The organism is Pseudomonas sp. DF11 (assembly GCF_058148565.1).
On the sequence record NZ_JBYVYN010000008.1, the window covers coordinates 56342 to 113142 of the forward strand.

The 56801-nt window shown below is 60.9% G+C and carries 52 protein-coding genes (2 of these 52 running past the window's edge); 31 read left to right on the forward strand and 21 right to left on the reverse strand.

The window, feature by feature from the left end:
- The 8 genes from AC30D9_RS21950 to gcl form a co-directional block, all read right to left on the reverse strand.
- Positions 1-790, reverse strand: partial view of a sulfate ABC transporter substrate-binding protein gene (locus AC30D9_RS21950; protein WP_307574059.1) — the 5' portion only. Its footprint begins 209 nt before the window's first position; 790 of the gene's 999 nt are visible here — the first part of the coding sequence; the start codon lies at positions 788-790; its stop codon lies beyond the left edge, outside the window.
- 94 nt (positions 791-884) lie between these two features.
- Complete coding sequence (locus AC30D9_RS21955; protein WP_307574058.1) at positions 885-1709, reverse strand: ion transporter; 825 nt, start codon at positions 1707-1709, stop codon at positions 885-887.
- Positions 1710-1729: 20 nt separating this feature from the next.
- A complete protein-coding gene (locus AC30D9_RS21960; RefSeq protein WP_490144834.1) occupies positions 1730-2632 on the reverse strand; it encodes an urea transporter in 903 nt (300 codons plus the stop codon).
- Between the two features lie 124 nt (positions 2633-2756).
- Positions 2757-4172 carry a pyruvate kinase gene (pyk, locus tag AC30D9_RS21965; RefSeq protein ID WP_490144835.1) on the reverse strand — a complete coding sequence of 472 codons (1416 nt, stop codon included), beginning with the start codon at positions 4170-4172 and terminating at the stop codon, positions 2757-2759.
- Positions 4162-5442, reverse strand: a complete 1281-nt coding sequence (locus AC30D9_RS21970; RefSeq protein WP_307574052.1) for a glycerate kinase type-2 family protein — start codon at positions 5440-5442, stop codon at positions 4162-4164. Before AC30D9_RS21970 ends, pyk begins: the two co-directional genes overlap by 11 nt.
- A 148-nt stretch (positions 5443-5590) precedes the next feature.
- Positions 5591-6481 (reverse strand): 2-hydroxy-3-oxopropionate reductase, encoded by an 891-nt coding sequence (locus AC30D9_RS21975; protein WP_109754471.1) that lies wholly within the window; start codon positions 6479-6481, stop codon positions 5591-5593.
- 116 nt (positions 6482-6597) lie between these two features.
- The gene (hyi, locus tag AC30D9_RS21980; RefSeq protein ID WP_134925332.1) at positions 6598-7392 is read right to left on the reverse strand and encodes a hydroxypyruvate isomerase; all 795 of its coding nucleotides are present in this window, start codon (positions 7390-7392) and stop codon (positions 6598-6600) included.
- 129 nt (positions 7393-7521) lie between these two features.
- The gene (gene gcl, locus AC30D9_RS21985; RefSeq protein ID WP_490144836.1) at positions 7522-9297 is read right to left on the reverse strand and encodes a glyoxylate carboligase; all 1776 of its coding nucleotides are present in this window, start codon (positions 9295-9297) and stop codon (positions 7522-7524) included.
- Positions 9298-9564: 267 nt separating this feature from the next.
- Here gcl and AC30D9_RS21990 point away from each other — a divergent pair, with 267 nt between their 5' ends.
- A complete protein-coding gene (locus AC30D9_RS21990) occupies positions 9565-10005 on the forward strand; it encodes a GlcG/HbpS family heme-binding protein (protein ID WP_490144837.1) in 441 nt (146 codons plus the stop codon).
- Between the two features lie 119 nt (positions 10006-10124).
- Complete coding sequence (locus AC30D9_RS21995) at positions 10125-10583, forward strand: REP-associated tyrosine transposase (protein ID WP_307574236.1); 459 nt, start codon at positions 10125-10127, stop codon at positions 10581-10583.
- Between the two features lie 135 nt (positions 10584-10718).
- Here AC30D9_RS21995 and AC30D9_RS22000 read toward each other — a convergent pair whose 3' ends face one another.
- A complete protein-coding gene (locus tag AC30D9_RS22000) occupies positions 10719-11327 on the reverse strand; it encodes a TetR/AcrR family transcriptional regulator (RefSeq protein WP_046065644.1) in 609 nt (202 codons plus the stop codon).
- 131 nt (positions 11328-11458) lie between these two features.
- On the opposite strand from AC30D9_RS22000, the gene AC30D9_RS22005 reads away from it, so the two are divergent.
- A complete protein-coding gene (locus tag AC30D9_RS22005; protein WP_490144838.1) occupies positions 11459-12373 on the forward strand; it encodes a DUF808 domain-containing protein in 915 nt (304 codons plus the stop codon).
- A 132-nt stretch (positions 12374-12505) separates the two neighbouring features.
- Here AC30D9_RS22005 and AC30D9_RS22010 read toward each other — a convergent pair whose 3' ends face one another.
- Entirely contained in the window at positions 12506-13294 is a 789-nt protein-coding gene (locus AC30D9_RS22010) for an MlaA family lipoprotein (RefSeq protein WP_134925326.1), read from the reverse strand.
- Positions 13287-14585, reverse strand: a complete 1299-nt coding sequence (locus AC30D9_RS22015) for an alpha/beta fold hydrolase (protein ID WP_134925325.1) — start codon at positions 14583-14585, stop codon at positions 13287-13289. Before AC30D9_RS22015 ends, AC30D9_RS22010 begins: the two co-directional genes overlap by 8 nt.
- A 428-nt stretch (positions 14586-15013) precedes the next feature.
- Here AC30D9_RS22015 and AC30D9_RS22020 point away from each other — a divergent pair, with 428 nt between their 5' ends.
- The 3 genes from AC30D9_RS22020 to AC30D9_RS22030 all read left to right on the forward strand — a co-directional run bounded on the left by AC30D9_RS22020 (position 15014) and on the right by AC30D9_RS22030 (position 18147).
- Positions 15014-15868, forward strand: a complete 855-nt coding sequence (locus AC30D9_RS22020; protein WP_307574043.1) for a glycine betaine ABC transporter substrate-binding protein — start codon at positions 15014-15016, stop codon at positions 15866-15868.
- Positions 15869-16180: 312 nt separating this feature from the next.
- Positions 16181-16492 carry a DUF485 domain-containing protein gene (locus tag AC30D9_RS22025; RefSeq protein WP_060741155.1) on the forward strand — a complete coding sequence of 104 codons (312 nt, stop codon included), beginning with the start codon at positions 16181-16183 and terminating at the stop codon, positions 16490-16492.
- On the forward strand, positions 16489-18147 hold the full coding sequence (locus AC30D9_RS22030; protein ID WP_134925323.1) for a cation acetate symporter: 1659 nt from the start codon (positions 16489-16491) through the stop codon (positions 18145-18147). The genes AC30D9_RS22025 and AC30D9_RS22030 overlap by 4 nt, the downstream gene beginning before the upstream one ends.
- Positions 18148-18424: 277 nt before the next feature.
- Here AC30D9_RS22030 and gltA read toward each other — a convergent pair whose 3' ends face one another.
- A complete protein-coding gene (gltA, locus tag AC30D9_RS22035; RefSeq protein WP_134925322.1) occupies positions 18425-19714 on the reverse strand; it encodes a citrate synthase in 1290 nt (429 codons plus the stop codon).
- A gap of 365 nt (positions 19715-20079) precedes the next feature.
- On the opposite strand from gltA, the gene sdhC reads away from it, so the two are divergent.
- The 11 genes from sdhC to AC30D9_RS22090 all read left to right on the forward strand — a co-directional run bounded on the left by sdhC (position 20080) and on the right by AC30D9_RS22090 (position 34163).
- Positions 20080-20454: a succinate dehydrogenase, cytochrome b556 subunit gene (gene sdhC / locus AC30D9_RS22040; protein ID WP_003179220.1), complete on the forward strand. Its 375-nt coding sequence runs from the start codon at positions 20080-20082 to the stop codon at positions 20452-20454.
- Positions 20448-20816 (forward strand): succinate dehydrogenase, hydrophobic membrane anchor protein, encoded by a 369-nt coding sequence (gene sdhD, locus AC30D9_RS22045; protein WP_003179222.1) that lies wholly within the window; start codon positions 20448-20450, stop codon positions 20814-20816. Before sdhC ends, sdhD begins: the two co-directional genes overlap by 7 nt.
- A gap of 3 nt (positions 20817-20819) precedes the next feature.
- Positions 20820-22592 (forward strand): succinate dehydrogenase flavoprotein subunit, encoded by a 1773-nt coding sequence (sdhA, locus tag AC30D9_RS22050; protein WP_134925321.1) that lies wholly within the window; start codon positions 20820-20822, stop codon positions 22590-22592.
- A gap of 11 nt (positions 22593-22603) precedes the next feature.
- Positions 22604-23308 (forward strand): succinate dehydrogenase iron-sulfur subunit, encoded by a 705-nt coding sequence (locus AC30D9_RS22055; RefSeq protein WP_018610098.1) that lies wholly within the window; start codon positions 22604-22606, stop codon positions 23306-23308.
- A gap of 262 nt (positions 23309-23570) precedes the next feature.
- Positions 23571-26402 (forward strand): 2-oxoglutarate dehydrogenase E1 component, encoded by a 2832-nt coding sequence (locus AC30D9_RS22060; protein WP_134925320.1) that lies wholly within the window; start codon positions 23571-23573, stop codon positions 26400-26402.
- A 44-nt stretch (positions 26403-26446) separates the two neighbouring features.
- Entirely contained in the window at positions 26447-27670 is a 1224-nt protein-coding gene (gene odhB / locus AC30D9_RS22065; RefSeq protein ID WP_490144839.1) for a 2-oxoglutarate dehydrogenase complex dihydrolipoyllysine-residue succinyltransferase, read from the forward strand.
- Between the two features lie 111 nt (positions 27671-27781).
- Positions 27782-29218: a dihydrolipoyl dehydrogenase gene (gene lpdA / locus AC30D9_RS22070; RefSeq protein ID WP_134925318.1), complete on the forward strand. Its 1437-nt coding sequence runs from the start codon at positions 27782-27784 to the stop codon at positions 29216-29218.
- Positions 29219-29414: 196 nt separating this feature from the next.
- A complete protein-coding gene (sucC, locus tag AC30D9_RS22075; protein ID WP_003179235.1) occupies positions 29415-30581 on the forward strand; it encodes an ADP-forming succinate--CoA ligase subunit beta in 1167 nt (388 codons plus the stop codon).
- Positions 30581-31465, forward strand: a complete 885-nt coding sequence (sucD, locus tag AC30D9_RS22080) for a succinate--CoA ligase subunit alpha (protein ID WP_134925317.1) — start codon at positions 30581-30583, stop codon at positions 31463-31465. Before sucC ends, sucD begins: the two co-directional genes overlap by 1 nt.
- A 413-nt stretch (positions 31466-31878) precedes the next feature.
- Positions 31879-33192, forward strand: a complete 1314-nt coding sequence (gene brnQ / locus AC30D9_RS22085; protein ID WP_134925316.1) for a branched-chain amino acid transport system II carrier protein — start codon at positions 31879-31881, stop codon at positions 33190-33192.
- 233 nt (positions 33193-33425) lie between these two features.
- On the forward strand, positions 33426-34163 hold the full coding sequence (locus AC30D9_RS22090) for a DUF599 domain-containing protein (RefSeq protein WP_134925315.1): 738 nt from the start codon (positions 33426-33428) through the stop codon (positions 34161-34163).
- A 73-nt stretch (positions 34164-34236) separates the two neighbouring features.
- On the opposite strand, the gene AC30D9_RS22095 is transcribed toward AC30D9_RS22090, so the two are convergent.
- Positions 34237-34491 (reverse strand): hypothetical protein, encoded by a 255-nt coding sequence (locus AC30D9_RS22095; protein ID WP_134925314.1) that lies wholly within the window; start codon positions 34489-34491, stop codon positions 34237-34239.
- A 158-nt stretch (positions 34492-34649) separates the two neighbouring features.
- Between AC30D9_RS22095 and AC30D9_RS22100 the strand changes: the two genes are divergently transcribed.
- The 4 genes from AC30D9_RS22100 (at position 34650) to AC30D9_RS22115 (ending at position 38374) form a co-directional block, all read left to right on the forward strand.
- Positions 34650-35126 carry a PaaI family thioesterase gene (locus AC30D9_RS22100; RefSeq protein WP_490144840.1) on the forward strand — a complete coding sequence of 159 codons (477 nt, stop codon included), beginning with the start codon at positions 34650-34652 and terminating at the stop codon, positions 35124-35126.
- Entirely contained in the window at positions 35123-35584 is a 462-nt protein-coding gene (locus tag AC30D9_RS22105) for a PaaI family thioesterase (RefSeq protein ID WP_490144841.1), read from the forward strand. Before AC30D9_RS22100 ends, AC30D9_RS22105 begins: the two co-directional genes overlap by 4 nt.
- An 87-nt stretch (positions 35585-35671) precedes the next feature.
- Positions 35672-37576, forward strand: coding sequence for a molecular chaperone HtpG (gene htpG, locus AC30D9_RS22110; RefSeq protein WP_490144842.1), 1905 nt, complete (start codon positions 35672-35674; stop codon positions 37574-37576).
- Between the two features lie 69 nt (positions 37577-37645).
- The gene (locus AC30D9_RS22115) at positions 37646-38374 is read left to right on the forward strand and encodes a dienelactone hydrolase family protein (protein WP_490144843.1); all 729 of its coding nucleotides are present in this window, start codon (positions 37646-37648) and stop codon (positions 38372-38374) included.
- Between the two features lie 160 nt (positions 38375-38534).
- On the opposite strand, the gene AC30D9_RS22120 is transcribed toward AC30D9_RS22115, so the two are convergent.
- Entirely contained in the window at positions 38535-39395 is an 861-nt protein-coding gene (locus AC30D9_RS22120; RefSeq protein WP_307574016.1) for a pirin family protein, read from the reverse strand.
- Positions 39396-39521: 126 nt separating this feature from the next.
- On the opposite strand from AC30D9_RS22120, the gene AC30D9_RS22125 reads away from it, so the two are divergent.
- Both AC30D9_RS22125 and AC30D9_RS22130 read left to right on the forward strand, forming a co-directional pair.
- On the forward strand, positions 39522-40532 hold the full coding sequence (locus tag AC30D9_RS22125; RefSeq protein WP_134925308.1) for an amidohydrolase family protein: 1011 nt from the start codon (positions 39522-39524) through the stop codon (positions 40530-40532).
- 234 nt (positions 40533-40766) lie between these two features.
- Positions 40767-41231: a DUF3859 domain-containing protein gene (locus AC30D9_RS22130; protein ID WP_018610122.1), complete on the forward strand. Its 465-nt coding sequence runs from the start codon at positions 40767-40769 to the stop codon at positions 41229-41231.
- A 192-nt stretch (positions 41232-41423) separates the two neighbouring features.
- Here AC30D9_RS22130 and fabB read toward each other — a convergent pair whose 3' ends face one another.
- From fabB to AC30D9_RS22155, 5 genes are all read right to left on the reverse strand, one after another.
- Positions 41424-42644, reverse strand: coding sequence for a beta-ketoacyl-ACP synthase I (gene fabB / locus AC30D9_RS22135; RefSeq protein ID WP_109754451.1), 1221 nt, complete (start codon positions 42642-42644; stop codon positions 41424-41426).
- Positions 42645-42655: 11 nt separating this feature from the next.
- Positions 42656-43171 (reverse strand): 3-hydroxyacyl-[acyl-carrier-protein] dehydratase FabA, encoded by a 516-nt coding sequence (gene fabA, locus AC30D9_RS22140; RefSeq protein WP_003204400.1) that lies wholly within the window; start codon positions 43169-43171, stop codon positions 42656-42658.
- Positions 43172-43419: 248 nt separating this feature from the next.
- Positions 43420-45321 (reverse strand): ATP-binding protein, encoded by a 1902-nt coding sequence (locus AC30D9_RS22145; RefSeq protein ID WP_134925306.1) that lies wholly within the window; start codon positions 45319-45321, stop codon positions 43420-43422.
- A complete protein-coding gene (locus AC30D9_RS22150; protein WP_490144844.1) occupies positions 45318-46250 on the reverse strand; it encodes an ABC transporter substrate-binding protein in 933 nt (310 codons plus the stop codon). The genes AC30D9_RS22145 and AC30D9_RS22150 overlap by 4 nt, the downstream gene beginning before the upstream one ends.
- On the reverse strand, positions 46251-48374 hold the full coding sequence (locus tag AC30D9_RS22155; protein ID WP_134925304.1) for a TonB-dependent receptor plug domain-containing protein: 2124 nt from the start codon (positions 48372-48374) through the stop codon (positions 46251-46253).
- A 199-nt stretch (positions 48375-48573) separates the two neighbouring features.
- On the opposite strand from AC30D9_RS22155, the gene AC30D9_RS22160 reads away from it, so the two are divergent.
- From AC30D9_RS22160 to AC30D9_RS22195, 8 genes are all read left to right on the forward strand, one after another.
- Entirely contained in the window at positions 48574-49599 is a 1026-nt protein-coding gene (locus tag AC30D9_RS22160; RefSeq protein WP_307574005.1) for an NAD(P)H-dependent glycerol-3-phosphate dehydrogenase, read from the forward strand.
- A 30-nt stretch (positions 49600-49629) separates the two neighbouring features.
- On the forward strand, positions 49630-49977 hold the full coding sequence (locus AC30D9_RS22165) for a DUF4389 domain-containing protein (RefSeq protein ID WP_134925303.1): 348 nt from the start codon (positions 49630-49632) through the stop codon (positions 49975-49977).
- On the forward strand, positions 49974-50426 hold the full coding sequence (gene sixA, locus AC30D9_RS22170; protein ID WP_134925302.1) for a phosphohistidine phosphatase SixA: 453 nt from the start codon (positions 49974-49976) through the stop codon (positions 50424-50426). The genes AC30D9_RS22165 and sixA overlap by 4 nt, the downstream gene beginning before the upstream one ends.
- Positions 50427-50476: 50 nt before the next feature.
- On the forward strand, positions 50477-50920 hold the full coding sequence (locus AC30D9_RS22175; protein ID WP_490144845.1) for a hotdog fold thioesterase: 444 nt from the start codon (positions 50477-50479) through the stop codon (positions 50918-50920).
- A 291-nt stretch (positions 50921-51211) separates the two neighbouring features.
- The gene (locus AC30D9_RS22180) at positions 51212-52006 is read left to right on the forward strand and encodes an alpha/beta fold hydrolase (protein WP_134925300.1); all 795 of its coding nucleotides are present in this window, start codon (positions 51212-51214) and stop codon (positions 52004-52006) included.
- Positions 52003-52854: an alpha/beta hydrolase gene (locus AC30D9_RS22185; protein WP_490144846.1), complete on the forward strand. Its 852-nt coding sequence runs from the start codon at positions 52003-52005 to the stop codon at positions 52852-52854. The genes AC30D9_RS22180 and AC30D9_RS22185 overlap by 4 nt, the downstream gene beginning before the upstream one ends.
- Positions 52855-52983: 129 nt before the next feature.
- Positions 52984-53802, forward strand: coding sequence for a DUF4892 domain-containing protein (locus AC30D9_RS22190; protein ID WP_490144847.1), 819 nt, complete (start codon positions 52984-52986; stop codon positions 53800-53802).
- Between the two features lie 64 nt (positions 53803-53866).
- The gene (locus AC30D9_RS22195; RefSeq protein WP_307573999.1) at positions 53867-54904 is read left to right on the forward strand and encodes an AI-2E family transporter; all 1038 of its coding nucleotides are present in this window, start codon (positions 53867-53869) and stop codon (positions 54902-54904) included.
- A 190-nt stretch (positions 54905-55094) separates the two neighbouring features.
- Here the strand turns inward: AC30D9_RS22195 and xopAW are convergent, their stop codons facing one another.
- Complete coding sequence (gene xopAW, locus AC30D9_RS22200; protein ID WP_490144848.1) at positions 55095-55934, reverse strand: XopAW family type III secretion system calcium-binding effector; 840 nt, start codon at positions 55932-55934, stop codon at positions 55095-55097.
- A 144-nt stretch (positions 55935-56078) separates the two neighbouring features.
- Positions 56079-56801, reverse strand: the 3' portion of a protein-coding gene (locus AC30D9_RS22205) for a sensor histidine kinase (protein ID WP_134925295.1). The gene runs 321 nt beyond the window's last position; only the last 723 of its 1044 coding nucleotides appear in the window; the start codon falls outside the window, past its right edge; its stop codon occupies positions 56079-56081.

Below are 56801 nucleotides of genomic sequence, written 5' to 3' on the forward strand. Positions count from 1 at the left end.
GGTAGGCCTCGGCGGCTTCGCGGGAGCCTTTTTTCTCGACCACTTTGTCGACCACGCTCACCGGTGGCTCGGCTTCGGCGGAGACGCTCGGGTAGATCACCTCGAACTGGTCGCGGCCAAATTCGCGGGCGATCATCTCGGCTTCGTTTTCAAAGGTCACCAGCACGTCGCCGATCTGGTTGGTCATGAAAGTGGTCGTCGCGGCACGGCCACCGGTATCCAGCACCGGCGCCTGCTTGAACAGTTTGCCGACGAAGGCTTTGGCCTTGTTCTCGTCACCGCCGTTCTTGAGCACATAGCCCCAGGCCGACAGGTAGGTGTAGCGACCGTTACCGGAGGTCTTCGGATTGGGCACGATCACTTGCACGCCGTCCTTGAGCAGGTCGGGCCAATCTTTCAGCGCTTTCGGGTTGCCTTTGCGCACGATGAATACGGTGGCCGAAGTGAACGGGGCACTGTTGTTCGGCAAGCGGGTGACCCAGTTTTCGGGCACCAGTTTGCCGTTATCCGCCAGGGCATTGATGTCGGTGGCCATGTTCATGGTGATGACGTCCGCCGGCAGCCCGTCGATCACCGAGCGCGCCTGCTTGCTGGAGCCGCCGAACGACATCTGTACGGTGATGTTTTCGTTGTGCTCGGCCTGCCAGTGTTTCTGGAAGGCCGTGTTGTAGTCCTTGTAGAAATCACGCATCACGTCGTAGGAAACGTTGAGCAGGGCTGGGGCGGCGTGGGCCAGGCTGCCAAAGGTCAGGCCGGCGGCGAGAAGGGAGGCGCCAAAGAAGTTCTTCACTGCGAATTCCTTTTTATTAACGGGGGTTCCGGGCAATTAGGCCAGCACACTAGCGGCAAGCTAATAGGCCATCAAGCATTAAAAAGTGCTTTGCTTATTCCAATTTCTTAAACAGCGCATTGCCACAACGGGAGCAGAAAGCCGCGCCGTGTTCATGGCTGTTTTTTCTGCACACCGGGCAATCGTGCTGGAGCTGGTCACCGCGCATGGCCGTGGCCAGCTCTGCCGTGAAAATACCCGTAGGCACGGCGATGATCGAGTAACCGGTAATCATCACCAGGGATGACACCACCTGGCCCAGTGGCGTCTTGGGCACGATATCGCCGAAGCCCACCGTGGTCAGTGTCACGATAGCCCAATAGATGCCCTTGGGAATGCTGGTGAAACCATGCTCGGGGCCTTCGATCACGTACATCAGCGTGCCGAAGACGGTCACCAGGGTCGAGACGCTGACCAGGAATACGATGATTTTCTGCTTGCTGCCCCGCAGCGCCGCCATCAGGTAATTGGCTTGCTTGAGGTAAGGACTGAGCTTGAGCACGCGGAAAATCCGCAGCATGCGGATGATCCGAATGATCAGCAGGTATTGGGCATCGCTGTAGTACAGCGCCAGGATCCCCGGCACGATCGCCAGCAGATCCACCAGGCCATAGAAACTGAAGGCATAGCGCAGGGGCTTGGGCGAGCAGTACAGGCGCAGGCCGTACTCGACGATGAAGATGAAGGTGAAGCCCCACTCGATACCGGCCAGCAGGGCCGCATAGTTTTTGTGCACGCTGTCGATGCTGTCGAGCATCACGATCACCAGGCTGGCGAGGATGATCAACAGCAGGGTGCTGTCGAAGCGTCGGCCGGCCACAGTGTCGGTCTGGAAGATGATCACGTAGAGGCGCTCACGCCAGTTGTCGCTGCTTTGCATAATCTTCGCCTGAATCGGAATCAGCGAAGCCTAGGGCGATTGCCCCGCAGAGCGCAAGGCGCGGTGTCGAGGCTGGCCTGGCGCCACGCTCGGCCGGTGGCCTGGATCAACCAGCAGGCGAGGATGAACGGTGCCGTCAGCGGAGGCAGGTCGAGGGCGGTAAAACCTGGGGTGAGCATGACCGCCAGGAGAATGCCCGCCAGCGGCAGCCAGGGTTGGCGGCGTTGTTGGCTGAGGGCCAGTGCCACCAAAGCTGGGTTGTAACCGCCCAGGCCGGAAAGGGCGCTTGGGTTTTCATGCTGCAACAATGCCCAGGCAAGACCGGCGGCGGAACCGAACAATGCCCAACCGGCGGCGCGACGGTCGGCCAGCAGCAGACCCACTGTAATCAGTGCACCAGCGGCAGGGTGGCCGAGAAACATGACTTGGCCCAACCCGCTCAAATGAGCGGCCAGCAGGTTGGGTATGGTTATTTCAATCGGACTGGCTGGGGTCAGCGATGGGATGAAACTCATCGACAGCCAGGCCAACCCAACGAAAGGCGCGGTATAGGCGGGCAGGCATCGAGGGTCTTGGGTGCGCTTGAGCCATTGCTGGGTCAGCATCGCGCTGAGACCACCTGCGGCAATGATCAACGGTGGCAACAGCACGGACCAGGGCAGCGCAAGGCTCAGCAACAGGCCCAGCAGGATGCCGTTGTAGCTGAACAGGCCGGCTTGCCGGTCAGCCTTGGCGTAGCCGCGCCGCTGGGCCGTGAGCAACCCGGCCACCCCGCCCAGCAGCGCACCGCCGACCAGGGCGGGCGCAGTGAGCAGAATCGCCAGCAGGCACAGCAGGCCGCACAGCGGGTGGCGCTGGAGGAAGATCTGGCTGAAGCCGTTGAGCAGGGCGGTGGCCCAGTCGGGGCAGTGGGTATGGGGCATGGCAGATATGTCTGATGGACCGAGTTGCCCTCATCGCGAGCAGGCTCGCTCCCACACTGGATTTACGGCGATCACAAAACCCCTTGTGGGAGCGAGCCTGCTCGCGATGTGGCCAGTACAGGCGCTAGAGCAACGTCTCGATGCGCAACGAATTGGTTGACCCCGGCTGCCCGAACGGTACGCCCGCTGTGATCAGCAAGGTATCGCCACGTTGGGCCATGCCCTGGGCCTGGGCGATTTCCAGGGCGGTCGAGCACACCTCATCGACCTGCCGCAGCCGATCATTGACCACCGAGTGCACGCCCCAGGCCACGGTCAGGCGGCGGGCGGCCTGCAGGTTCGGCGTGAGGTTGAGGATCGGCACCGTCGGCCGTTCCCGCGCCGCTCGCAAACTGGAACTGCCCGATTCGCTGTAGTTCACTAGCACTGCCACCGGCAGGATGCTGCTGATGCGCCGGATCGCGCAGCTGATGGCGTCCGACACTGTGGCTTCGGCTTTCGGTCGGCTGACGTCCAGTTGAGACTGGTAGTCGGGGCCGCTTTCCACCTGGCGGATGATCTTGCTCATCATCTGTACGGCTTCGAGCGGGTAATCACCGGAGGCTGTTTCTGCCGACAGCATCACTGCATCAGCGCCCTCGGCCACGGCGTTGGCTACGTCGGTGACTTCGGCGCGGGTCGGCGCCGGGGAGAAACGCATCGATTCGAGCATCTGGGTCGCCACCACTACCGGTTTGCCGAGGGCGCGACAGGTGCCGATGATGTTCTTCTGGATCTGCGGCACGCTCTCGGCTGGTACCTCGACGCCCAAGTCTCCGCGAGCAACCATGATTGCATCGCTCAATTCGGCGATTTCCCGCAGTTGGGTCACCGCCGATGGCTTCTCGATCTTCGCCATCAGGAACGCCTTGTCGCCGATCAGCGCCCGGGCTTCGCGGATGTCCTCGGGGCGCTGCACGAACGACAGCGCTACCCAGTCCACGCCCAGTTCCAGGCCGAAATTCAAGTCACGCCGGTCCTTGGCCGTCAGCGGGCTCAGGTCGAGCACGGCCTGGGGCACGTTCACACCTTTGCGGTCCGACAACTCGCCGCCATTGAGCACTTCGGTATCGATAGCGTGGGCGTGCCTGGCGGTCACGCGCAGGCGCAACTTACCGTCGTCCAACAGCAGATCCATGCCGGGCTCCAGGGCCGCGATGATTTCCGGGTGGGGCAGGTTGACCCGATGTTGATCACCGGGCGTCGGGTCCAGGTCCAGGCGCAGGGCCTGGCCGCGTTGCAGCAGGACCTTGCCGTCGGCGAACCGGCCGACCCGCAGCTTCGGGCCTTGCAGGTCCATGAGGATGCCCAGCGGGTAATTGAGCTGCTGCTCGACCTCACGAATCCACCGGTAGCGCTGGGCGTGGTCGGCATGCTCGCCGTGGCTGAAGTTCAGGCGAAAGATATTCACGCCAGCCTGCACCAGCTCACGAATGTCATCGATGCCACGGGTCGCGGGGCCGAGGGTCGCGAGGATCTTGACCTTTTTATCAGGCGTCATGTGTGGGGTTCTCGAGGATCAGGATGGCGCGAAAGTCGTTGACGTTGGTGCGGGTCGGCTCGGTGACGATCAACCCATCCAGCGCGGCGAAGTAGCCATACCCGTTGTTGTTATCCAGCTCGTCGCTGGCGCTCAGGCCCAGTTCGGCGGCGCGGCGATAGCTGTCCGGGGTCATGAGGGCGCCGGCGTTGTCTTCGGAACCGTCGATGCCGTCCGTGTCGCCGGCCAGCGCGTAGATGTCGGGATGACCCTTGAGGCTGTCGGTCAGGCTCAGCAGGAATTCGGCGTTACGTCCGCCACGGCCATTGCCGCGTACAGTGACGGTGGTTTCGCCGCCGGAAAGAATCACGCACGGTGCCGCCAATGGCTGGCCATGCAAGGCGATCTGCCGGGCGATGCCGGCGTGGACTTTCGCCACTTCCCGGGATTCACCTTCCAGGTCGCCGAGGATCAATGGGCTGAAACCAGCCTGGCGCGCCTTTACCGCTGCCGCTTCCAGCGATTGCTGGGGACGGGCGATCAATTGGAAGTGACTGCGGGCCAGGCTTGGGTCGCCGGGTTTGACGGTTTCCGATTCGGGGCTTTGCAACCAGTGGCGCACCGAGGCCGGCACATCGATGTGGTAGCGCTTGAGAATCGCCAGGGCTTCGGCCGATGTGCTCGGATCGGCCACGGTGGGGCCGGAGGCGATGACCGTGGCGAGGTCCCCCGGTACGTCGGAGATTGCGTAGGTGTAGACCGTCGCCGGCCAGCAGGCTTTGCCCAGGCGCCCGCCCTTGATCGCCGATAGATGCTTGCGCACGCAATTCATCTCGCCGATGGTCGCACCGGACTTGAGCAAGGCTTTGTTGATCGATTGCTTGTCGGCCAGGGTGATGCCTTCGGCGGGCAAGGCGAGCAGGGCAGAACCGCCGCCGGACAGCAGGAAGATGACGCGATCGTTTTCACTGAGATTGCTCACCATGCCCAGTACTCGCTGGGCCACGGCCAGGCCGGCGGCATCAGGCACTGGGTGAGCGGCTTCGACCACTTCGATTTTCTGACAGGGCGCGCCATGGCCGTAGCGGGTCACCACCAGGCCAGAGACTTCGCCCTGCCAGCAGCGCTCGACCACTTGGGCCATGGCGGCGGCCGCCTTGCCGGCGCCGATGACGATCACCCGACCGCTGCGATCGCTGGGCAGATAGCGTTCAAGGACGTGCTGCGGATGGGCTGCGTCGATGGCTGTGGCAAACAGCTCGCGCAGCAATTGTTGCGGATCGACCGACATGGCGGGCTCCCGATTCTTATTATTGGCTGAGTGACACATGACCTGTGGGAGCGAGCCTGCTCGCGATGAGGATCTGACATCCAACATCGATGTCGACTGAAAGTCCGCTATCGCGAGCAGGCTCGCTCCCACAGGGTTAGGGGGTGTGTCAGTTATCGCGAATGGAGAAACTGGCCATATGCTCCAACCCTTTGATCAACGCCGAGTGATCCCAGTTGCTGCCACCGATGGCTGCGCAGGTGCTGAACACTTGCTGGGCATTGGCGGTGTTGGGCAGGTTGATGTTCAGTTCCCTGGCGCCTTGCAGGGCCAGGTTCAGGTCCTTCTGGTGCAGGCTGATGCGGAAGCCCGGGTCGAAGGTGCCCTTGATCATGCGCTCGCCGTGCACTTCGAGGATCTTCGACGAAGCGAAACCGCCCATCAGCGCTTCACGGACCTTGGCCGGATCGGCGCCGTTTTTCGCGGCGAACAACAGGGCTTCGGCCACGGCCTGGATGTTCAGGGCGACGATGATCTGGTTCGCCACTTTGGCGGTCTGGCCGTCGCCATTGCCGCCCACCAGGGTGATGTTCTTGCCCATGGCCTGGAACAACGGCAATGCCCGCTCGAAGGCGGCGCTGTCGCCACCGACCATGATGCTCAGGGTCGCGGCCTTGGCGCCGACTTCACCGCCGGACACCGGGGCGTCGAGGTACTGGGCGCCTTTTTCATTGATCTTCGCCGCGAATGCCTTGGTGGCGGTGGGGGAGATCGAGCTCATGTCGATCACGATCTTGCCCGCGCCCACGCCAGCCGCCACGCCATCGGCGCGAAACAGCACGTCATCGACCTGCGGGGTGTCCGGAACCATGACGATGATGAACTCGGCTTCCTGGGCCACTTCCTTCGGGTTGGCCAACGCCACCGCGCCGCCGGCCAGCAGATCGGCCGGGGCCGCGTCATGGTGCTGGGACAGGAACAGGCTGTGCCCGGCCTTTTGCAGGTTCAGGGCCATGGGGTGGCCCATGATGCCGGTGCCGATGAATCCGATTTTAGCCATGGGAAAATCCTCTTGTTTTTGTATTGCTTCAAGCAAATGGGAGACAGTTTTTTGTGGGAGCGAGCCTGCTCGCGATGGCGGTTCTACATTCAACAAAGATGCTGGCTGGACTACCGCTATCGCGAGCAGGCTCGCTCCCACAAGGTTTTCAACCAGCCCAATCCCGCTTCGGTGCTGGTCAGCGGCTTGTATTCGCAGCCGACCCAGCCCTGGTAGCCGATGCGGTCCAGGTGTTCGAACAGGAAGCGATAGTTGATTTCGCCCGTGCCCGGCTCGTTGCGACCTGGGTTATCCGCCAGTTGCACGTGGTTGATCGCCGCGAGGTTGCTTTCCAGGGTACGGGCCAGGTCCCCCTCCATGATTTGCATGTGGTAGATGTCGTATTGCAGGAACAGGTTGGCGCTGCCCACTTGCTCGCGAATCGCCAGGGCCTGGACGGTGTTGTTCAGATAGAAGCCGGGAATGTCGCGAGTGTTGATGGCTTCCATGACCAGCTTGATGCCTTTGGCTTGGAGCTTCTCGGCGGCGTACTTCAAGTTGGCGACGAAGGTTTTCTCCACCAGGGTTTCAGAGCAGTTCTGCGGACGAATTCCTGACAGGCAGTTGACCTGGGTGTTGCCCAGCACCTGGGCGTAGGCAATCGCCAGGTCGACACCGGCGCGGAATTCCTCGACCCGGTCCGGCAGGCAGGCGATACCGCGCTCGCCCTTGGCCCAGTCGCCGGCCGGCAGGTTGAACAGCACTTGGGTCAGGCCATTGGCATCGAGCAAGGCCTTGAGTTCGGCGGAGCTGTAGTCGTAAGGGAACAGGTATTCGACACCCGTGAAACCGGCCTTGGCGGCGGCTTCGAAACGGGCGAGGAAATCCTGCTCGGTGAACAGCATGGACAGGTTGGCGGCGAAACGCGGCATGGTGATCTCCTGTAGATAGTTGGCAGGCCCCTGTGGGAGAGGGCTTGCTCGCGAAAACGGTGTGTCAGCCGGCATCTTTGTTGGATCTGAAGCCGTCTTCGCGAGCAAGCCCGCTCCCACATCGGGATGTCAGTCAAGTAGCGAAATGGCTGTCGGTGCATCGTTGCCCACCAGCGCCAAGTCTTCAAACTCGTTGACGGCGTTGATCTCGGTGCCCATGGAAATATTGGTGACCCGCTCCAGGATGATCTCGACGATCACCGGCACCTTGAATTCCTCGATCATCGCCTGGGCCTGGCGCAGGGCCGGTTGGATGCCGGACGGTTCGAACACCCGCAGCGCCTTGCACCCCAGGCCTTCGGCCACGGCAATGTGGTCCACGCCATAACCGTTGAGCTCCGGTGCGTTGAGGTTATCGAAGGACAGTTGCACACAGTAGTCCATGTCGAACCCGCGTTGGGCCTGGCGAATCAGCCCCAGGTAGGAGTTATTTACCACGACGTGGATGTAAGGCAGCTTGAACTGTGCTCCCACCGCCAGCTCTTCGATCATGAACTGGAAATCATAGTCACCCGACAGCGCCACGACCTTGCGACTGGGGTCGGCCTTGACCACCCCCAGCGCGGCCGGAATGGTCCAGCCCAACGGACCGGCCTGGCCGCAGTTGATCCAGTGTCGTGGTTTGTAGACATGGAGGAATTGCGCCCCGGCGATCTGCGACAGGCCGATGGTGCTGACGTAGCAGGTGTCCTTGCCGAATACCTGGTTCATTTCTTCGTACACACGCTGTGGCTTGACCGGCACGTTGTCGAAGTGGGTCTTGCGTTGCAGGCTGGCCTTGCGCTGCTGGCAGTCTTGCAACCAGGCGTTGCGGTTTTTCAGTTTGCCGGCGGCTTGCCACTCGCGGGCCACTTCGATGAACACCGTCAGGGCCGAGGCGGCGTCGGAAACGATGCCCAGGTCGGGCGTGAATACGCGGCCGATCTGGGTCGGCTCGATGTCCACGTGAATGAACGTGCGGCCTTCGGTATAGACGTCCACCGAACCGGTGTGACGGTTGGCCCAGCGGTTGCCGATGCCCAGCACCAGGTCCGACTTGAGCAAGGTCGCGTTGCCGTAGCGGTGGGAGGTTTGCAGGCCGACCATGCCGACCATCAGCGGGTGATCGTCGGGGATGATGCCCCAGCCCATCAAGGTAGGGATGACGGGGATGCCGGTCAGCTCGGCGAACTCCACCAGCAGCTCACTGGCATCGGCATTGATGATACCGCCGCCGGCCACCAGCAATGGCCGCTCAGCCTGATTGAGCATCGCCAGGGCTTTCTCGATCTGCACGCGGTTGGCCGCGGGTTTGGCCAGGGGCAGTGGTTGGTAGGCGTCGATGTCGAATTCGATCTCGGCCATTTGCACATCGAACGGCAGGTCGATCAGCACCGGGCCCGGCCGGCCGGAGCGCATTTCATAGAAGGCTTTCTGGAACGCGTACGGCACCTGGCCTGGCTCCAGCACGGTAGTTGCCCACTTGGTCACCGGTTTGACAATGCTGGTGATATCCACGGCCTGGAAGTCTTCCTTGTGCATACGGGCGCGGGGTGCTTGCCCGGTGATGCACAGGATCGGGATCGAATCGGCCGACGCGCTGTAGAGCCCGGTCACCATGTCGGTGCCGGCCGGCCCCGAGGTGCCGATACATACGCCGATGTTGCCAGCCTTGGTCCGGGTGTAACCCTCGGCCATGTGCGAGGCGCCTTCAACGTGGCGAGCGAGGACGTGATCGATGCCGCCCACCTTTTGCAAGGCTGAATACAGCGGGTTGATTGCAGCGCCCGGAATGCCGAAGGCAGTGTCCACGCCTTCACGGCGCATCACGAGGACGGCGGCTTCGATTGCTCTCATTTTGCTCATGGTTTTGTGCCTCTTACGTTTTGTAATTGTATACAAGTGGCTTTGCGCAGAGTGTATTCATGGCAAACGGCGCAGGTCAATTCATTTCATCAAGCGCTTGTTTCATTCGTCTGAACCTAGATTTTGCTGCGGTGTTTCATCGATTTCGGGGAATTGAGAAAATTATTGTATACAAAAAGATGTACAGTTGTGTTCTATTTGTTGTGTTCGGTTTTGCTGAAAGTGAAGCCCTAAAGGCTCTCCCATAACAAAAGAAGGACAGCACCCATGAGCGTTCTAACCTTGGAAATTGCCGTCAACCTGGCGGGGCAGGCCCTTGCCGCGGGTCGTGAAATCAGCGCCGCACCCTTGACCGTCGCGGTCCTGGACAGCGGCGGCCACCTGGTTGCCTTGCAACGCGAAGACGGCGCCAGCCTGCTGCGCCCACAAATAGCCATCGGCAAGGCCTGGGGCGCCATCGCCCTGGGCAAAGGCTCGCGCCTGCTCGCCCAGGACGCCCAGCAACGCCCGGCGTTCTTTGCGGCCTTGAATGGGTTGGGGCAGGGCAGCGTCGTACCGGCCCCGGGTGGGGTGTTGATCAGGGATCAGGATGGGAGGGTGCTGGGGGCGATTGGTGTCAGTGGGGATGTTTCGGATGTGGATGAGCAGGTGGCGGTCAGGGCCGTGGAGGCGGTGCAGTTGAGGGCGGATGTGGGGGTTACTGTTTGATTTGCGGTGGTTGATCGTTCGCTATCGCGAGCAGACACATCCAGCTAAAAAGTTTGCCTCCTATCCAGGCATTCACAGATCTAGCCTTCTTCATGAGTCAATCATTAAAGGGGCAAGGAATGCCTGGTTCACCTGCTTCACATAAACTGCGCCTCGGTCGCTACGCCGAATCCAGTCGGGTTTATTTACTGACCACCAACACATCTGGCCGCATGCCAGTTTTTAAGGACGTTATCCTGGGTAGATTGGTCGTTGAGCAATTTCGAAAAGCTCAGGAACAAGGCTGGGCCGACTCATTGGCCTGGGTGGTCATGCCTGATCATTTCCATTGGTTGATCGAATTGCGCAGGGGATCTTTGAGTGAGTTGATGCAAAGGACCAAATCATTGAGTACCAAAGCTGTAAATCTGCGCCTGGGTAATAAAGTCAGCCTTTGGCAGCAAGGATTTCATGACCGGGCCCTGCGGCGGGAGGACGAGTTGATAATAATGGCTCGCTATGTCGTCGCTAACCCATTGCGGGCTGGCCTGGTGAAGCGACTTGGCGATTATCCGCTGTGGGATGCCATTTGGCTTTGACATGAAACCGAGTTGCCTTCAATCGCGAGCAGGCTCGCTCCCACAAGGAATTCAGGTTGTTCGCAGGTTCTTTATTCACAGCAAAACCCTGTGGGAGCGAGCCTGCTCGCGATTGAAGGCAACTCGGTCCTGAGCCTAGCGATCCACCTCACACCCCTTCAACACCAACCGGATAATCGTCTGCGCCGCCGCTTCGTAATCCGCCTCATCGAGCTTGGCCTTGCCGGTCACGGCGCTGATCTGCCAGTCGAAATCGGCATAGGTCTGGGTGGCGGCCCAGATGCTGAACATCAGGTGGTTGGGGTCGATCGGGGCGATCTGGCCGCGGTCGATCCAGGTCTGGATGCAGTCGATGTTGTGCCGGGCCTGGGCGTTGAGTTGTTCCACCAGGTCGGGGCTCAGGTGCGGGGCGCCGTGCATGATTTCGCTGGCGAAGACTTTCGAGGCGAAGGGCAGGTCGCGGGAGATGCGGATCTTGGAGCGGATGTAATGGCTCAGCACTTCACCGGGCACGCCGTCGGCATTGAACGGTGTCGAAGCCTGGAGAATCGGCTCGATGATGCTTTCCAGGACCTCGCGGTAGAGGTTTTCCTTGGATTTGAAATAGTAGTAGACGTTGGGTTTGGGCAGGCCTGCCTTGGCCGCGATGTCGCTGGTCTTGGTCGCGGCGAAGCCCTTGTCGGCAAATTCTTCGCTGGCGGCACGCAGGATCAATTCTTTGTTGCGCTCGCGGATCGTGCTCATAAACCCAGGGGTTCCTTGCCTATTCTGGCGGTGGCGCATGGTAGCACCGGCCTCGCGCGGCGCTCAAGAATGCCCTATGGGGGCGCTGCTCGCGGTATGCTGCGCAGCATTATTGTTCAAGGAGCCCCTCCATGGCCGGAAGCAGTTTGCTGGTACTGATCGACGATATCGCCACCGTGCTCGACGACGTAGCGTTGATGACTAAGATGGCCGCCAAGAAAACCGCCGGGGTACTCGGCGATGACCTGGCGCTCAATGCCCAGCAAGTCTCTGGTGTGCGTGCCGAGCGGGAACTGCCGGTGGTGTGGGCGGTGGCCAAGGGATCGTTTATCAACAAGTTGATCCTGGTGCCGTCGGCGCTGGCGATCAGCGCCTTTGTCCCTTGGTTGGTGACGCCGTTGTTGATGGTAGGCGGTGCCTATCTGTGTTTCGAAGGCTTCGAAAAACTGGCCCACAAGTTCCTTCATAGCAAGGCCGAAGACCAGGCCGAACATGCGCAACTGGTCGAGGCGGTGGCGGATCCGGCGGTCGATCTGGTGGCTTTTGAAAAGGACAAGATCAAGGGCGCCGTACGCACCGACTTCATCCTGTCGGCGGAAATCATCGCCATCACCCTCGGCACCGTCGCCGATGCCGCGCTGACCCAGCAAGTCATCGTTTTGTCGGGCATTGCCATCGTCATGACCATTGGTGTCTATGGCCTGGTGGCCGGGATCGTCAAGCTCGATGACCTGGGGCTGTGGTTGACGCAGAAGCCAGGCCAGGCCGCCAAAAGCATCGGCGGCGCCATCCTGAGTGCAGCACCCTACATGATGAAAAGCCTGTCGGTGATCGGCACGGCGGCGATGTTCCTGGTGGGCGGTGGCATCCTGACCCATGGTGTGCCGGTGGTGCATCACTGGATCGAAGGCGTGACGGCCAGCGCCGGCGGTGCCGGGTTTATCGTGCCGATGTTGTTGAATGCGGTGGCGGGGATTGTCGCGGGGGCAGCCGTGTTGGTGGGTGTGCTGGCGGTGGGCAAAGTCTGGAAGGCGCTGAAAGGCTGAATCGGGAAATACATAACCATTGTGGGAGCGAGCCTGCTCGCGATGAGGGCCTGACAGTCAGCTTCATGTTGACTGACAGATCGCTATCGCGAGCAGGCTCGCTCCCACAGTGGGTTTTGGGGTAGCCAGAAGTTATTCGGCAATCTGCAGTTTGCGCGACTCGGTGTACACGTAGCGCACCTTTTCATACTCGAACGGCGAGTTCAGTTGCCCATAGCGGAAGCTGGTCTGGTAGCGCTTGTCCACGCCACGCAGGAGCAGGAGTTCCGGGTGGTTGGCGCTGACTTCGGAGACATTCAGGAAGTTGATCGCAGATTCAGCCGTATAGTCCACCAGCAGGCCCGAGGTGTCGCGCAGGTTCGAAGGGCCGAAGATCGGCAGCACGAAGTACGCGCCGCTGGGCACACCGTAGAAGCCCAGGGTCTGGCCGAAGTCTTCGCTCTGGCGCGGCAGGCCCATGGCGGTGGCCGGGTCCCACAGGCCGGCGATGCCGACGGTGGTGTTGAGCAACAGTCGCGCCGTGGTTTCCATCGAACGCTTGCCCTTGAATTGCAGCAGGCTGTTCATCAGGTTCGGCACGTCTCCCAGGTTATTGAAGAAGTTGCTCACCCCGGTGCGCACGAAGCTGGGCGTGACGTAGCGGTAGCCGTCGACCACGGGCAGGAACACCCACTGGTCGAAGCGGTAGTTGAAGTGATAGACCCGACGGTTCCAGGACTCCAGCGGGTCATAGACGTTCAGGGCGTTGAGCGTGGAGCGCTCGAACTCGCGTTGGTCCAGTCCCGGGTTGAACTTGAGCTTGGTCAACGGTTCCTTGAAACCGTCCGAATCCACCACCACAGGCGCATTGGCCTTGCTGTTGTCGGCATGGACCATGCCCGCACTCATTAACGCGGCGATAAGCAGCAGGTATTTAGCCACGGAAAAACTCCAGCATGGCGTCGCTGTTGACGCGGTAGTTAAGGTTGCCGCAGTGGCCGCCCAGTGGATAAACCGTCAGGCGATCGCCAAAGGTCTTGCGCAGGAAGCCCAGGTCGCCCGGGCCGAGAATGACGTCGTCGGCATTGTGCATGACGGAAATCTTCGGGCTGTCGTGCAGGTAATCCTTCAGCGCGTACAGGCTGACCTGGTCGACCAGTTGCAGCAGGCTGCCGCCGTCGGTGCGCGCGCGCCACATCGGGATGACCTGCTCGGTGAGGTAACAGTCGAAATCGCATTGCAGCGCACGCTTGAGGAACGGCGTCAGGCTGGTGCTTTCGGTAATCGGGAACTTGGGCGGGATGATCAGGCCGCGACGGTTGATCAGGTCCGAAGTGAACGCGATATCGGCCGCCGAGAAGCGGAACGAGGTGCCGATCAACATCGCCATCTGTTCGTTGCTCAGGTGCTGCTTGGACTGCTGGAAGTCATAGAGCAAGGCGTCGTTGAGGTCGATGTAGCCTTTTTGCTGGAAGTAGCGGGTCAGCTTGTTCAGCACCAGTTCATAGAAAGTGGTGGTGTTGTTGATGCCCTTGACCTCTGTCTGGACCAGTTTGTCCAGGTTGGTGATCGAGGTGTAGAGGTTCACTGGTGGGTTGAGCAACAGCACTTTCTTGAAATTGAAGCTGCGCCGGGTTTCGTCCAGGTGTGCGACGAAGGCCGCATCCAGGCCGCCGAGGCTGTAGCCGGTGAGGTAATACTCGGTCACGGGCAGCTTGGGGTTTTGCGCGCGCACGGCTTGCATCACCCGGTACATGTCTTCGGCGTCTTCCTTGGAAATGCCTGGCGTGGCGAAGCGCGAAGCGGCGCTCATGAAGTCGAAGCTGGTGGGCGATGACAACTGCACCACGTGGTAGCCGGCTTTGTAGTAGAGGCGCTTGAGGTATTCATTGATGCTACTGTCAAAGCGCGCACCGGTGCCGGCGATCAGGAAAATCAGCGGTGCGGGCTTGTCCTGGGTGGCCATGCGGTAGGTGAGGCTCTTCACCGGCCAGAAGTTGTCCGGCAGGATGAACTCGCGTTCCGGGCGTAAGGTCAGGCTGTGGTCGGCCTGGTTGATGTCTTCGATCAGCGGCAGCTCCGGACGCAGGTCCGGCGGCGTGGTGGCGATGGTCGCCTCGAACGGGTTGGTCAAGGGGTAGCCATAGCTGGCGGCGTCAATATCTGCCGCCAGCGCGGACGCACTCAGGATAAGGCCGCCGAGAAGGGCAGCGAAGCGCAAGGAACGGAGCATGACTGAATCCCTTAGAGGAAGGTGCCGAATGAGGTTCGCAGGCTATGACCACCGAAGCAGAGCCAAGTGCCATGACGGGCACAAAACAGGCGCGGACGGGGTGCGATAGTAGCGGGACGATACACGGTCGGGCGTGGTGGCGGCTAGTTATCTGGCGTTTGCCGGATTTGACCGCAAAGTCTTTCGTGCAGCGACGGTGGTGCAAATGCCTGGAACAAAGGGAGCTGGCGTTCTGATGTCGTTTCTCGTTGCTTCGACGTCGCAGGTAGAGCAGGTTCCGGATCGGCGCAGGTTGATGATCAACGAGTCAGTACTCCACTGGCGTTCGGGCCGGTTTGCAGGTGAGCGTGATGGGGGCGCTGAGCACCATAACAATACGTTGACGTCGCTCGGCATCCGCCGGGCGCAGCACTTTCGGGGAAGTAACGATGAAGATGCGACGACTCTTGGGCGCAGGTGCCGCACTGGTACTGGCGATCAGCTCCACCCTGGCCAGCGCCGAAACCAAAACCCTGAGCATCGGTTACGTTGACGGCTGGTCCGACAGCGTCGCGACCACCCACGTGGCCGCCGAAGTGATCAAGCAGAAACTTGGTTATGACGTGAAGCTGCAAGCGGTCGCGACCGGGATCATGTGGCAAGGCGTGGCCACCGGCAAGCTCGACGCAATGCTCTCGGCCTGGCTGCCGGTGACTCACGGCGACTATTGGGCCAAGAACAAAGACAACGTGGTCGATTACGGTCCCAACTTCAAGGACGCGAAAATCGGCCTGATCGTGCCGGAATACGTCAAGGCCAAGTCGCTCGAGGATCTCAAGACCGACGACTCCTTCAAGAAGCGCATCGTCGGCATCGACGCCGGTTCAGGCGTGATGCTCAAGACCGAACAGGCGATCAAGGATTACGACCTGACAGGTTATCAACTCAAGGCCAGTTCCGGCGCCGGCATGATCGCCGAGCTGACCCGTGCCGAGAAGAAAAACGAATCCATCGCCGTCACCGGTTGGGTGCCGCACTGGATGTTCGCCAAGTGGAAACTGCGCTTCCTGGAAGACCCGAAAGGCGTTTACGGCGCGGCTGAGACTGTAAACAGCATCGGCAGCAAGGAACTGGACACCAAGGCCCCGGAAGTGGCCGCGTTCCTGAAGAAATTCCAGTGGGCGTCGAAAGACGAGATCGGCGAAGTCATGCTGGCGATCCAGGAAGGCGCCAAGCCTGACGCCGCCGCCAAGGATTGGGTCGCCAAGCACCCGGATCGCGTGAAAGAGTGGACCGGCAAGTAATCGGCCTGGTTTAGCTGTTCGGAAAAACCGCATGACTTTGCGTCATGCGGTTTTTTTATGCCTGCAATTTTTCAGCTTGCGCAAACCCCTGTGGGAGCAGGCTTGCTCGCGAAAGCGGTGGGTCAGCCAGCAGCGGATTCACAGGCAGGTCGCATTCGCGAGCAAGCCCGCTCCCACAAGGGATTGCGAAAGTTTTGCGGGAAACTGGCGAATCCGTCATGTCGTTCTAATACTAAGGTCGTCTGGAACCTCGCCTTGAGCCGCATAGAGTAGAGTCGTTCCAATTAAATCTGTGCTGCGAGGATAAAAACAATGAACGACAGCATTTACCTCTCGATTCAAAACAGCCCGCGCTTCAAGGAGCTGGTGAGAAAAAGGGAAAAGTTCGCCTGGATTCTCTCGGCGATCATGCTTGGGCTGTATTCCGGCTTCATTCTTCTGATCGCCTACGGGCCACACATTCTCGGGGCCAAGATCACGCCTGAGTCCACCATTACCTGGGGCATTCCCATCGGTGTCGGCCTGATCGTCTCGGCCTTCATCCTGACCGGTATTTACGTGCGGCGCGCCAACGGCGAGTTCGACGACCTGAACAATGCGATTCTCAAGGAGGCTCAGCAATGATCCGGCGTCTACTGGCTCTATTGAGCATCGCAGCGTTCGCTCCGGGCGCCTGGGCGGCTGAAGCCCTGACCGGTGCCGTGCAGAAACAACCCCTCAACGTCGCGGCTATCCTGATGTTCGTGGCCTTCGTTGGCGCGACTTTATATATCACCTACTGGGCGTCCAAGAAAAACAACTCGGCGGCCGACTACTATGCAGCCGGCGGCAAGATCACCGGCTTCCAGAACGGCCTGGCAATCGCGGGCGACTACATGTCGGCGGCGTCCTTCCTGGGTATTTCCGCCTTGGTGTTTACCTCTGGCTACGATGGGCTGATCTACTCCATCGGCTTTTTGGTGGGCTGGCCGATCATTCTGTTCCTGATCGCCGAGCGCCTGCGTAACCTGGGCAAGTACACCTTTGCCGACGTGGCGTCCTATCGCCTGGGGCAAACCCAGATCCGCAGTCTGTCCGCCTGTGGCTCGCTGGTGGTGGTGGCGTTCTACCTGATCGCGCAAATGGTCGGTGCCGGCAAGCTGATCCAGCTGCTGTTCGGCCTGGACTACCACGTCGCGGTGATCCTGGTGGGTGTTCTGATGTGCCTTTACGTGCTGTTCGGCGGCATGCTGGCGACCACCTGGGTACAGATCATCAAGGCGGTGCTGTTGCTGTCGGGTGCTTCGTTCATGGCCTTGATGGTCATGAAGCACGTCAACTTCGACTTCAACATGCTGTTTGCCGAAGCGGTCAAGGTGCACCCTAAAGGCGAGGCGATCATGAGCCCTGGCGGTTTGGTGAAGGATCCGATCTCGGCCTTCTCCCTGGGCCTGGCACTGATGTTCGGTACCGCCGGCCTGCCACACATCCTGATGCGCTTCTTCACCGTGAGCGACGCCAAGGAAGCGCGCAAGAGCGTGCTGTATGCCACTGGTTTCATCGGCTACTTCTACATCCTGACCTTCATCATCGGTTTCGGCGCGATCCTGCTGGTCAGCACCAACCCGGCCTTCAAGGACGCGGCAGGTGCCTTGCTCGGTGGTAACAACATGGCGGCGGTGCACCTGGCCAACGCCGTGGGCGGCAGCATCTTCCTGGGCTTCATCTCGGCCGTAGCGTTCGCCACCATCCTGGCGGTGGTTGCAGGCCTGACCCTGGCCGGTGCCTCGGCGGTATCCCATGACCTGTATGCCAGCGTGATCAAGAAAGGCAAGGCCAACGAGAAGGAAGAGATTCGCGTGTCGAAAATCACCACCATCGCCCTGGCGGTGCTGGCGATCGGCCTGGGTATCCTGTTCGAGAAGCAGAACATCGCGTTCATGGTGGGCCTGGCGTTCTCCATCGCGGCGAGCTGCAACTTCCCGGTACTGCTGCTTTCGATGTACTGGAAGAAGCTGACCACCCGTGGCGCCATGGTTGGCGGCTGGCTGGGCCTGGTCAGTGCCGTGGGTCTGATGGTGCTTGGGCCGACCATCTGGGTGCAGATCATGGGTCACGAGAAGGCGATCTTCCCGTACGAATACCCTGCGCTGTTCTCCATGGCGATTGCCTTTGTCGGCATCTGGTTCTTCTCCATCACCGACAAGTCGGTTGAAGGCGAAAATGAGCGGGCGCTGTTCTTCCCGCAGTTCGTGCGTTCGCAGACTGGTCTGGGGGCGAGTGGGGCGGTTAACCATTGATGTAGTGGGAAGTGCTTGAAGAAATACCCCGGTCGAGAGGCTGGGGTATTTTTTTGTGTGCGATAACAGTGGTGTGAGTGATGACGCCATCGCGAGCAGGCTCGCTCCCACAAGGGGAGTGCATTCCAGTGTGGGAGCGAGCCTGCTCGCGATGCGCCGGGTCTGTCACAGCAGATTCTGGATCAGATAAGGAGGGCACAAACAAAACAGCCCCCGCTCTTATATAAGAAGCAGGGGCTGTTTTGGTGCAGCTTGGGACCTTATTGCAAGGCAGGTCTTACTTGCGGTCTTCCAGCTTGGTGATGTCACGCGACTCGTAGCCGGTGTACAGCTGGCGCGGACGGCCGATCTTGTACGGGCTGGAGAGCATTTCTTTCCAGTGGGAGATCCAGCCCACGGTCCGCGCCAGGGCGAAGATCACGGTGAACATGCTGGTTGGAATGCCGATCGCCTTGAGGATGATCCCCGAGTAGAAGTCGACGTTCGGGTACAGCGAGCGCTCGATGAAGTACGGGTCGGTCAGGGCGATCTCTTCCAGGCGCATGGCCAGTTCGAGTTGCGGATCGTTGGTGATCCCCAGTTCCTTGAGCACTTCGTCGCAGGTCTGCTTCATGACGGTGGCGCGCGGGTCGCGGTTCTTGTAGACCCGGTGACCGAAGCCCATCAGCTTGAACGGATCGTTCTTGTCCTTGGCCTTGGCGATGAACTTGTCGATGTTCGAGACATCGCCGATTTCATCGAGCATGGTCAGTACCGCTTCGTTGGCACCGCCGTGGGCAGGGCCCCAGAGTGCGGCGATACCGGCGGCGATACAGGCGAACGGGTTGGCACCCGAGGAACCGGCCAGGCGCACGGTGGAGGTGGAGGCGTTCTGCTCGTGGTCGGCATGGAGGATGAAGATCCGGTCCATGGCCTTGGCGAGCACCGGGCTGATCGGTTTGATCTCGCACGGGGTGTTGAACATCATATGCAGGAAGTTCTCTGCATAGTTCAGGTCGTTGCGTGGGTACATCATGGGCTGACCCATGGAGTACTTGTAGACCATGGCTGCCAGGGTTGGCATCTTCGCCACCAGGCGGATCGCGGAGATTTCGCGATGCTGGGGGTTATTGATGTCCAGGGAGTCGTGGTAGAAGGCTGAGAGGGCGCCGACAACGCCGCACATGACGGCCATCGGGTGGGCATCGCGACGGAAGCCGTTGAAGAAGGTCTTCAACTGCTCGTGAACCATGGTGTGGTTCTTCACGGTGCTGACGAACTGGGCCTTTTGCTCTGCGGTTGGCAGCTCGCCGTTGAGCAGCAGGTAACAGGTTTCCAGGTAGTCCGATTTTTCAGCCAGTTGCTCGATCGGGTAGCCGCGGTGCAGCAGGATGCCGTTGTCGCCGTCGATGTAGGTGATTTTCGACTCGCACGAGGCGGTCGACATGAAACCTGGGTCAAAGGTGAAACGGCCCGTGGCCGTCAGGCCCCGTACGTCGATTACATCGGGACCAACGGTGCCGGTTAAAATGGGCAGCTCGACGGGGGCTGCGCCCTCGATGATCAACTGCGCTTTTTTGTCAGCCATGTGGCCTCCTATTAATGCTTGAAATCATCAGACAGACCCCCCACGCAGGGCCCGCACCACTATAGTGAGATAAATCCGAATGTCAATTTGCCTAAAGTCTTGCTCCAGAAGGCTTTAACCGGACTTTTTCCGCGAAATTGCCTGCCGTTTACGCCTTTTGCCGCATATGTGCAATCCGCTATTAGGGGAAGGTGAACGCGTTGTCATTAGTAGCCTAACTGTCTATACTCGGCCACCGACCGCCAGGGGCTTTTGGGCCTGCTTTCTTGGGGGTCGTCACTCCCTGGGTGGTGAGTACCTGACCAGTGCGCGCCCCAACAACTTTGCCCTGATTGTTAGGGGCTCTTCAGTGTGAAAAAAAAGCCGTGAAAAGCCAACGACCTGTAAACCTAGACCTAAGGACCATCAAACTCCCAGTCACTGCTTACACGTCCATTCTTCACCGTATTTCCGGTGTCATCCTCTTCGTCAGCCTGGCCATCATGCTTTATGCATTGGACAAGTCGCTCGATTCGGAAGAAGGCTTCGGTCAGGTGAAAGCGTGTCTGACCAGTCCGCTAGCCAAGCTAGTGATTTGGGGCATCCTGTCCGCCTTGCTGTATCACTTGGTCGCCGGTGTGCGCCATTTGATCATGGACATGGGCATCGGTGAGACGCTGGAAGGCGGCAAGCTGGGCTCGAAAATCATTATCGCCGTGTCTGCGGTGCTGATCGTTCTGGCAGGAGTCTGGATATGGTAACCAACGTCACGAACCTTTCGCGTTCGGGCCTCTACGACTGGATGGCCCAGCGTGTGTCTGCGGTCGTTCTCGCGGCTTACTTCATTTTCCTGATCGGATATGTCGTGGCAAACCCTGGCCTGGGCTATGCCCAATGGCATGAACTGTTCGCAAACAACTGGATGCGTATCTTCAGTCTGCTGGCACTCGTCGCACTGGGCGCTCACGCCTGGGTCGGCATGTGGACCATCGCGACCGACTACCTGACGCAAATGGCGTTCGGCAAGTCGGCGACTGCCGTACGTTTCCTCTTCCAGGCGGTATGCGGCGTTGCGATGTTCGCTTACTTCGTCTGGGGTGTGCAGATTCTCTGGGGTATCTGATCCATGGCTAACATTCCAACGATTTCTTTCGACGCCATCATCATTGGTGGTGGCGGTGCCGGCATGCGCGCAGCGCTGCAACTGGCACAGGGCGGGCACAAGACTGCGGTGATCACCAAGGTTTTCCCGACCCGTTCGCACACTGTTTCCGCCCAGGGCGGCATCACCTGCGCCATCGCTTCGGCCGACCCGAACGATGACTGGCGCTGGCACATGTACGATACCGTCAAGGGTTCCGACTACATCGGTGACCAGGACGCTATCGAATACATGTGTCAGGAGGGCCCAGCCGCGGTGTTCGAGCTGGACCACATGGGCCTGCCGTTCTCGCGTACCGAAACCGGCCGCATCTACCAGCGTCCGTTCGGTGGCCAGTCCAAGGACTACGGCAAGGGCGGCCAGGCTGCGCGTACTTGCGCGGCATCCGACCGTACCGGTCACGCGCTGCTGCACACCCTTTATCAGGGCAACCTGAAAGCCGGTACCACGTTCCTGAACGAGTACTACGCCGTTGACCTGGTGAAAAACCAGGACGGCGCCTTCGTCGGCGTGATCGCGATCTGCATCGAAACCGGCGAAACCACCTACATCCGCGCCAAGGCCACCGTGCTGGCGACCGGCGGTGCTGGCCGTATCTACGCCTCCACCACCAACGCCCTGATCAACACCGGTGACGGTGTCGGCATGGCCCTGCGTGCTGGCGTGCCGGTACAAGACATCGAAATGTGGCAGTTCCACCCGACCGGCATCGCCGGCGCCGGTGTACTGGTGACCGAAGGTTGCCGTGGTGAAGGTGGTTACCTGATCAACAAGCACGGCGAGCGTTTCATGGAGCGTTATGCTCCGAACGCCAAGGACCTTGCCGGTCGTGACGTCGTGGCTCGTTCGATGGTTAAAGAGATCATCGCCGGCAACGGCTGTGGCCCGAACGGCGACCACGTGATGCTCAAGCTCGACCACCTGGGCGAGGAAGTGCTGCACAGCCGCCTGCCAGGCATCTGCGAGCTGTCCAAGACCTTCGCTCACGTCGACCCGGTCGTCGCGCCGGTTCCAGTGGTTCCAACCTGCCACTATATGATGGGCGGCGTTGCCACCAACATTCATGGCCAGGCAATCACCCAGAACGCCGAAGGCGTCGACGAAATCATCCCTGGCCTGTTCGCAGTGGGTGAAGTGGCGTGCGTATCGGTTCACGGTGCCAACCGCCTGGGCGGTAACTCGCTGCTCGACCTGGTGGTCTTCGGCCGCGCTGCCGGCCTGCACCTGGAGAAAGCGCTGTCCGACGGTATCGAGTACGACGATGCCACCGACGCCAACATCGAAGCGGCCCTGGCGCGCCTGTCCGCTCTGAACTCGCGTACCGAAGGCGAAGACGTGGCGACCCTGCGTCGCGAGCTGCAAAACTGCATGCAGAACTACTTCGGTGTATTCCGTACCGGCGAATACATGCAGAAGGGTATCGCCCAACTGGCGCAATTGCGTGAACGAATCGCCAACGTGAAGATCAACGATAAGTCGCAGGCGTTCAACACTGCCCGTATCGAAGCGCTGGAATTGCAGAACCTGCTGGAAGTGGCCGAAGCCACCGCCATCGCCGCAGAAGTACGTAAAGAGTCCCGTGGTGCTCACGCCCGCGAAGACTATGAAGACCGTGACGACGAAAACTGGCTGTGCCACACCTTGTACTTCCCGGGTGAAAAACGCGTCGCCAAGCGTGCCGTGAACTTCTCGCCGAAGACTGTTCCGACTTTCGAACCAAAAGTCCGGACTTATTAAGGGTGACCGCTATGTTGCAAGTCAGTGTTTATCGCTACAACCCTGATCAGGACGCTGCGCCGTTCATGCAGGATTTCCAGGTCGATACCGGTGGTAAGGACCTGATGGTGCTGGACGTGCTGGCCCTGATCAAAGAGCAGGACGAAGGTTTTTCCTATCGTCGCTCTTGCCGCGAGGGCGTTTGCGGCTCCGACGGCATGAACATCAACGGCAAGAACGGCCTGGCCTGCATCACGCCGCTGTCCGCCGTGGTCAAGGGCAACAAGCTGATCGTTCGTCCGCTGCCAGGTTTGCCGGTTATCCGTGACCTGGTCGTGGATATGAGCATCTTCTACAAGCAATACGAGAAGGTGAAGCCATACCTGCAGAACGACACGCCGGCTCCGGCCATCGAGCGTCTGCAGTCTCCGGAAGAGCGTGAGAAGCTCGACGGTCTGTACGAGTGCATCCTGTGCGCCTGTTGCTCGACCTCGTGCCCATCCTTCTGGTGGAACCCGGACAAGTTCCTGGGCCCGGCCGCCCTGCTGCAAGCGTACCGCTTCCTGGCAGACAGCCGTGACACCAAGACGTCCGAGCGTCTGGCTGCACTGGATGACCCGTTCAGCGTATTCCGCTGCCGCGGGATCATGAACTGCGTCAACGTCTGCCCGAAAGGCCTGAACCCGACTAAGGCCATCGGTCACGTACGTAACATGTTGCTGCAAAGCGGCGTGTGATTCAGCTGCTGTACCCGTAGAACCGCTGTACCCGTAAAGGCCTGGGCGTGGGCTTCAACCCGCGTCTTGGCTATAACCAGAACAGCCGCTCACAAAGCGGCGGTTCTTATTTTGAAGAAATGAGACAAGCAGGGGCATCCGGGCTGGTACCCGGACTATCAGCGTGATCCTAAGTGGCTTGTTTTAGTCGCTGCACTCGGACTTCTGCAAGTTTGCTCGGTGTTTTCGCCGGTGGTGTTCCCCTAATCGAGGGTGACCAAGCATGCAAGAAAGCGTGATGCAGCGCATGTGGAACAGTGCCCACCTCTCCGGTGGTAACGCTGCCTATGTGGAAGAGCTCTACGAGCTCTACCTGCACGACCCTAACGCTGTGCCAGAAGAATGGCGCACCTACTTTCAGAAGTTGCCGGCTGACGGTAACTCTGCCACTGATGTTTCGCACTCGACGATTCGCGATCATTTCGTGTTGCTGGCAAAGAACCAGCGCCGCGCTCAACCGGTGTCTGCCGGCAGCGTGAGCTCCGAGCACGAGAAGAAGCAAGTTGAAGTACTGCGACTGATCCAGGCCTACCGGATGCGAGGCCACCAGGCAGCCCAGCTCGACCCGCTGGGGCTGTGGCAGCGTCCTGCACCTGCAGACCTGTCGATCACTCATTACGGCTTGACCAATGCCGATCTCGATACGACCTTCCGTGCCGGCGACCTGTTCATCGGCAAAGAGGAAGCGAGCCTACGCGAAATTCACGAAGCGTTGCAGCAGACATATTGCCGCACCATCGGCGCTGAGTTCACGCACATCACCGATTCCGAGCAGCGCCAGTGGTTCCAGCAGCGTCTGGAAAGCGTTCGTGGCCGTCCGACGTACTCCGCCGAGATCAAGAGCCACTTGCTCGAGCGCGTCACTGCCGGTGAAGGCCTGGAGAAATACCTGGGTACCAAATACCCGGGCACCAAGCGTTTCGGCCTGGAAGGCGGCGAAAGCCTGATTCCGATGCTCGACGAGCTGATCCAGCGTTCCGGTTCCTACGGCACCAAGGAAGTCGTCATCGGCATGGCCCACCGTGGCCGTCTGAACGTGCTGGTCAACACCTTCGGCAAGAACCCGCGCGAGCTGTTCGACGAGTTCGAAGGCAAGAAGAAGGTCGAGCTGGGTTCCGGTGACGTCAAGTACCACCAGGGCTTCTCGTCCAACGTGATGACCACCGGCGGTGAAGTCCACCTGGCCATGGCGTTCAACCCGTCCCACCTGGAAATCGTTTCCCCGGTGGTCGAGGGTTCGGTCCGTGCCCGTCAGGATCGTCGCAACGACCCGACCGGTGAAAAAGTCCTGCCGATTTCCATCCACGGTGACGCGGCATTCGCCGGTCAAGGCGTGGTCATGGAAACCTTCCAGATGTCGCAGACCCGCGGTTTCAAGACCGGCGGCACCGTGCACATCGTGATCAACAACCAGGTCGGTTTCACCATCAGCAACCCGCTGGACTCGCGTTCCACCGAGTACGCAACCGACGTCGCGAAAATGATCCAGGCGCCGATTCTCCATGTGAATGGCGATGACCCGGAAGCCGTGCTGTTCGTGACCCAGTTGGCCATCGACTACCGCATGCAGTACAAGCGCGACGTGGTGATCGACCTGGTCTGCTACCGTCGTCGCGGCCACAACGAGGCCGACGAACCAAGCGGCACCCAGCCGTTGATGTACCAGCAGATCGCCAAGCAGCGCACCACCCGTGAGCTGTATGCCGAGCGCCTGACCCAGAGTGGCGTGCTGGATGCGGCGCGCGTCCAGGAAAAAGTCGATGAATATCGCAATGCCCTGGATAACGGCCTGCACGTTGTAAAAAGCCTGGTCAAAGAGCCGAACAAAGAGCTGTTCGTGGACTGGCGTCCTTACCTGGGCCATGCCTGGACCGCGCGTCACGACACCCGTTTCGACCTCAAGACCCTGCAGGAACTGTCCGCCAAGCTGCTGGAAATCCCGGAAGGCTTCGTGGTTCAGCGCCAGGTCGCAAAAATCTACGAAGACCGGCAGAAGATGCAAGCCGGCGGCCTGCCGATCAACTGGGGTTACGCTGAAACCATGGCGTACGCGACCCTGGCGTTCGAAGGTCACCCGATTCGCATCACCGGCCAGGACGTAGGCCGCGGTACTTTCTCGCACCGCCACGCGGCGCTGCACAACCAGAAAGACGCCAGCACCTACATCCCGCTGCAACACCTGTACAAAGGCCAGCCACGTTTCGACCTGTACGACTCGCTGCTGTCCGAGGAAGCCGTCCTGGCGTTCGAATATGGCTACTCCACCACCGAGCCGAATGCGCTGGTGATCTGGGAAGCCCAGTTCGGCGACTTCGCCAACGGCGCCCAGGTGGTTGTCGACCAGTTCATCACCAGCGGCGAACACAAGTGGGGCCGTCTCTGCGGTCTGACCATGCTGTTGCCACACGGTTATGAAGGGCAGGGGCCGGAGCACTCTTCGGCACGTCTGGAGCGTTACCTGCAACTGTGCGCCGAGCACAACGTCCAGGTCTGCGTACCGACTACCCCGGCACAGATCTACCACCTGCTGCGTCGTCAGGTCATCCGTCCGCTGCGCAAACCGTTGATCGTGCTGACACCGAAGTCGCTGCTGCGTCACAAACTGGCGATCTCCACGCTCGAAGATCTGGCCGAAGGCTCCTTCCAGACCGTCATTTCGGAAATCGACACCCTGGACGCGGCGAAGGTGACTCGCCTGATCCTGTGCAGCGGCAAGGTCTACTACGACCTGCTGGAAAAACGTCGTGCCGAAGGCCGCGAAGACATCGCCATCGTGCGTATCGAGCAGCTTTACCCGTTCCCGGAAGAAGACCTGATGGAGGCCATCGCGCCCTACACCAACCTCACCCACGTGGTGTGGTGTCAGGAAGAACCGATGAACCAAGGCGCGTGGTACAGCAGCCAGCATCACCTGCGTCGCAGCATCGGCAACCATAACAAGGCCCTAGGTCTTGAATATGCCGGTCGTGATGCTTCCGCTGCACCTGCGTGTGGTTATGCGTCGATGCACGCCGAACAGCAGGAAAAACTGCTGCAAGATGCTTTCACTGTTTAACGCCTTCGCGCTGACTGAAACCGAATTTTAAGGACCCACAGATAATGGCTATCGAAATCAAAGCCCCGTCATTCCCGGAATCGGTTGCCGATGGCACCGTTGCCACCTGGCACAAGAAACCAGGCGATGCCGTCAAGCGTGACGATCTGATCGTCGACATCGAGACCGACAAGGTCGTGCTGGAAGTATTGGCCGAAGCTGACGGCGTGCTGGGCGCAATCGTTGCCGAGGAGGGCGCTACCGTTCTGTCGAACCAGGTCCTGGGCTCGATCGAAGAGGGCGGCGCTGCTGCTGCCGCTCCTGCCGCCGCTGCTGCACCGGCTGCCGCCCAGGCCGCTGCACCAGCTGCCGACGGCGAAGACGATCCAGTCGCTGCGCCTGCTGCTCGCAAAATCGCCGAAGAGAATGGCATCAACATCGCTTCCGTTGCCGGTACTGGCAAGGGTGGTCGTGTGACCAAGGAAGACGTGGTTGCCGCCGTTGCTGCCAAGAAAGCCGCTCCAGCCGCTGCCCCGTCCAAGCCTGCCGCGCCTGCCGCCGCCGCTCCGGTGTTCGCTGCCGGTGACCGCGTGGAAAAACGCGTTCCGATGACCCGCCTGCGGGCCAAGGTTGCCGAGCGTCTGGTCGAAGCCCAGTCGAACATGGCGATGCTGACCACTTTCAACGAAGTCGACATGACCGAAGTCATGGCCCTGCGTTCGAAGTACAAGGATCTGTTCGAGAAGTCCCACAACGGCGTACGCCTGGGCTTCATGTCGTTCTTCGTCAAGGCTGCCACCGAAGCGCTGAAGCGCTTCCCGGCCGTCAACGCGTCGATCGACGGTTCCGACATCGTCTACCACGGCTACGCCGACATCGGTGTTGCGGTTTCCAGCGACCGTGGCCTGGTGGTTCCGGTACTGCGTAACGCCGAGCTGATGAGCCTGGCCGAAATCGAAGGCGGCATCGCCACCTTCGGCAAGAAGGCCCGTGACGGCAAGCTGTCCATCGAAGAGATGACCGGCGGTACGTTCACCATCACCAACGGTGGTACATTCGGTTCGATGATGTCGACCCCGATCGTCAACCCGCCGCAAGCGGCTATCCTGGGCATGCACAACATTCTGCAGCGTCCGATGGCGATCAACGGTCAGGTCGTGATTCGTCCGATGATGTACCTGGCACTGTCCTACGATCACCGCCTGATCGACGGTAAAGAAGCCGTGACTTTCCTGGTAACCATCAAGAACCTGCTTGAAGATCCGGCTCGTCTGCTGCTGGATATCTGATTTCGCCGCGAGGGCCGGTCGGTTGACCGGCCTCTTGCTGAAACAACCGGTTTCGTCCCCACGACGGTCACCACAAGTGACCGTCCGGTTTGATTCGAAAAGGAATGACTCATGACTCAGAAATTCGACGTGGTAGTGATTGGTGCGGGCCCTGGCGGCTACGTAGCGGCCATCAAGGCCGCGCAACTTGGCCTTACCACTGCCTGCATCGAGAAATACACCGATGGCGAGGGCAAACTGGCCCTGGGCGGTACTTGCCTGAACGTCGGTTGCATTCCATCCAAGGCGCTGCTGGACAGCTCCTGGAAATACAAGGAAGCGAAAGAAAGCTTCAACGTCCACGGTATCTCCACCGGCGAGGTGAAGATGGACGTCGCTGCGATGGTTGGCCGCAAGGCTGGCATCGTCAAGAACCTGACCGGTGGTGTCGCTACCCTGTTCAAGGCCAACGGCGTGACCTCGATCCAGGGCCACGGCAAGTTGCTGGCTGGCAAGAAAGTCGAAGTCACCAAGCCGGACGGCTCGGTTGAAGTGATCGAGGCCGAGAACGTGATCCTGGCTTCCGGTTCCCGTCCGATCGACATTCCACCAGCACCGGTTGACCAGAAAGTCATCGTCGACTCGACAGGCGCGCTGGAATTCCAGACCGTGCCTAAGCGTCTGGGTGTCATTGGTGCAGGTGTAATCGGTCTGGAACTGGGTTCGGTATGGTCCCGTCTGGGCGCTGAAGTCACTGTTCTGGAAGCGCTTGATACTTTCCTGATGGCTGCTGATGCCGCTGTTTCGAAGGAAGCGTACAAAACCCTGACCAAACAAGGCCTGGACATCAAGCTGGGTGCTCGCGTTACTGGCTCCAAAGTGAACGGCGACGAAGTCGTCGTGAACTACACCGATGCCAACGGCGAACAGACCATCACTTTCGACAAGCTGATCGTAGCCGTTGGTCGCCGCCCGGTGACCACCGATCTGCTGGCTGCCGATAGCGGTGTGACCATCGACGAGCGCGGTTTCATCTTTGTCGATGATTACTGCGCGACCAGCGTCCCGGGCGTCTACGCCATCGGTGACGTGGTACGCGGCATGATGCTGGCGCACAAGGCGTCCGAAGAAGGCATCATGGTTGTCGAGCGCATCAAGGGCCACAAAGCCCAGATGAACTACGACCTGATCCCATCGGTTATCTATACCCACCCGGAAATCGCATGGGTTGGTAAAAGCGAGCAGACCTTGAAAGCCGAAGGCGTTGAAGTTAACGTCGGCACCTTCCCGTTCGCCGCCAGTGGCCGTGCCATGGCAGCCAACGATACCGGTGGTTTCGTCAAAGTGATCGCCGATGCCAAGACGGACCGCGTGTTGGGCGTTCACGTCATTGGCCCAAGCGCTGCCGAGCTGGTACAGCAAGGCGCGATCGGTATGGAATTCGGCACCAGCGCTGAAGACCTGGGCATGATGGTCTTCTCCCATCCGACCCTGTCTGAAGCCTTGCACGAAGCGGCCTTGGCCGTAAATGGCGGCGCCATCCACGTGGCCAACCGCAAGAAGCGTTAATAGACAATAAGAAACCACGGCGGTATGGCCCGTCGTGAGCCTTGCGAGCAAGACTCACCGCGGAATATCCGCTGGACGCAGCCTTGCGTAGCCGAACCGGTTGACCGGAAAGCTACGCAAGCAGCAGTCACAGGTGGTGCGGCACCAGAACGGTGCAGCACCGAATGCGCAGTACCTAACGAAGACGGTAATAAGCATGAATCTTCACGAGTATCAGGGTAAGCAGCTGTTCGCTGAGTACGGCCTGCCAGTATCCACCGGTTACGCGGTAGACACCCCGGAAGCGGCAGCAGAAGCTTGCGACAAAATCGGCGGCAGCGAGTGGGTTGTCAAAGCCCAGGTTCACGCCGGTGGTCGCGGTAAAGCGGGCGGCGTAAAGCTGGTTCGCAGCAAAGAAGACGCCAAAGCCTTCGCACAGCAGTGGCTGGGCAAGCGTCTGGTGACTTACCAGACTGACGCCAACGGTCAGCCAGTCACCAAGATCCTGGTTGAATCGTGCACTGATATCGCTAAAGAGCTGTACCTGGGCGCGGTCGTTGACCGTTCGAGCCGCCGCATCGTGTTCATGGCTTCCACCGAAGGTGGCGTGGACATCGAGAAAATCGCTCACGACACCCCTGAGAAAATCCTCAAGGCCACCATCGACCCACTGGTTGGCGCACAGCCATTCCAAGGTCGCGAGCTGGCATTCCAGCTGGGCCTGGAAGGCAAGCAGGTCACTCAATTCGCCAAGATCTTCGTAGGTCTGGCCAAGCTGTTCCAGGACCACGACCTGGCCCTGCTGGAAGTGAACCCGCTGGTGATCAAGGCCGACGGCGACCTGCACTGCCTCGATGCCAAGATCAATATCGACGCCAACGCCATGTACCGTCAGCCTAAGCTGAAGACTTTCCACGATCCGTCGCAGGACGATCCGCGCGAAGCGCACGCTGCCAAGTTCGAACTGAACTACGTAGCCCTGGAAGGTAACATCGGCTGCATGGTCAACGGTGCTGGCCTGGCCATGGGTACCATGGACATCGTCAACCTGCATGGCGGCAAACCAGCCAACTTCCTCGACGTGGGCGGTGGTGCTACCAAGGAACGCGTAACCGAAGCGTTCAAGATCATCCTGTCCGACACCAACGTCGCTGCAGTACTGGTCAACATCTTCGGCGGCATCGTTCGCTGCGACATGATTGCCGAAGGCATCATCGGCGCCGTGAAAGAAGTCGGCGTGAAAATCCCGGTTGTTGTTCGCCTCGAAGGCAACAACGCTGAGCTGGGCGCTAAAGTACTGGCAGAAAGCGGTTTGAACATCATCGCTGCTACCAGCCTGACCGACGCTGCTCAACAAGTCGTTAAAGCTGCGGAGGGCAAATAATGAGCGTCCTGATCAATAAAGACACCAAGGTTATCTGCCAGGGTATTACCGGTTCGCAAGGTAGTTTCCACACCCAGCAAGCCCTGGAATACGGCACCAAGATGGTTGGCGGCGTAACTCCGGGCAAAGGCGGCACCGAGCACCTGGGCCTGCCAGTGTTCAACACCGTGAAAGACGCTGTAGCTGCCACTGGCGCCACCGCCAGCGTGATCTACGTTCCAGCTCCTTTCTGCAAGGATTCCATCCTTGAAGCAGCGTTCGGCGGCATCAAGCTGATCGTCTGCATCACCGAAGGCATCCCGACCATCGACATGCTGGAAGCCAAGGTCAAGTGCGACGAGCTGGGTATCACCCTGATCGGCCCTAACTGCCCAGGCGTGATCACTCCAGGCGAATGCAAGATCGGCATCATGCCAGGTCACATTCACTTGCCAGGCAAGGTCGGTATCGTTTCCCGTTCCGGCACCCTGACTTACGAAGCCGTGAAGCAGACCACTGACGCCGGTTTCGGTCAGTCCACTTGCGTCGGCATTGGCGGTGACCCGATCCCAGGTTCGAACTTCATCGACATCCTGAAGCTGTTCCAGGAAGACCCGAAGACCGAAGCGATCGTCATGATCGGTGAGATCGGCGGTTCGGCTGAAGAAGAAGCCGCTGCGTTCATCAAGGCCAACGTGACCAAGCCGGTTGTTTCCTACATCGCTGGTGTGACTGCTCCTCCGGGCAAGCGCATGGGCCATGCTGGCGCAATCATCTCTGGCGGCAAAGGCACTGCAGACGAGAAATTCGCTGCACTGCAAGACGCAGGCGTGAAAACCGTGCGTTCGCTGGCAGACATCGGCAAGGCCCTGGCCGAGCTGACTGGCTGGGAAATGAAGAAGTAAGCTTCGGCTGACTTTTTTGTTCCAGCAACAAAGGCCACCTTCGGGTGGCCTTTGTCGTTTCTGGCACTGTGGGAGCAAGGCTTGCCCGCGATGGCATCGACGTGATCTGACTGATAGAACTGAGTCGCCTGCATCGCGGGCGAGCCTTGCTCCCACAAATAAATCCCCTTGCCACAGGGGCTTCGCAGGAAAATAGATACGTAAACGCGACACACGAATGTCGCACATCGGATAGTTTGCCCCTTTACAGTGCGTTTTCTCGCTAAATTCGTTAGGCTAGCAGCCATTTTGCGACCGCTGCCCACAAGGAAGCGCCGCGCTAAACGGGTCGGTCCCATACGGATCGGCAGCATTTCCCTCTACCCTCGGGGAAATCCCTCTCTAAATTCCGATTCAGTAGTGTGGTTTCCTTAATGAAAGTGTTGAAAGGCCAGGACATCCTGGCACTTGGTTTCATGACATTTGCCCTGTTCGTCGGGGCCGGCAACATCATCTTCCCGCCTATCGTCGGTTTGCAGTCCGGGCCTCATGTCTGGATGGCGGCGCTGGGCTTCTTGATCACGGCGGTCGGCCTGCCGGTCATCACGGTCGTTGCACTGGCCAAGGTCGGTGGCGCGATGGATGCCTTGAGCAGCCCCATCGGCAAGGTCGCCGGCGGCTTGCTGGCAGCGGTGTGCTACCTGGCCGTTGGCCCGCTGTTCGCCACGCCGCGTACCGCCACCGTTTCGTTCGAAGTCGGCTTGGCGCCATTGACTGGCGAAAGCCCGCTGGCGCTGTTGCTCTACAGTGCGGCGTATTTCCTGCTGGTGTTCTTCATCTCGCTCTATCCGGGCCGTCTGCTGGACACCGTTGGCCGTTTCCTCGCGCCATTGAAGATCATCGCCCTGGCCGTGCTGGGCATCGCCGCGTTTGCCTTGCCCGCCGGTAATATCGGCGTGGCGACGCCCGAGTACGTCGCGGCGCCGTTTTCCCAGGGGTTCATCAATGGTTACCTGACCATGGATACCCTCGGGGCGCTGGTGTTCGGCATCGTCATCGTCAATGCGATCCGCTCCCGGGGCGTCGAATCGCCGGCCCTGATCACCCGCTACGCCATCATCGCCGGGCTGATCGCCGGGGTGGGCCTGGCGCTGGTCTACGTCAGCCTGTTCCGCCTCGGTTCGGGCAGCCATGAAGTAGCCGCGGGCGCGACCAACGGCGCCGCGGTGTTGCATGCTTATGTGCAACACACGTTCGGCAGCCTGGGCAGTGGTTTCCTCGCCGTACTGATCTCCCTGGCATGCCTGGTGACCGCGGTCGGCCTGACCTGCGCCTGCGCTGAGTACTTCAGTCGCGTGCTGCCGCTGTCCTACAAGACGCTGGTGGTGATCCTGGCGGCGTTTTCGCTGCTGGTGTCCAACCTGGGCCTGACCAAGCTGATTGCCTTCTCGATCCCGGTCCTGACCGCGATCTACCCGCCGTGCATCGCCCTGGTCGCCTTGAGCTTCTGCAAGGACTTCTGGCATGAGCAGGGGCGCATCGTGGGTCCGGTGATGCTGGTGTCGTTCCTGTTTGGCCTGATCGATGCGCTCAAGGGCGCCGGCCTGGCAGACTGGATGCCAGCTCAGTTGGCCCACCTGCCGCTGAGCGAGCAAGGCCTGGCCTGGCTGGTGCCTTCGGTGATGACCCTGGCGGTGGCGGTGGTGTGCGATCGCTTGCTGGGCAAGCGCAGCGAAGCACTGGCTTAAGCTGCTTCAGGCAGATTCAGCGGCTACAACCGAAATGCCCCGTATCAATCGATACGGGGCATTTTTTATGGGAGTAGTGTCTTTTTCCATGGACTGTGGGAGCGAGCCTGCTCGCGATAGCGCCAGAACTGTCGGCATAGAAGTGAAAGTTATATCGCTATCGCGAGCAGGCTCGCTCCCACAGGGTTCGCTGATATTATTGCCGCAGAGTTTGTTTCGTCACAGGAAATCGAATGTCATTCATCCAAGCCAACCTGATCCATCTGCTTGCCGCCGCCTGGTTCATCATCTGCTGGGCGGGCTACACCCGTTATGCCACCTGGAAAGCGCGTGACACGGCCTGTCTGGCGAGTGTGATGCACCTGTACCGCGAAGACTGGATGCGCCGCATGCTGTTACGTGAGAACCGCATCGCCGATGCCAGCGTGATCGGCAACCTGGAGCGTAACGCATCATTTTTCGCCTCCAGCACGCTGATTATCCTGGCCGGTATCCTGACGGTGCTCGGGGCGTCTGATCGGGCGGTGTCGTTGCTGGCGGACATACCCATGGTGCAGCAGGCTTCCCAGGGCATGGCGGAGGTCAAGTTGCTGTGCCTGGCACTGGTGTTCGTATATGCGTTCTTCACGTTCAGCTGGTGCATGCGCCAATACAACTTCGCAGCGGTGTTGGTGGGCTCGGCGCCGATGATCGGCGAGCGTCATGTCTCGGAGCAGGAGCGCAAGGCCTTTGCACTCAGGGCGGCGCGGGTCATTTCCATGGCCGCCAACCAGTTCAACTTCGGCCTGCGTTCCTATTACTTCGGCATGACCATGTTGGCGTGGTTCGTCAGCCCCTGGTTATTCATGTTGATGAGTGCTGGCGTGGTATTTGTGCTGTATCAGCGCGAGTTTCATTCTGATGTGCTGGACGTCATGGTCTATACCCCTACGGAAGCGCCAGCGCCCGAGGTTGGTAAGGAAGCAGCGTGACAAGCGACGCTTCCAAATCCCAGGTAAAAGAAAACCCGCACCAGGCGGGTTTTCTTTTACTGCTAAAACCGTATCAGTTGGTTTTAGGTGCGGTGGTAGCAGGGGCTTGTTCCTGCTGCGCGGCACTGTTCGATTCAGACTGAGCTTTGGCGGCTTCGGCGTTTTCTTTCGCCGCTTCATTCACTTTATTCTGTGCTTCGCCCATTTTTTGTTGAGCGTCCTGGGAGTGTTGTTGGGCCTCTTGAGCTTTGTCCTCGGATTTTTTATCGCAGGCAGCGAGACCGAGGGAGGCGGCCAACATCAAGGCAATAGCAAAAGTCTTACGCATGGGGTGTTTCTCCTTATGGATATAACTACTGGCCTTTTGAGCGACCCCCCTCAGGTTAAGTTCCTCTTTTGCTACAGATATATAACTTTGCACGGTCGCGGAACTTTAGCGAACACGCCTGTTGCCAGGCCTCTACACAAACAAGGGCATTGATGGACATGGCTGAAGATCCCATTTTTGAGCGTGCGACACGCTTTTTATCCGCCCTCAGGCATTGCCAGGTGCTGGGCTTGAAACTGCACAGCGCCAGCCGCGACGGGCTGACCGTGATCCTGCCGTTCAGCCCGCAAATCGTCGGCAATCCCCTGACGGGTATCATCCATGGTGGGGCGTTGACCTCATTGATGGATACCGCGTGCGGCATGTCGACCTTATGTGTGCTGCCGCAATTCGAAGTCTGCCCCACCCTCGACCTGCGCATCGACTACATGCACGCCGCCGAACCCCACAAAGACGTCTACGGCTTCGCCCAGTGCTATCGGGTAACCCCGGACGTGATTTTTACCCGCGGTTTCGCCTATCAGGACGACCCCGAGCAACCCATCGCCCATGTCGTGGGCACCTTCATGCGCCTGGGCCAGCACGCCAGGGGCATCAAAACGGGCGGCCTGACGGCTACGGTGGACAAGTCATGAGCGATATCACCCAGGAACAACTGCGTCGCGCCTGCGAGCAGGGCGACTACACGCTGCTACTCGCCTCGATCCCCTATGCACAACTGATCGGCGTCGAGTGCACACGCCGAGGTGACGACTTGTTGTTTCGCCTGCCAGCCAACAAGGACAACATTGGTAACCCTTTACTGCCGGCCATTCATGGCGGGGTCATCGCCGGCTTCATGGAACTGGCCGCTGCAGTGCATCTGTTGATTGCCACCGGCACCCCGGGCGTGCCGAAAATCATCGACTTTTCCCTGGATTACCTGCGTACCGGGCAGTTTCGCGACACCTACGCCAAATGCCAGGTCTGGCGTCAGGGGCGGCGGGTCGCCAACGTCGCGATCACCGCCTGGCAAGACGTCGAGGCCGAACCCATCGCCACCGCCCGGGCACATTTCAAGATCCAGGAGCCTTCAAAACCCGCGCGCTCTTGAAATCATCCCCTTTGCCCCCACCTTGTGGACATCCCGCCGCCAATCTCAGCGAGGCGGACACCACCATCCACTTGGAGTTTGATGACCATGAGCGTGGAAACTCAAAAGGAAACCCTGGGCTTCCAGACCGAGGTGAAGCAACTGCTGCACCTGATGATTCACTCGCTGTATTCAAATAAGGAAATTTTCCTTCGCGAGCTGATTTCGAACGCCTCTGACGCTGTCGACAAATTACGTTTCGAAGCCCTGTCCAAGCCTGAATTGCTGGAAGGTGGCGCTGAACTGAAAATCCGTGTGAGCTTCGACAAAGACGCCAAGACCGTCACCCTCGAAGACAACGGCATCGGTATGAGCCGTGAAGAGGTGATCACGCACCTGGGCACTATCGCCAAGTCCGGCACCGCCGATTTCATGAAGAACCTGTCCGGCGACCAGAAGAAAGATTCCCACCTGATCGGTCAGTTCGGCGTCGGTTTCTATTCCGCGTTCATCGTTGCCAATCAGGTCGAAGTGTTCAGCCGCCGTGCCGGCCTCGCTGCAAGCGAAGGCGTGCACTGGTCGTCCAAGGGCGAAGGCGAGTTCGAAGTCGCCACCATCGACAAGGCTGATCGCGGTACCCGTATCGTGCTGCACCTCAAGTCCGGTGAAGACGAATTCGCCGATGGCTGGCGCCTGCGCAACATCATCAAGAAGTACTCCGACCACATCGCGCTGCCGATCGAGCTGCCGAAGGAAGTCGCCGCTGCCGAAGGCGAAGAAAAACCGGAAGTGGAATGGGAAACCGTCAACCGCGCCAGTGCCTTGTGGACCCGTCCACGCACCGAGGTGAAGGACGAGGAATACCAGGAGTTCTACAAGCACATCGCCCACGACTACGAGAACCCGCTGAGCTGGAGCCATAACAAGGTCGAAGGCAAGCTGGAATACAACTCGCTGTTGTACGTGCCGGCCCGTGCACCGTTCGACCTGTACCAGCGCGAAGCGCCACGCGGTCTGAAACTGTACGTGCAGCGTGTGTTCGTGATGGACCAGGCCGAGTCGTTCCTGCCGCTGTACCTGCGCTTCATCAAGGGTGTGGTCGATTCCAACGATCTGTCCTTGAACGTTTCGCGGGAAATCCTGCAGAAAGACCCGATCATCGATTCCATGAAGTCGGCACTGACCAAGCGCGTGCTGGACATGCTGGAAAAACTGGCGAAGAACGAGCCCGAGCAGTACAAGAGCTTCTGGAAAAACTTCGGCCAGGTGATGAAGGAAGGCCCGGCCGAGGACTTCGCCAACAAAGAGAAGATCGCCGGCCTGCTGCGCTTTGCCTCGACACAGGGTGACGATGGCGAGCAGATCGTTGGCCTGGCCGATTACCTGGCCCGCGCCAAGGAAGGCCAGGACAAGATCTACTACCTGACCGGTGAAACTTATGCACAGGTCAAGAACAGCCCGCACCTGGAAGTCTTCCGCAAGAAAGGCATCGAAGTGCTGCTGCTGACCGACCGCATCGACGAGTGGCTGATGAGCTATCTCAACGAGTTCGACGGCAAGAGCTTCGTCGATGTGGCCCGTGGTGACCTGGACCTCGGCAACCTGGATTCGGAAGAAGACAAGAAAGCCGCCGAAGAAGTCGCCAAGAGCAAGGAAGGCCTGGTCGAGCGGATCAAGACGGCCCTGGGCGACGCGGTCAGCGAAGTGCGTGTCTCGCACCGCCTGACTGACTCACCGGCGATCCTGGCCATCGGTGAGCAAGACCTCGGCCTGCAGATGCGCCAGATCCTCGAAGCCAGCGGCCAGAAAGTCCCGGACTCCAAGCCGATCTTCGAATTCAACCCAGCCCACCCGCTGGTGGAAAAACTCGACAACGAGCAGAGCGAAGAGCGTTTCGGCGATCTGTCGCACATCCTGTTCGACCAGGCGGCCCTGGCAGCTGGCGACAGCCTGAAGGACCCGGCGGCGTATGTGCGTCGCCTGAACAAGCTGTTGGTTGAACTGTCAGCTTAAGCAAGTGCAGGAAAAACCCGCTTCGGCGGGTTTTTTCATTTCTGGTGTTCCGTTCAAGAGGAGTCCGTCATGAGTCAGGTTACGGTTCGTTCGCTGGTCTATCAGATCGAAGGTCAAAATTATGAAGGTCGCCTGGCCTTCGACGTCAGCCAGCAGGGTTCGCGCCCGGGGTTGCTGATGGCGCCCAATTGGATGGGCGTAGGGGCGGGGGCCGAGGAGATCGCCAAGTCGGTAGCCGCTAACGGCTATGTCGTGTTGATCGCCGATTTGTACGGCCAGGATGTACGCCCGAGCAATGCCGATGAGGCCGGGGCTGCGATGATGCCGCTCAAGAATGACCGGGCGTTGTTGCGCCAGCGCATGCAGGCGGCGCTCGAGCAATTGCTGAATCAGGGCGAAGCGGAGGTCGATGCGTCGAACCTCGCTACGTTCGGTTTCTGCTTCGGTGGCTGCTGTGCCCTGGAGCTGGCTCGCAGCGGTGCGCCGCTCAAAGCCGCGGTTTCATTCCACGGCACCCTGGATACACCGAATCCGGCCGATGCGCAGAACATCAAGGGCGCGGTGTTAGTGATGCATGGCGCCTCCGACCCGCTGGTGCCGAAAGAGCAACTGCCAGCCTTCGAGGATGAAATGAACGCCGCTGGCGTGGATTGGCAACTGCTGAGCTACGGTGGCGCGGTGCATTCGTTCACCGACCCGCAGGCCAATGTGCCGGGCAAGATGATGTACGACGCCAAGGTCGCCGGGCGGGCGTTCAGGTCGATGCATAACTTGTTGGACGAGGTGTTCAAGGACTGAGATTGGTTTTTAGGCTGAGTGTTTTCGTGTCTGGGCTGGCCCCTTCGCGAGCAAGCCCGCTCCCACAGTGGATTGTGTCGTTCACAGATGCTGTGTCCGCCAGAGATCAAATGTGGGAGCGGGCTTGCTCGCGAAGGGGCCAGCCCAGACAGCACTGAACTCAGGGCAACTCGATCCGCTCACTTTCCCCCGGCACAGTTGGCCAGTCACCGGCCGCCCAGCGCCGGCGGGCCTCATCGATCCGGGCCGGGTCGCTGGAGACGAAGTTCCAGTTGATCCGTCGCGGCCCATCCAACGGCGCACCGCCGAACAGCACGGCATGGCAGTCGCTGTCGGCGAACAGCGTCATCTCTTCGCCGACCGGCAGGACGACCAGCGAGTGGGGTTCCACCGGTTCACCTTCAAGCCGTGCTTCACCGCTGAGTACATACAGCGCCCGCTCTTCATGTTCGGTGGGAATCAGCAGCGACGTCGCGGTTTGCAGGTTCAGTTCGGCGTACAACGTAGGCGACAGCACCGGTACCGGTGATTCCAGGCAAAAACCTGACCCGGCGATCATGCGGATGCTGACCCCCAGGTTCTCGCTGACCGGCAGACTGTGTGCCGGGTGATGGCTGTAGTGCCCCGGGCCTTGCTCATGGGACTTGGGCGAGGCCAGCCAGACTTGCAATCCATGCATGACGAAAGCGCTGTTCAGCAGCGATTCGGGCGTGCGCTCGACATGGGCAATGGCGCTGCCGGCGGTCATCCAGCTGACATCGCCAGCCTCCACCACCTGGTCGGAACCGAGGCTGTCCTTGTGCTGGAGTTTGCCCTCGAACAGGTAGGTGAGGGTGGACAGGCCGATGTGGGGATGCTGGCGGATGTTCATGCCTCTGCCGGCCGGATAGGTGGTTTGCAGCATGTGATCGAAAAACACGAAAGGCCCAACGCTGCGGCATTTGGCGGACGGCAGTGGACGAAGAATCGGCTGGCCTTCGACGTCTTCGGCGCGGGGGCGAACGGTCAGGGGCGTGGTCATGGTGGCTTCCAGATTGCACAACGGTTTGCATGAAGCATAACCCGCCGCCGGTAGACGCGGCAGAGGCACCTTGAACCCCGGCGGGACGGTTGAGGTCTACGCTGTTCATGGCTTTTGGAGACCCCCATGCCCTTGACCCGTTTGATCTTCGCCTGGCTGCTGGCCGTTTCGAGTAGCGGTGCCGTGGCCCGCGAATATGCCTACAGCGATGCGCACCTGCATTACGTCGATTTCTTTCAGGAAACCGCCGGCATGCCCAAGCTGCTCCAGGCGATGGCGGACAATCGGATCGAGCATGTGATGATTTCCGGTGTTCCGGTGGCCAAGAAATGGCATGAGGACGAGCCCAAGCGTCCACGTTATTACGCCGGTGACGATGCGGATGCCTATTGGTACAGCGCCACCGATGTGATTGTCGCCGCCGCGGTGAGCAAGCTGAGCGCCGAGCAACGCCCGCACTTTCATCCGTTTCTGTCGGGCTTCAATCCGAACGACAAGAACTCCGCCGCCCATATCCAGCGCATGCTCGATCTCTACCCAGGTTTGTGGCAAGGCATCGGCGAGGTGTTCACCCGCCATGACGACCTCACGGCGCTGACCTCGGGCGACACCCCGCGAGCCAACAACGAAGCCATGACGCGGATCTATCACCTGGCGGCCGAGAACGACCTGCCGGTGATGCTGCATTCCAACATCACTTCCAAGCGTGAGAAAAACCCGTTGTACCTGGCGGAAATCGAGGAGCCGTTGCGCAATCACCCGCACACGCGCTTTATCTGGGCCCACGCCGGCACCAGCATGGAAATCCATCGCCACCAGACCCGCCTGGATTTTCTGTTGCCGACCCTGAGCCGCATGCTCGAGGCCTACCCCAATCTGTACATAGACCTTTCCTGGAGCATGCTCACGCCGTACTTGCTGGACGAGGCGGGCAAGCCCCGGGACGAATGGATAAAGCTGGTGGAGCGCTTTCCTGAGCGCTTCATGGTGGGGTCGGATGTGGTCGGGCGTTTCAACAAGTTGGGCAAGGAATTGCACGGCTTCGATCCGTTTCTCGATGCCTTGCCGGAAGACGTGGCGCGGAAGGTGGCGCGGGATAACTTCCTGGCGGTGTTGCCTCGCACTGTCCCGAGATAAAAAGGACTTTGTGGCGAGGGGATTTATCCCCGCTGGGGCGCGAAGCGGCGCCAAAATCCAGTACCTCAGTGTGTCAGGCCGATCATGCTTGTAAGGTTTGGGCCTGCTACGCAGTCCAGCGGGGATAAATCCCCTCGCCACAAGAGCAACGACGTGCGCCCTGGACATTGCTATGTCATCAGCCTGTCACGCCCGCGTCATACCCTCGCGCTCATCTCAATCAAGGAGCGCACTATGCACCTCACCCGTTCAAGCGCACTGGTCGCGCTGTTGTTGACCTGCGGTCTGGCACAGGCCGAAGTCCGTGTCGAAGGTCCGGTGGAATACGGTGTCTTCGAAGGGCCGCAAGCCGAGCTGCAATCGGGAGAGCGGGTCCTGCGGCGCAGCAACGAACAGATCCGCCAGACCGAAAGCGTGCCGGCGAAGCTGGGCACCAAATTCGGTATGCGCTACCAGTTGGCTGGCAAGGTCGCCGATGACCAGCCGTTGACTCTGTTGTACTTCACCCCCGGCATCCGCACTCCCGATGGCGTGCGTCACGATAAATTCGAAGTCATCCAGAAACTGGTGCCTGGCGCGCCCCAGGATGTCATGGCCTACGAGTTCACCGAAAGCCATGAAGTGGTACCGGGGGAGTGGCGGTTCATGGTGTTCCAGGGTGATCGGCTGCTGACGCAGCAGCGGTTTGTCGTGCGCTGAACTCCACCCCCTGTGGACTTAATGTGGGAGCGGGCTTGCTCGCGAATGCGGTGTGTCAGCTAGCAAATGTGCCGTCTGACACACCGCATTCGCGAGCAAGCCCGCTCCCACAATGAACTCAGGTGTATTTGCCAGGCAAAAAAACGCCCCGAACCAGTCGGGGCGTTTTTTTGTGTGGCGTAGCGGCGGGGCTTACTTGCCCTGCCAGCGCTTCAGTACCAGGGTGGCGTTGGTGCCACCGAAGCCGAAGCTGTTGCTCATCACGGTGTTGATGGTGGCGTTTTCGCGAGTCTTGGTCAGGATTGGCAGGTCGGCCACTTCCGGGTCCAGCTCGTCGATGTTGGCCGAACCGGCCATGAAGTTGCCTTCCATCATCAGCATGCAGTAGATCGCTTCGTGAACGCCGGCGGCGCCCAGGGAGTGACCCGACAGGCTCTTGGTGGAGCTGATGGCCGGGGCCTTGTCGCCGAACACTTCGCGCACACCTTTCATTTCCGCGACGTCGCCGACCGGGGTCGAGGTGCCGTGGGTATTGAGGTAGTCGATCGGTGCATCGACGGTGGACATGGCCATCTGCATGCAACGCACGGCGCCTTCACCGCTTGGTGCGACCATGTCGTAGCCGTCGGAAGTGGCGCCGTAGCCGACGATTTCCGCGTAGATCTTGGCGCCACGGGCCAGGGCGTGTTCCAGCTCCTCGACCACCACCATGCCGCCGCCACCAGCGATGACGAAACCGTCACGGTCGGCATCGTAGGCGCGGGAAGCTTTTTCCGGGGTGTCGTTGCGCTTGCTGGACAGGGCGCCCATGGCGTCGAACAGGAACGACTGGCTCCAATGTTCTTCTTCACCGCCACCGGCGAACACGATGTCCTGCTTGCCCATCTGGATCTGTTCCATGGCGGTACCGATGCAATGGGCACTGGTGGCGCAGGCAGAGGCGATGGAGTAGTTCAGGCCCTTGATCTTGAACGGCGTGGCCAGGCAGGCGGAAACCGTGCTGCTCATGGTCCGCGTGACGCGGTACGGGCCAACGCGCTTGACGCCTTTTTCACGCAGGATGTCCAGCGCTTCCATCTGGTTCAAGGTGGAGGCGCCACCGGAGCCGGCGATCAGGCCGGTACGCGGGTTGGAAACCTGCTCTTCGGTCAGGCCGGAATCCGCGATGGCGTCCTTCATGGCCAGGTAGGCGTAAGCCGCCGCATGGCCGACGAAACGGTAGATCTTGCGATCGATCAGTTCTTCGAGGGGAAGGTCAATGGAGCCGGAAACCTGGCTACGCAGACCCATTTCAGCATATTCCGGGTTGAACCGGATGCCAGGGCGACTTGCACGCAGGTTAGCGGAGACGGTCTCTTTGTCATTGCCCAGGCACGAAACGATGCCCAGACCAGTGATAACGACGCGGCGCATGCGGATAACCCTTAGAAGTTGTCAGTGGAGGTGAAAACGCCGACCCGGAGGCCTTCGGCGGTGTAGATCTCGCGACCGTCCACGGCAACCGAACCATCGGCAATGGCCATGTTCAGCTTGCCCTTGAGGACGCGTTTGATATGAATGTTATAGGTGATTTTCTTGGCGGTCGGCAGGACCTGACCAAAGAACTTCACTTCGCCCGAACCCAGGGCGCGACCGCGACCCGGCAGGCCTTGCCAGCCGAGAAAGAAACCGACCAATTGCCACATGGCATCCAGGCCCAGGCAGCCCGGCATGACCGGATCACCTTCGAAGTGGCAGGCGAAGAACCACAGGTCCGGAGTGATATCCAGCTCGGCGACCAATTCACCTTTGCCGTACTTGCCACCCTCTTCGCTGATATGGGTGATGCGATCCACCATCAGCATGTTCGGGGCGGGCAGTTGCGCGTTACCTGGGCCGAACAGCTCACCGCGACTGCAGCGCAGCAGATCTTCCCGGGTAAAGGCGTTTTGTTTGGTCATGCGAGCTCCTCAATAGTCCCGTGCGGCAGGGTGGGGCAAATCTTCCCGGCCGATCGAAGCGTTCATGCCTCGAATCGACAGCCTACTCATAGACTATTGCGTTGTAGTGAAAGTCACAGCACACGGGAAATGAATGTACACCTGTGCACTGAAATTTTTATTCAAGCCCCAATCGAGGCTTGTTCGGGTGCCTAAGACTGCCGCACTTTCGTCTTTCACGCCAGTCACAGATGGTCCAGTGACCTGTTCTAGTTCACCCAGCGCTGCAGAATCTGCTGCAGATCAATCCTTTTGAACGGCTTGGCCAGGTAATCGTTCATGCCCGCCGCGAGGCAGGCTTCGCGGTCGCCCTGCAACGCGTTGGCCGTCAGGGCGATGATGGGCACCTCGCCACAGCCCGGCAACTGACGGATCTGCCGCGTGGCTTCGTAGCCATCGATGATCGGCAACCGGCAATCCATGAGGATCGCTTCGAAAATCAGGCTTTCGGCGCTGCGCACCGCCTGGGCGCCGTCGGTGGCGACACTGACGGTGAAGCCCAGGCTGCGCAGCATGGCTTCGATCACCGTCTGGTTGACCGGATTGTCCTCCACCAGCAACACGTTGCGGCCTTCGCCGTCGCCGCTGCCGACGGCCAGCCGCGGCGCCAGGGTCGTTGGCGTCTGGCGCGACAAGGCCAGCGGGATCTCGAGGGTGAACACCGAGCCCTGGCCTTCTTCGCTCTGGGCCCGCAGTGTGCCGCCCATGCGTTCGGCCAGGGTACGGGCGATCGGCAGGCCCAGGCCAGTGCCGCCGTAGCGCCGGGAGATCGAACTGTCGGCCTGCTGGAAGGCATCGAACATGCGCTCCAGGCTTTCGGCCGGGATACCGATGCCACTGTCGCGCACCGTGCAGGTGAACCACAGCAGTTCGTGATCCAGGGCTTGCCATTGGCATTGCACGGTGACGCGGCCTTGCTCGGTGAATTTCAGGGCGTTGCCGATCAGGTTCACCAGAATCTGCCGTATCCGCGTCGGATCGCCCTGGACCTGCAGGGCCTGCATGTCGTCCGGGACCAGCAGGTCCAGGCCCAGCTTGCGCTGCGCGGCGCGGTGCTGGAACGACTGCGCGCAACTGGCTACCAGCTCCGCCAGGTTGAACGGGATGTGCTCCAGTTCCAGGGCCGAGCGTTCGATGCGCGAGAAGTCGAGGATGTCGTTGATCACCTTCAGCAGGTGTTCGGTGGATTCTGACGCCAGCGCCGTGTACTCGTGCTGCTCGTCGGTCATGCGAGTGGTTTCCAGCAATTGCAGCATGCCCAGTACGCCGTTCATGGGCGTGCGCAGTTCATGGCTCATCATTGCCAGGAATTCGGACTTGGCGCTGTTGGCTTTTTCTGCCTCTTCGCGGGTCTTGATCAGCTGTGCCATGGCCTGGTGTTGTTCGCGGCTGGCTTGCTCCAGACCGCCGGCCAGGTTGTTGATGTGCCGCGACAAGGCCCCCAGTTCGGTGTCATCGACGATGGGCAGCGGGGTGTTGTAGTCGCCTTGCTGGATGGCCTTGACCGCGTTGCCGATGTCGCGGATCGGCCGGGACAGGTTGGTCGCCAGTCGACGCGCCACCAGGAAGGTGAACAACAGGGCGAACAGCGCCAGGATCGCGGCCTTGAACAGGATCTCCTGCTGTCGCTGACTGAAGGCGTCGCTGGACATGCCGACGATCACGCGGCCCAGGTAGTCTTCACCGGACGCCTCGACGGATGTGCTGTTGCCCTGCAGGAAATCATTGTTCAGGGCAATGCGCTGCAGGCGCACCGGGGCCTGGAAGACTTCGATCTGCTGGGCGCGGCTGCGGGTTTGCTCGGGTTGCTCGACGTACACCAGGACCTTGTCGGTGCTGTCCTGGACCTCCAGGAAGCGCACGTGCGGGGTCGCCAGGGTCGCGGTGAGCAGGCTTTCCAGGACTTCGTTGTTGCCGGAAATCACCCCGTACTCCGTGGCGGGAGCCAGTTGGTTGGCGATCAGTTGCCCGGTGTGATTGAGTTCCTGGCGCAAGTCCTGGATCCGCACGAAGGTGAAGAAGCTGATCAGCAGCACGGTCAGCAGCAACGCCGGGCCGAGGGCGATGAGCTGGGTGCGGGTGTTGATGTCCCAACGGCGACGCAAGGTCATGGTCGGTGTTCTCCTTCGGCCAACGTTGCCGCGACGGATTCGGCGTCAATCGGTTCGATCCCCAGTGAGCGGGAGACCTGCCGGTTGCCCAGGACTTTGAAACGGTCTGGATACAGCGTGCGCGGCCAGGTCGTGGCGGGGCGGTCGAGCAGCTTGTCGAGAATCGCCAGCCAGTCTTGTTGGTCGCTGTAGGTACTGGCCAGGCTGCCGGCCTTGACGAAGGCGGCGCTGGGGCCGATCAGGGCGCGCTGCCGGGCGTAGCTGCTGAGCAGCAGGTTCTTCACGGTCTTGGGGTTGTACAAGTCGGGGTCATCGAGGCCCAACAGGACGTCGCTCTGGCCCAGCAGGTTGTGCAGGGGGCGGCTGTCGTTGGTGTCGTCCCAGCGTTCGCTGACGATGGCCAGGCCCAGCGGTGCCGCGGCCTGTTGGATGTCCTTGAGCAGGAATTCGCTGTGGCTGTCGTAAAGCACGCCGACCCGTCGCACTTGCGGCAGGATGGTGCGGATCAGCCGCAATTGCCGCGCCATCGGTGGATCGCTCCACAGCAGGCTCAGGTGAGCGGGCGTCGCCTCGCCCAGGCGATCACGGGCCTGCTGGCGGCTGATGCGCAGTACCAGGGTGGCCGGCCCCCGGGCGTCTTGCAGGCGCCAGTCGAGGCTGGGCAGGTCAAGCAGGACCAGGCGGACATTGCCCGGTAACTTGTCTGGTGCCGGCAGATTGGCCAGCGGGGTAAACCGCACGCTGTCTTCGGGGCGCAGGGCTTTCAGGGCCTGGGTGAAAGACTGCACGCCGGGGCTGTCTGCGGCACCGGTCAACAGGACTTCGGCCGCCCGGGCCTGGATGGGCACCAGCCACGCAGCAAACACCAGGCATAGCGCCAGCGTCAGGCGGCCATGAAATGGCGACTTGCGGAGTGGATGCCGAGACATCTAGAACGACAACTCCGCGCTGAAGTACACGACATGGCGGGAGTCGTAGCGGTTGTCGATGAAGGTGGTGGGCTGGTTGTCCAGGCGTTGTTGCAGGACCCCCGCCAGTTCCAGGCTGGCCTTGCCCAGGGGGATGCGCCGGGCGAGGCGGGTGTCGACCCGTTCGAAGCGATAGCCGTTCAGGGCATCGGCACCGTAATAGAACAGCGCGCTGTTCCAGCCTTGGCCCCAGTCCCGCAGCCAGCCGGCCGAACCGCTGTTGCGGGCGGTCAGTTGCTCGTCGAGGGGGTTGCTGGCCTGAGCATCGACATAGGCGTAGGTCAGGCGCAGGCGGTCGGCGCTGGTCACACGCCAGTCGAACTGGGTTTCGGCCCCGGAAAACTGGGATTGGTTGGCGTTGCTGGCGATGTACTGATTGTTGCGCAGCGGTTCGCTGATCATGCCGGTGATTTCGTCATGGAACAGTTTCACGTCGACCGCCAGCCCCAGGTCCACGAAATAACCGTTGTAGCCCAGTTCCCGGGAGCGCATGTGCTCTTGTTCCAGGTTGCCCGGGCCGCGCGTCCGGACGAAGTAACGGGCACTGTTCTGGCCGAAGGCGGCGGGTTGCAGGTTGGTGACCTGATAGCTCCAGTTGACGTTGTTCTCGAACATGTCCGGGGAGCGCACGGCTTCGGAGTACACCGCCCGCAGGCCGTGGCGCGGGTTGATCAGGTAGTTGATCGCGACCCGTGGGGTCAGCGAGCTGCCGGTCAGGCGGGTGTCTTCGAACATCGCGCCGCCCTGCAACAGCCAATGCTCGGTGGCCCGCCATTCGAGCTGGCCGAACAGCCGCCAGGTGGTGTCGTCCAGGGTGCCGTTGAAGTACGTCTCGGAGTCGGCCCGGTCGTAGCGGTAGTTGGCCCCAGTGACCAGGCGCAGGCTGTCGGACAGGCTCAGGGTGTCCTGGACTTCCAGGTCGTAGCGCGATTCCCGGGCGCTCTGGTCGATATCGCCGCACAGGGTCTGCGAGGCGCCGTTGCGCCACTGGTCGAGCACCTGATTGGCCAACGCCTGTTCCTGTGGCGTGCCGGCGGGCGCGCCGCTGCTGATGTAGCTGGGGATATTGCGCGCCAGCTTCTCGGCATAGTAGGGGTTGAGCTGCCACAGGTCGGTCAGTTGCGGGCTGAAGGACACCTCGGCATCGCAGGCGCGCCAGGTCTGCTGGCGATCCCAGTGTTGGATCGAGCCTTGTACATAAAGGCTGTGGTCGGGGTCCAGGTCGAGGTTCCAGCGCAGCGAACCGGCGTAGTCCTTGGCGATGACGTCGGAGTTATCCCCGGCGGCGGTAATCCCGGCAAACACGGGGCGGTAGGTATAGGGGCGCTGGTTGGTCCCGTCCTTGGCGTTCAATTGCCAGTCGATGCTCTGTCGTTCGTCCAGGGTCTGGCTGACGGACAGGTTGACGCGGTTCAGGCGACGACTGTCGCGGTAGTCGGCGCCGTTGCGGTCGTTGTCAAAGCCGTCGTCTTCCTGGCCGGACAGCGACAGCCGCAGGTCGCCGCCTTCCCAGCCGCTGCCCTGGCTGGCGTACCAGTCGCTGATGCCGCGTTGGCCCCGGGTGATTTTCAGCCGGGTGCCGTGGCTGTCGGCGGGGGCGCGGGTGATGATGTTGACCACCGCCATCAGTGCGTTGGCGCCGTAGCTGACGGTGTTGGGCCCGCGAAAGACTTCGATCCGCTCGATGTCTTCCATGGCTACCGGAATGTCGCTCCAGTCCACCGTGGCCAGGCCGGCGCGGTACACCGAGCGGCCATCGATCAGTACTTGCATGCGGCGGGCTTCGCTGGCGTTGGTGCCATGGTAGTTCACGGCAGCCTGGTTGCCGCTGATGTTGCCGACCATCATGCCCGGCACCAGGCGCAGCAGTTCGCTGATATCACGGGCGCCGCTGGCCCTGATCAACTCGCTGTCGAGCACGGTCATGCTGCCCGGCACCGCCGCTGGCGATTGCTTCAGGCGCGTGGCCGTCAGCACCTGGGGCAGGGGCTGGCTGTCCACGAACAAGTCGTCGCCCAGCACTGGCGGGCTGATGATCAGTGCCAATAACAGGGACGAACCTGGACGGGAGGGGCCAACGGACACGGCTCAGCCTTTGATAATGGGAGGATGGCGGGCATGTTAACCGAGCTGAACGACTTTTCCATTCACGTTGACAGCATTTTCCTAGGAATTGATGGTCAGCTTCCTACAGCTGATGGTAATTGTTGCCGGGGCTGGTCGCGATCTGGCCGCTCCGTATAATGCCCCGCATTGCCACTTGGTATGGATGAACGGATTGCATATGACTGAACAGCGCCCGATTGCGGTCCTGGGGGGCGGAAGTTTCGGTACCGCCGTGGCTAACCTGCTGGCCGAGAATGGTCACCCGGTGCGCCAGTGGATGCGTGACCCGGAGCAGGCCGAGGCCATCCGGGTCAACCGCGAGAACCCGCGTTACCTCAAGGGCATCAAGATCCGCCCGGAAGTGGAACCGGTGACTGACTTGCAGGCAACCCTGGAGGGCAGTGACCTGTTCTTCGTCGCCTTGCCGTCCAGCGCCTTGCGTTCGGTGTTGGCGCCCCATGCCGAGCGCTTGAGCGGCAAGCTGTTGGTGAGCCTGACCAAGGGCATCGAAGCCCAGACCTTCAAGCTGATGAGCGAGATTCTCGAAGAAATCGCGCCCAAGGCCCGGATCGGTGTGATCTCCGGGCCGAACCTGGCACGGGAAATCGCCGAGCACGCCCTGACCGCCACGGTGGTCGCCAGTGAAGATGAAGAGTTGTGCCAACGGGTCCAGGCCGCATTGCATGGCCGCACCTTTCGGGTCTACGCCAGTGCCGACCGTTTCGGTGTGGAACTGGGCGGGGCGCTGAAAAACGTCTATGCCATCATCGCCGGCATGGCGGTGGCGCTGGGCATGGGCGAGAACACCAAGAGCATGCTGATCACCCGTGCGCTGGCGGAAATGACCCGTTTTGCTGTCAGCCAGGGCGCCAATCCGATGACCTTCCTGGGGCTGGCCGGCGTGGGCGACCTGATCGTCACCTGTTCCTCGCCCAAGAGCCGCAACTACCAGGTCGGTTTTGCCCTCGGCCAAGGCTTGAGTCTTGATGAGGCCGTGTCGCGCCTGGGTGAAGTGGCCGAAGGGGTCAATACCCTCAAAGTGCTCAAGGCCAAATCCCAGGAGGCGGGGGTGTACATGCCGCTGGTCGCCGGGCTGCACGCGATTCTGTTCGAAGGGCGCACGCTCGAGCAGGTGATCGAGCTGTTGATGCGTGGCGAACCGAAGACCGACGTCGATTTCATTTCCACCAGCGGTTTCAACTGAACCGCTATTGACCGCAAGCAGGAGCGAGCCATGAACGATCCGCAAGGGCAACCCCAATACGAATCCATCCTGCTGCGTGTGCTGTGGATGGTGATTTATCTGCTGGTCTGGCAGGTGGCGCAATTCATCCTCGGTGCCGTGGTGCTGGTGCAGTTGATCTATCGGCTGATCTACGGCGCGCCCAGTGCCGGCCTGATGAATTTCGGCGACAGCCTGAGCCAGTTCCTGGCCCAGATCGGCCGTTTCGGTACTTTCCACAGCGACCAGAAACCCTGGCCGTTCGCGGACTGGCCGACTCCGCGCACGCCGGAAGGTGAAGCCCCTCATACCGTGGCGCCGGCCCCGCATCCCGTCCGGGACGAGGAACCGAAGCTATGAAACTGTGGGTGTTGCGTCACGGTGAGGCCGAGCCCCATGGTGTCCGTCCCGATCCGGAACGGGTCTTGACGGTGCACGGTCGCGAGGAGGTGTTGCGCAGCGCCGGGCGGTTGATGGGCGAGCCGTTGCGGGCCATCTACGCCAGCCCTTATGTGCGTGCCCAGCAGACTGCGCAACTGGTGCGCGAAGCACTGGGTTTCGAACCTGAACTGATCACGGTCGATTGGCTCACGCCGGAGACCCGACCGGCGGATGTGCTAAGGCACCTGGAGGACCAGGACGATGTGCTGCTGGTCAGCCACAACCCATTGGTGGGCAGCCTGCTGGGTTTACTGCAGCACGGCCATCTGCAACGACCCGAGCAAGTGCAAACCGCCGGCCTGGCCGAGCTGGAAGGCGACATGCCGCTGGCCGGGGCGATGACGCTCAAGGGCATCAGGCACCCCTGAATGGCGCGGTTGCAGGACTGGCAAAACAACAATCACACAGGAAGGCAACGATGAGTCTGTGGCGCACCACCCCCGACATCAAGAAACTGAACGACGCTGGTAAAAACACCATCAGCGAAGTGCTGGACATTCGCTTCGAATCCTTCGACGACGAATCCCTGACCGCCAGCATGGTGGTCGATCAGCGCACCCACCAGCCGTTCGGCCTGCTGCACGGCGGTGCTTCGGTGGTGCTGGCCGAAACGGTCGGTTCCATGGCCGCCTATCTCTGTGTGGATGCCAGCAAATTCTATTGCGTGGGCCTGGAAATCAACGCCAACCACCTGCGCGGCGTGCGCAGCGGCCGGGTGACGGCCACGGCCCGGATGGTCCACCTGGGTCGCACCACCCAGGTCTGGGACATCCGTCTGGTCAATGACGAGGGCAAGGTCAACTGCGTGTCGCGCTTGACCATGGCAGTGGTGCCGCTGGGCGAGCAACCGCCGGCGCGTTGAAACTCTTGTAGCGGGTGGGAGGCCCTTGTGGCGAGGGGATTTATCCCCGCTGGGGTGCGCAGCGCCCCCAAACCAGTCGACTCGGTCAACCTGGCACACCGAGTCGCCTGATTTCAGGGCTGCTTCGCACCCCGGCGGGGATAAATCCCCTCGCCACATTGGCCAGTGCTCATAGTTTCATAAACCCCATAGCCCAACCCCGACTGTCATCATTCCTGTCAGTTACGGTCATTGCCGCGCCGTCGGCTAGTGCGCAGAATCAGTCCCAGTTTCTTCAACGGATCGGCTGTCATGTCGCAACAGATATTTTTCGCCCACGCCAATGGTTTTCCTTCGGCCACCTACGGCAAGCTGTTCGCTGCCCTGGCGCCGCAGTACCAGGTCGCGCATCTGGAGTTGCACGGTCATGACCCGCGTTTCCCGGTGGACGATAACTGGCACAACCTGGTGGACGAACTGATCCATCACCTGGAACAGCAACCGGCGCCGGTATGGGGCGTCGGGCATTCCCTGGGTGGTGTCCTGCACCTGCACGCGGCGTTGCGTTGCCCACAGCTGTATCGCGGCGTGGTCATGCTCGATTCGCCGGTGCTGACCCGTACCGACCAATGGGTGATCCTGGCCGCCAAGCGCTTGGGTTTCATCGACCGCCTGACCCCGGCTGGTCGGACCCTGGGGCGGCGTGAGGAGTTCGCTGACCTGGCGTCGGCCCGAGAGTATTTTGCCGGCAAGACCCTGTTCCGCGGTTTTGACCCGGAATGCTTCGACGCCTACCTGCAACACGGCTTGCAACAAGTCGGCGACCGATTGCGGCTGCGCTTCGACCCCGCCACCGAAATCAGCATTTACCGTGGCGTGCCGCACACCAGCCCAGGGCGTCCCCGTAAGCTCAAGGTGCCGCTGGCGGTGGTACGTGGCCGGCAGAGTCGCGTGGTGATGCGCCATCACACCCGCTCGGTGGGGCGCATGCCCCATGGTGAGTCCCTGAGCATGCCCGGCGGTCATATGTTCCCCCTCGAACGTCCACAGGACACGGCCAACCTGCTCAAGAACCTGTTCCAGCGTTGGGAAGGGCGCAGCGCATGAGTGTGGTCGAGGAAGTTCGCCTGAGCCTGCCTCACATCGAGCTGGCGGCCCACTTGTTCGGCCCGGAAGACGGGCTGCCGGTGATTGCCCTGCACGGTTGGCTGGACAACGCCAACAGCTTCGCCCGCCTGGCGCCCAGGCTCGAGGGCCTGCGAGTGATTGCCCTGGACATGGCCGGCCACGGTCACTCCGGGCATCGACCAGCCGGTGCCGGCTATGCCCTCTGGGACTACGCCCATGATGTGCTGCAAGTCGCCGAACAACTGGGCTTGAAGCGTTTCGCCCTGTTGGGGCATTCCATGGGCGCCATAGTGTCGCTGGTGCTGGCCGGCTCCCTGCCGGAACGGGTGACGCACCTGGGCCTTATCGACGGGGTGATTCCTCCTACAGCCAAAGGCGATAACGCCGCTGAACGCATGGGCATGGCCCTGCAGGCGCAGCTGGATTTGCAGCAAAAACGCAAGCCAGTCTACAAAACCCTCGACCGGGCCATCGAGGCGCGGATGAAGGGGCTGGTGGCGGTCAGCCGCGAGGCCGCCGAATTGCTGGCCCAACGCGGTCTGATGCCGGTGCCCGGGGGCTATACCTGGCGCACCGACAACCGCCTGACCCTGCCATCGCCCCTGCGCCTGACCGATGAACAGGCCATGGCGTTCGTGGCGCGGGTCGCTTGTCCGGCGCATCTGGTGGTGGCAGCCGACGGCATGCTGGCCCAACACCCGGAGCTGCTGGAGCGTCTACCCTTCAGTCATGAGCAGTTGCCCGGCGGCCATCATCTGCACCTGAACGACGAGGCCGGTGCCACGCTTGTAGCAGACTGTTTCAATCGGTTCTTCACCGTTCCTTGACTTGCGCCGGGCAACTGTCGAGGCTGGGCGGGTTGAAAGGGAGACAACCATGACAGACCTCTGTTTAGCAGCCGCGCGGTGCATCGACGATGCCCGTTGCGTCCACGCGTCCCAGGCCAAGCCGATCCAATGAAAGTATCCGTTCACTCACTCGTCCTGCTGGTGCTGGCCTGCCTCAGCCCGGCGTCGTTCGCCGTCGATGTGCCGGGCAGTCGCGACCTGGAGCGCGTGCCGCGCATGCCCGACGCGCAGATTGTCGATTATCGGCAAACCAGCGACCTGGAACGCGTCTACCCCATGGGCTCGATCCGCAAGATCAGCGGTCAGCTGCGTTTTGACGGGCAGGTCGATGCCCGTGGCAATGTCACGTCGGTCACGTACGAACTGCCACCGGAACATTCCGCCACCCAGGCTTTTACCGCAGCGCGCGAAGCGTTGCAGAAACAGGGTGCCGAGCTGTTGTTCTGGTGCCAGGCCCGCGATTGCGGCGAAAGCAGCCTGTGGGCCAACGACGTCTTCGGCAATGCCAAGCTCTATGGTGCCGACAGCGGCCAGGCCTTCCTGTTGCTGCGCCTGGCGCCGCCGGCGGACAACACGTTGATTGCGCTGTATGCCATCACCCGCGGCAATCGCAAGGCCTACCTGCATGTCGAGCAGTTCGAGGCGAACGCAGCGCTGGGGGACTTGCTGCCGACATCGGCCACGCTGCTGCGCCAGCTCAAGGACACTGGGAGCCTGGATTTGCCGCGTCTTGCCGATGGGCCTGACGACACCTGGTTGCGCCTGTTGTCCCGGGCGCTGAACCTGGACACGGGCCTGCGGGTCAGTATTGCCGGCCCCAGGGCCGAGGACTGGCTCGAGGCTCTGGCGGGCCAGGGTGTCCGGGCGGCGCGGATGGAGACCGCTAGCGGCGAAGCGGTGGGATTGCACCTGGAGTTGCTGCGCTAAGCTGTCTCGGGGCAGCGGGTTTCACCATGTTGCCTCGGTCCTGTTCATTTTTTCGAGACCCTACATGCTCAATAACGATCGGCTGTTGGTGCAGATCCTGCTCCTGGTGTTGTTCGGCGCAAGCCTCTGGGTCATGGCGCCGTTCTGGTCGGCGCTGTTCTGGGGCGCGGTGCTGGCTTTCGCCAGCTGGCCGCTGATGCGCCTGCTGACCCGCTGGGTCAATGGCCGCGAATCCCTGGCGGCGGCGTTGCTGACGGTGGGCTGGATGCTGCTGGTGGCGGTGCCGCTGGTGTGGTTGGGTTTCAACCTGGCCGACCATGTACGCGATGCCACGGCGTTCATCAAGGACGTGCAAGTCGATGGTCTGCCGGAAGCCCCGACCTGGTTGGCCGGCGTACCGTTGGTGGGCGAGCGGCTGGTGGGCATGTGGAACAGTATCGACCAGCAGGGCGCGGCGATGATGGTGTCCATCAAGCCGTACCTGGGGCAGGTCGGCAACTGGCTGCTGGCCCGCAGTGCGCAGATTGGCGGCGGCATTCTCGAGCTGACTCTGAGCATCGTGTTCGTGTTCTTTTTCTATCGCGACGGTCCGCGCCTGGCGGTGTTCGTCCACGGCTTGCTGGAGCGTCTGATTGGCGACCGTGCCGGTTACTACATCGAGCTGGTGGCCGGTACGGTGCAGCGGGTGGTCAACGGTGTGATTGGCACCGCGGCGGCCCAGGCCGTACTGGCGCTGATCGGTTTCCTGATCGCCGGGGTGCCGGGCGCGCTGGTACTGGGTATCGTCACCTTCCTGCTGAGCCTGATCCCCATGGGGCCACCCCTGGTCTGGATCCCCGCCACGGCGTGGCTGGCGTGGAAGGGGGAGTACGGGATGGCGGTGTTCCTCGGCATCTGGGGCACGTTCATCATCAGTGGCGTGGACAACGTGCTCAAACCCTACCTGATCAGCCGTGGCGGAAACCTGCCCTTGGTCATCGTGCTGTTGGGGGTGTTCGGCGGGTTGATCGCCTTCGGCTTCATCGGCCTGTTCATTGGTCCGACTTTGCTGGCGGTGGCGTACAGCCTGTTGACGGACTGGAGCAAAAGCCAGGCGCGATAACCCACCCCAGAGGCAAGCACAAACCTTTGTGGCGAGGGGATTTATCCCCGCTGGGTTGCGAAGCGACCCCAAAAACTGCCGGCTCGTTCAGCCTGACACTCCGGGTCGTCTGATTTTAGGGCTGCTGCGCAACCCAGCGGGGATAAATCCCCTCGCCACAAGTGAGTTTCAATCCAGCCTTGCCGGTGAATCAGGTTGCCACGTTCAGGTGTTTACCCACGGTGGCGACGTTATCCAGCGAGTATTGCCGGCTGAGGTTGGCGATCATTCTGTTCAACGCTTCGCTGACATTGGCCTGTTCGGTGGAGCTGTCGCTGCGGCGACCGGCCTGCAAGGCGCTGTTGAATTCGTCGCTACTGACGCCACCGCTGCTGTCGCTGTCGAGTGCTTCCATCAGCATCGCGCTGGTGTCGGTGCTCGTGGACGTACCGTTGCTGGCCTGCAAGGCGCTGCTCAGTTCGCTGGCGGTGACGGTGGCGTCGCCATCGGCATCGAGCTGGCTGAACAGCTCTTCACTGGAGGCCTGTTGCGGTGGTGGCGGTGGCGCAAGGCTGGCGGCGAGTTCGTCGAGGCTAACAGTGCCGTCCTCGTTCTTGTCCAAGGCCGAGAACACTTGCTGGCTGTCGGCATCGCTGTCCGTGCTGGCCAGGCCGTTGCTCAACTCATCGCTGCTGACCACACCATCACCGTCGGTGTCCAGGACGCTGAGCAGTGCATCGGCCAGTTCGGCATTCGGCGCCTGGTCTCGTGGCGGCGGAGGTGGCGGCGCCATTGCGGCCATTTCCTCGCCGCTCAGGTCACCGCTGCCGTCACTGTCCAAGTCGCCGAAATTGTCGCTCAGGCTGACCAGGATGCCATCGTCGCTTTTTTGCGACAGGGCGGTGCTCAACTCTTCCTGATTGACCGAACCGTCGCCGTCACTGTCGAGCTTGCTCAGCAGTTCCTTTTGAAACTGCTGGCTGCGGGCACTGCTGGTTGCGGTACTGCTGGTGCTGGTATAGGTCGAGTAACTGCTGACACTACCAATCATGGGCGCTCTCCTTGGGCTGGGATAGCCGGTGGGTGCACCGGCTTAGGCAGCCTCGGCGGGGTAGTTGTCGTGGGTATGTGGAGTTTGTACCGGTGGCTGTACAAAACCTTCAGATCGACGCTCCCACAGGTAATAGGTGTGTTCTCACGTACGGGGCAGGCTGATCACCGCCGTCAACCCACCCCCCGGTGTCTCTTCCAGGGTCAGTTGCCCGCCCAGGCGTTCGGCGGCTTCCCGGGCGATGGTCATGCCCAGGCCGACGCCCCCGGAGTTGCGGTTGCGCGAACCTTCCAGGCGATAGAAGGGCTCGAACACGGCTTCGCGTTTGTCCGCGGCAATACCGGGGCCATGGTCGATGACCCGGATCAGAACCCGTTGAGGCTGGTCCTCCAGGGTAATCTTTGCATGGCCGGCGTAGCGCAGGGCATTGTCGATGAGGTTGTTGAGGCACGAGCGCAGCGCCATCGGTTGCACCTGCAACGGGGGGCAGGTGCCGCTGACCTGCACATCGGCACCCTGGTCCTGGGCGTTTTCGCTCAACGATTCCACCAAGGCCTGCACATCCATCCATTGCAGCTCTTCACTGGTGCGCTGTTCGTGCAAGTAGGTGAGGGTGGCATCGAGCATGCCGATCATGTCGTCCAGGTCCTGGCGCATCTGGCCTTGCAGCTTGATGTCATCGATCTGCTCAAGGCGCAGCTTGAGCCGCGAAAGCGGGGTGCGCAGGTCATGGGACACGGCACCGAGCATGCGTGAACGTTGCTGCACTTGCTCGCGGATCCGCTTCTGCATCAGGTTGAACGTATGCGCCGCCTGGCGTGCCTCACGGGGCCCTTTTTCATCCAGCGGCGGGCTGTCGAGGTTTTC

Bases quoted from the DNA above. Each gene is read 5' to 3' on its own strand.
- AC30D9_RS21955 (WP_307574058.1), bottom strand. From the start codon at position 1,709: ATGCAAAGCAGCGACAACTGGCGTGAGCGCCTCTACGTGATCATCTTC.
- AC30D9_RS21960 (WP_490144834.1), bottom strand. From the start codon at position 2,632: ATGCCCCATACCCACTGCCCCGACTGGGCCACCGCCCTGCTCAACGGC.
- pyk (WP_490144835.1), bottom strand. From the start codon at position 4,172: ATGACGCCTGATAAAAAGGTCAAGATCCTCGCGACCCTCGGCCCCGCG.
- AC30D9_RS21970 (WP_307574052.1), bottom strand. From the start codon at position 5,442: ATGTCGGTCGATCCGCAACAATTGCTGCGCGAGCTGTTTGCCACAGCC.
- AC30D9_RS21975 (WP_109754471.1), bottom strand. From the start codon at position 6,481: ATGGCTAAAATCGGATTCATCGGCACCGGCATCATGGGCCACCCCATG.
- hyi (WP_134925332.1), bottom strand. From the start codon at position 7,392: ATGCCGCGTTTCGCCGCCAACCTGTCCATGCTGTTCACCGAGCAGGAT.
- gcl (WP_490144836.1), bottom strand. From the start codon at position 9,297: ATGAGCAAAATGAGAGCAATCGAAGCCGCCGTCCTCGTGATGCGCCGT.
- AC30D9_RS21990 (WP_490144837.1), top strand. From the start codon at position 9,565: ATGAGCGTTCTAACCTTGGAAATTGCCGTCAACCTGGCGGGGCAGGCC.
- AC30D9_RS21995 (WP_307574236.1), top strand. From the start codon at position 10,125: ATGCCTGGTTCACCTGCTTCACATAAACTGCGCCTCGGTCGCTACGCC.
- AC30D9_RS22000 (WP_046065644.1), bottom strand. From the start codon at position 11,327: ATGAGCACGATCCGCGAGCGCAACAAAGAATTGATCCTGCGTGCCGCC.
- AC30D9_RS22005 (WP_490144838.1), top strand. From the start codon at position 11,459: ATGGCCGGAAGCAGTTTGCTGGTACTGATCGACGATATCGCCACCGTG.
- AC30D9_RS22015 (WP_134925325.1), bottom strand. From the start codon at position 14,585: ATGCTCCGTTCCTTGCGCTTCGCTGCCCTTCTCGGCGGCCTTATCCTG.
- AC30D9_RS22020 (WP_307574043.1), top strand. From the start codon at position 15,014: ATGAAGATGCGACGACTCTTGGGCGCAGGTGCCGCACTGGTACTGGCG.
- AC30D9_RS22025 (WP_060741155.1), top strand. From the start codon at position 16,181: ATGAACGACAGCATTTACCTCTCGATTCAAAACAGCCCGCGCTTCAAG.
- AC30D9_RS22030 (WP_134925323.1), top strand. From the start codon at position 16,489: ATGATCCGGCGTCTACTGGCTCTATTGAGCATCGCAGCGTTCGCTCCG.
- gltA (WP_134925322.1), bottom strand. From the start codon at position 19,714: ATGGCTGACAAAAAAGCGCAGTTGATCATCGAGGGCGCAGCCCCCGTC.
- sdhD (WP_003179222.1), top strand. From the start codon at position 20,448: ATGGTAACCAACGTCACGAACCTTTCGCGTTCGGGCCTCTACGACTGG.
- sdhA (WP_134925321.1), top strand. From the start codon at position 20,820: ATGGCTAACATTCCAACGATTTCTTTCGACGCCATCATCATTGGTGGT.
- AC30D9_RS22055 (WP_018610098.1), top strand. From the start codon at position 22,604: ATGTTGCAAGTCAGTGTTTATCGCTACAACCCTGATCAGGACGCTGCG.
- AC30D9_RS22060 (WP_134925320.1), top strand. From the start codon at position 23,571: ATGCAAGAAAGCGTGATGCAGCGCATGTGGAACAGTGCCCACCTCTCC.
- odhB (WP_490144839.1), top strand. From the start codon at position 26,447: ATGGCTATCGAAATCAAAGCCCCGTCATTCCCGGAATCGGTTGCCGAT.
- lpdA (WP_134925318.1), top strand. From the start codon at position 27,782: ATGACTCAGAAATTCGACGTGGTAGTGATTGGTGCGGGCCCTGGCGGC.
- sucC (WP_003179235.1), top strand. From the start codon at position 29,415: ATGAATCTTCACGAGTATCAGGGTAAGCAGCTGTTCGCTGAGTACGGC.
- sucD (WP_134925317.1), top strand. From the start codon at position 30,581: ATGAGCGTCCTGATCAATAAAGACACCAAGGTTATCTGCCAGGGTATT.
- brnQ (WP_134925316.1), top strand. From the start codon at position 31,879: ATGAAAGTGTTGAAAGGCCAGGACATCCTGGCACTTGGTTTCATGACA.
- AC30D9_RS22090 (WP_134925315.1), top strand. From the start codon at position 33,426: ATGTCATTCATCCAAGCCAACCTGATCCATCTGCTTGCCGCCGCCTGG.
- AC30D9_RS22095 (WP_134925314.1), bottom strand. From the start codon at position 34,491: ATGCGTAAGACTTTTGCTATTGCCTTGATGTTGGCCGCCTCCCTCGGT.
- AC30D9_RS22100 (WP_490144840.1), top strand. From the start codon at position 34,650: ATGGCTGAAGATCCCATTTTTGAGCGTGCGACACGCTTTTTATCCGCC.
- AC30D9_RS22105 (WP_490144841.1), top strand. From the start codon at position 35,123: ATGAGCGATATCACCCAGGAACAACTGCGTCGCGCCTGCGAGCAGGGC.
- htpG (WP_490144842.1), top strand. From the start codon at position 35,672: ATGAGCGTGGAAACTCAAAAGGAAACCCTGGGCTTCCAGACCGAGGTG.
- AC30D9_RS22115 (WP_490144843.1), top strand. From the start codon at position 37,646: ATGAGTCAGGTTACGGTTCGTTCGCTGGTCTATCAGATCGAAGGTCAA.
- AC30D9_RS22120 (WP_307574016.1), bottom strand. From the start codon at position 39,395: ATGACCACGCCCCTGACCGTTCGCCCCCGCGCCGAAGACGTCGAAGGC.
- AC30D9_RS22125 (WP_134925308.1), top strand. From the start codon at position 39,522: ATGCCCTTGACCCGTTTGATCTTCGCCTGGCTGCTGGCCGTTTCGAGT.
- AC30D9_RS22130 (WP_018610122.1), top strand. From the start codon at position 40,767: ATGCACCTCACCCGTTCAAGCGCACTGGTCGCGCTGTTGTTGACCTGC.
- fabB (WP_109754451.1), bottom strand. From the start codon at position 42,644: ATGCGCCGCGTCGTTATCACTGGTCTGGGCATCGTTTCGTGCCTGGGC.
- fabA (WP_003204400.1), bottom strand. From the start codon at position 43,171: ATGACCAAACAAAACGCCTTTACCCGGGAAGATCTGCTGCGCTGCAGT.
- AC30D9_RS22145 (WP_134925306.1), bottom strand. From the start codon at position 45,321: ATGACCTTGCGTCGCCGTTGGGACATCAACACCCGCACCCAGCTCATC.
- AC30D9_RS22150 (WP_490144844.1), bottom strand. From the start codon at position 46,250: ATGTCTCGGCATCCACTCCGCAAGTCGCCATTTCATGGCCGCCTGACG.
- AC30D9_RS22160 (WP_307574005.1), top strand. From the start codon at position 48,574: ATGACTGAACAGCGCCCGATTGCGGTCCTGGGGGGCGGAAGTTTCGGT.
- AC30D9_RS22165 (WP_134925303.1), top strand. From the start codon at position 49,630: ATGAACGATCCGCAAGGGCAACCCCAATACGAATCCATCCTGCTGCGT.
- sixA (WP_134925302.1), top strand. From the start codon at position 49,974: ATGAAACTGTGGGTGTTGCGTCACGGTGAGGCCGAGCCCCATGGTGTC.
- AC30D9_RS22175 (WP_490144845.1), top strand. From the start codon at position 50,477: ATGAGTCTGTGGCGCACCACCCCCGACATCAAGAAACTGAACGACGCT.
- AC30D9_RS22180 (WP_134925300.1), top strand. From the start codon at position 51,212: ATGTCGCAACAGATATTTTTCGCCCACGCCAATGGTTTTCCTTCGGCC.
- AC30D9_RS22185 (WP_490144846.1), top strand. From the start codon at position 52,003: ATGAGTGTGGTCGAGGAAGTTCGCCTGAGCCTGCCTCACATCGAGCTG.
- AC30D9_RS22190 (WP_490144847.1), top strand. From the start codon at position 52,984: ATGAAAGTATCCGTTCACTCACTCGTCCTGCTGGTGCTGGCCTGCCTC.
- AC30D9_RS22195 (WP_307573999.1), top strand. From the start codon at position 53,867: ATGCTCAATAACGATCGGCTGTTGGTGCAGATCCTGCTCCTGGTGTTG.
- xopAW (WP_490144848.1), bottom strand. From the start codon at position 55,934: ATGATTGGTAGTGTCAGCAGTTACTCGACCTATACCAGCACCAGCAGT.